A 56,010-nucleotide genomic window follows, 5' to 3' on the forward strand; every position below is an offset into this window, starting at 1 on the left:
CTCGACCCTCCGGCCGGAGGGCGCCCGGCCCTCCGCCGGGTGGTCGCGGGGCCCCGCGGCAGCCGGCGGCGGCCCCTCCCGACAGGTGGCAGCCCGGTCACCGTGCGCGGAGCACCCGGCCGTCTGCGGCCTGCCGGCGCCCCGCGTCCACCCGGCGGCACCCGGGCCCACTTGTCGTCCACGTCGCCGGGGCCCGTGCCTGGAGCACCCCAGGCGCCGCCTCCCGGGCACGGGTTCCCGATAACCCAGGGTTCACCCCGGAAACCCAGGGTTCACCCCGGAAACCCAGGGTTCACCCCGGACGGCAGGCAACCGGGGCCCTACGGCAATACGCCCGCTCGGCGGGCGGCCGTCACCGCCTCTCCCCGGGTGTGGGCGCCCAGTTTGCGCATGGCCGAGCGGAGGTAGCCCTTCACGGTCTCCGGGCTGAGGCCGAGGCGCGCGGCGGCCGTCGCGTTCGTCGCGCCCGCGGCCACGCAGGCCAGGACGTCCACCTCCCGCGGCGCCAGGCTCACGCCGCCCGCCGGAGCCGGAGCCGCGGCGGCGGTCAGCAGGCCGCAGGCGCTCAGGAGTTCCGCGCGCAGGGCGGGGTCCGTGATCCGCGGGGCCAGGGCGCGCAGCGCCGCGTGGGCCTCGCGGACCTGCTCCCAGGCGGCACCGGTCGCCGCGTCCCCGTCCGCCGGCTCCGGGCGGGCCGCCGCCAGCAGGTCCCGTGCCTCCTCCCGCACCACCAGCGCCTGCTCCACGTCCCGCGCCACCGCCACCGCCGCGCTCAACGCCCGGTCACCGAGCGGCTGGGCCGTGCGCAGGGCGCCGTACAGCACACCGCGTACCCGGCGGCGTACCACCACCGGCACCGCCAGCACCGAGCGCAGCCCCTCCGCCGCCACCGCCGCGTCGTACTCGTGGCTGATCTGGCGGGACAGCGAGTAGTCCGTCACCGCGCACGGGCGGGCCAGCGCCACCGCCTTGCCGCCGAGCCCGTTGCCGGAGGTCACCGCCAGCGCGCTGAGCGCGAGCGTCGCCGTACCCGTCAGCTCACTGATCCGTACCCGCGGCCGGCCCGGCTCGACCAGGCCGCCGAAGGCGACCGGAAGGCCCGTCGCGCGCCGCAGCCGTACCAGCGCACCCCGAATCTCCGCCGCCCCGGACGCGTTCGCCGTCACCTGCTCGCCCCTTCTCACGGACCCGTGCTCACCACACCCCCGTTCGGGGGTAGTGAGACCCGCATCACGGATTACACGATGTGGCGGAGCCGCCCCGCAATGGTCCGGTACCCAGGACCACACATGGAGGACAGATGACGACGGCGACGGAGACCTTCCGCAGGGCCCGGGACTTCCTGCTGGAACACCGTGAGGACTACGCCACGGCCTACGCCGGCTTCGAGTGGCCCCGCCCCGAGCACTTCAACTGGGCGCTGGACTGGTTCGACGTCGTCGCCGAGGGGAACGACCGCACCGCCCTGCACATCGTCGAGGAGGACGGCACCGAGACCCGCCTGTCCTTCGCGGAGATGGCCGAACGCTCGAGCCGGGCCGCGAACTGGCTGCGCCGGCGCGGCGTCGCCGCCGAGGACCGCATCCTCGTCATGCTCGGCAACCAGGCCGAGCTGTGGGAGACCGCGCTGGCCGCGATGAAGCTGCGCGCCGTCGTCATCCCCGCCACCCCGCTGCTCGGCCCCGCCGACCTGCGCGACCGTGTCGAGCGCGGCCGGGTCAAGCACGTGATCGTGCGGGCCGAGGACACCGCCAAGTTCAACGACGTGCCCGGCGCCTACACCCGGATCTCCGTCGGCGGCCTGCCCGAGGAGGGCTGGGAGCCGTACGAGGACGCGTACGCCGCCCCCGCCGAGTTCGTCCCCGACGGCCCCACCCTGGCCGACGACCCGCTGATGCTCTACTTCACCTCGGGCACCACCGCCCGGCCCAAGCTGGTCGAGCACACCCACACCTCGTACCCGATCGGGCACCTGGCGACCATGTACTGGGTCGGCCTCAGGCCCGGCGACGTGCACCTGAACATCTCCTCGCCCGGCTGGGCCAAGCACGCCTGGTCGAACCTGTTCGCCCCGTGGAACGCGGAGGCGACCGTCTTCATCCACAACTACACCCGCTTCGACGCCGCCCGGCTGATGTCCGAGATGGACCGCGCCGGGGTCACCACGTTCTGCGCCCCGCCGACCGTGTGGCGCATGCTCATCCAGGCCGACCTGGGCCAGCTGCGCACCCCGCCCCGCGAGGCCGTCGCCGCGGGCGAGCCGCTCAACCCCGAGGTCATCGAGCAGGTCCGGCGGGCCTGGGGCGTGACCATCCGGGACGGCTTCGGGCAGACCGAGACCGCCGTGCAGGTCTCCAACAGCCCCGGCCAGCCGCTGAAGACCGGTTCCATGGGGCGGCCCAGCCCCGGCTTCCGCGTGGAACTCCTCGACCCGGTGACCGGCGCCCCGGGCGTGACCGAGGGCGAGATCGCGCTCGACCTGTCCGAACGGCCCGTCGGCCTGATGGCCGGCTACCACGGCGACGCCGACCGCACGGCGCAGGCGATGGCCGGCGGCTACTACCGCACAGGAGACGTCGCCTCGCGGGACGAGGAGGGATACCTGACGTACATCGGCCGGTCGGACGACGTCTTCAAGGCCTCCGACTACAAGATCAGCCCGTTCGAGCTGGAGAGCGCCCTGCTGGAGCACGAGGCGGTGGCCGAGGCGGCCGTGGTGCCCGCGCCGGACGAGGTGCGCCTGGCCGTGCCGAAGGCGTACGTCGTGCTGGCGGAGGGCTGGGAGCCCGGCCCCGACACCGCGAAGGTGCTCTTCGAGCACTCCCGCCAGGTCCTCGCCCCCTACAAGCGCCTCCGCCGCCTGGAGTTCGGCGACCTGCCCAAGACCGTCTCCGGCAAGATCCGCCGGATCGAGCTGCGCGAGGCCACGGCCGCGGGCTCCGACGACGAGTACCGCGAGGAGGACTTCCGGTGACCTCGGAACTGTCGTACAGCCACGGAACGAGCGACACCGCCCTGCTCGGCGACACCATCGGCGCCAACCTGGACCGGGCCGTAGCGGCCTGGCCCGACCGCGAGGCGCTCGTCGACGTGCAGTCCGGCCGGCGCTGGACCTACGCCGAGTTCGCCGCGGACGTCGACCGGCTGGCCCGCGCGCTGCTGGCAAGCGGGGTGGCCAAGGGCGACCGGGTGGGCATCTGGGCCGTCAACTGCGCCGAGTGGGTGCTGGTCCAGTACGCCACCGCCCGGATCGGCGCGATCATGGTCAACATCAACCCGGCCTACCGCACCCACGAGGTGGAGTACGTCCTGAAGCAGGCGGGCATCTCCCTGCTCTTCGCCTCCGTCCGGCACAAGACGAGTGACTACCGGGCGATGGTGGAGCAGGTCTCCGGCAACTGCCCCAGGCTGACACGGACCGTCTACATAGGCGATCCGAGCTGGGACGCGCTGATCGCCCGCGGGACACCCGAGCACGACGCGGAACTCCGCCTCCGCGCCGCCGAGCTGTCCTGCGACGACCCGATCAACATCCAGTACACCTCGGGCACCACGGGCTTTCCGAAGGGCGCCACCCTCTCCCACCACAACATCCTCAACAACGGGTATTTCGTGGGTGAGTTGGTCGCCTACAGTGAGCAGGACAGGATCTGCATCCCGGTGCCCTTCTACCACTGCTTCGGCATGGTGATGGGCAACCTCGCGGCGACCTCGCACGGCGCCTGCATGGTCATCCCGGCACCGTCCTTCGACCCCAGGGCCACCCTGGACGCCGTCCAGCAGGAGCGGTGCACGTCCCTGTACGGCGTCCCGACCATGTTCATCGCCGAGCTGAACCTCCCCGACTTCGCCGATCACGACCTCTCCACCCTGCGCACCGGCATCATGGCGGGCTCTCCCTGCCCGGTGGAGGTGATGAAGCGGGTGGTCGCCGAGATGCACATGGCGGAGGTCGCCATCTGCTACGGCATGACCGAGACGTCCCCCGTGTCGTTGCAGACCCGGATGGACGACGACCTAGAACACCGCACCGGAACGGTCGGCCGGGTGCTGCCGCACATCGAGGTGAAGATCGTCGACCCGGCCACCGGGGTGACCCAGCCCCGGGGCGCGGCGGGCGAGTTGTGCACCCGCGGCTACAGCGTGATGCTCGGCTACTGGGAGGAGCCCGGGAAGACCGCCGAGGCCATCGACCCAGGCCGCTGGATGCACACCGGGGACCTCGCGACGATGCGCGAGGACGGGTACGTCGAGATCGTCGGCCGCATCAAGGACATGATCATCCGCGGTGGGGAGAACGTCTACCCGCGTGAGATCGAGGAGTTCCTCTACGGCCACCCGAAGATCCGGGACGTGCAGGTCGTGGGCGTGCCGCACGAGAAGTACGGCGAGGAGGTGCTCGCCTGTGTCATCCCGCTCGACGCGGCGGACCCGCTGACGCTGGACGACCTGCGCGCCTTCTGCGAGGGGCGGCTGGCGCACTACAAGATCCCGAGCAGGCTGCAGATCCTGGAGTCCTTCCCCATGACGGTGTCCGGGAAGGTACGCAAGGTGGAGCTGCGCCAGACGTACGGTGCCTGACGAGGCGTGAATCCTCCCCTCCCCGAAGTGAGGGGATTCCTGGCTCGGCCGACCTCCTGGAGCAGCGCTCCAGGAGGTCTTCCGCCGTCGGCACCAGCCGGGCCGGGACCAGCCCGGGCGGGCATCACGCGTGCGGAGTTCTTGTCCCGCGGGGGACACGGTTGCGCACACGTACCCCGACCCCACAGCCGCCACCGCAACCAGCGACCACACGGTTCGCATCACCCCGGCAGCGCCTGACGGCGGTACGGGCGCTCCGCGCCCTGAACCGGATACGGCGACGCTTCGCGTCGCGAACCCGGACGCGATTCCTCCCCGGCGTGAACGCCGGTGCCTCCTCGCGAGAAACAGGTGGAAGGCGGGCCCGGCCCCCGCGCGGCGGTCCGGCGACGGCGTGACCGGTGCGCCGCACACGCACGGACACGGCGGTGCGGTGCACAGGTCTCGCGCCGGCGGGCCGGTCGGCGCACTGGCGCGCTCTCGGGCATGGCCCGACCCGAGGCGTCACATCGACGTGGCGGCCGAAACAGCCTCCCCTGGTGCTTCGGCGGCCCCCGGCCGTCCGGCGATTCGCCCAGCGGCCGTCTCCTGCTTGCCCTCTCTTGACGCGTTTCGCGCACCCCCCTACATTGCTTCCAGATCGTAGAAACTACTTTCCGCTATACGGAAGTACGGAAGAGCTCACCGCAGGGCGCGACGGGAGTGCGAATCCGGCAGCCGAGACAGCAGAAGACAGCCGAAGCAGGAGTACTCGATGGCTCGTATGACCGCTGCCCGCGCGGCAGTTGAGATCCTCAAGCGTGAAGGCGTCACCGACGCGTTCGGTGTGCCGGGCGCGGCGATCAACCCCTTCTACGCGGCACTCAAGGCCTCCGGAGGCATCGGCCACACCCTCGCCCGCCACGTCGAGGGCGCCTCGCACATGGCCGAGGGCTACACCCGTACGCACCCCGGCAACATCGGCGTCTGCATCGGTACCTCCGGCCCGGCCGGCACCGACATGATCACCGGCCTGTACTCGGCCACCGGCGACTCCATCCCGATCCTGTGCATCACGGGCCAGGCCCCGACCGCCGTGATCCACAAGGAGGACTTCCAGGCCGTCGACATCGCCTCGATCGCCAAGCCGGTGACCAAGATGGCCGTCACCGTCCTGGAGGCCGCCCAGGTCCCCGGCGTCTTCCAGCAGGCCTTCCACCTGATGCGCTCCGGCCGTCCCGGCCCGGTCCTGATCGACCTGCCGATCGACGTCCAGATGACGGAGATCGAGTTCGACCCGGAGACCTACGAGCCGCTGCCCGTCTACAAGCCGGCCGCGACCCGCGCCCAGATCGAGAAGGCGATCGCGCTGCTCAACGCCTCCGAGCGGCCGCTGATCGTGGCCGGCGGCGGTGTCATCAACGCCGACGCCGCCGACCTGCTCGTCGAGTTCGCCGAGCTGACCGGCACGCCGGTCGTGCCGACCCTGATGGGCTGGGGCGTCCTGCCCGACGACCACGAGCTGAACGCCGGCATGGTCGGTCTGCAGACCTCGCACCGCTACGGCAACGCGACCTTCCTGGAGTCCGACTTCGTCCTCGGCATCGGCAACCGCTGGGCCAACCGCCACACCGGCAAGCTGGACGTCTACACCGCCGGACGGAAGTTCGTCCACGTCGACGTCGAGCCCACCCAGATCGGCAAGATCTTCGCCCCCGACTACGGCATCGCCTCCGACGCCAAGGCCGCGCTGGAGCTGTTCGTCGAGGTCGCGCGGGAGCTGAAGGCGGCCGGCAAGCTGCCCGACCGCTCCGTCTGGGCCACCGCCGCGCAGGAGAAGAGGGCCAGGCTCCAGCGCCGTACGCACTTCGACGACATCCCGATCAAGCCGCAGCGCGTCTACGAGGAGATGAACAAGGCCTTCGGTCCGGAGACCCGCTACGTCTCCACCATCGGCCTCTCACAGATCGCCGGCGCGCAGATGCTGCACGTCTACCGGCCGCGGCACTGGATCAACTGCGGCCAGGCCGGCCCGCTCGGCTGGACCGTCCCGGCCGCGCTGGGTGTCGCCAAGGCCGACCCGGAGTCCCCGGTCGTCGCCCTGTCCGGAGACTACGACTTCCAGTTCATGCTGGAGGAGCTGGCCGTCGGCGCGCAGCACAAGATCCCCTACGTCCACGTCCTCGTCAACAACTCCTACCTGGGCCTGATCCGCCAGGCGCAGCGGGCGTTCGACATCGACTTCCAGGTCAAGCTGGAGTTCGAGAACATCAACTCGCCGGAGCTGGGCGTCTACGGCGTCGACCACGTCAAGGTCGCCGAGGGCCTGGGCTGCAAGGCGATCCGGGTGACCGACCCGAACGAGCTCGGTGCCGCCTTCGAGGAGGCCAAGAAGCTCGCCGCCGAGTACCAGGTCCCGGTCGTCGTCGAGGCGATCCTGGAGCGCGTCACCAACATCTCGATGTCGGGCACCAACGACATCGGCAACGTCGTGGAGTTCGAGGAACTGGCCACCGAGCCCGGCCACGCACCGACCTCGATCAGGACCCTGAAGGTCTGACACACGCGCGCACCGCGAGGGGTGGCCCGTCCTGGGGGACGGGCCACCCCTCCGCGTCGTCGGGGAAGCCCGCGGCCGTCACGCCGCTCGTCCGGGTGACCCGCGAACCGTCACACGGCGCCGCAGCTGAGGCCGCCCGAGCCGCTGCCCCAGGACTGCCCGTACTCCCGCTCCCGCTCGGTGGCCCTGCCACGCCGTCCGACGAGCCCGCCCTCCCGCGCGAAGCGGGGCATGAGCGTGGTCAGCGCCCGGTCGCCGTACAGGGCCACGGCCAGCAGCCGATCCTCGGGCGACAGGCCTCTGCGGGTCGTGGGCATCGGGTGCGCGCTTCGCAGGGCGCGCAGGGTGCGCCGGCCGGCCCGGGTGCTACCGGGCAGCAGCACGCGCATCAGCCCGGCGACCGTGAGCTCGTGGCGCACGTCGACGAGGGCGAGGGCGACCTCTTCCCGGACCAGCAACTGCCGTATGTCCGCGGGGCTGCGGAGGGAGCCGTGCACGGCCTCCGTGAGGGCCGGGAGCGCGGGAAGGACCGTGCCCGTGTCGTCGAGCGGCTGCGTGGTGCACAGGGTGCCGCCCCGCCCGCGGCCGACGCTGCCGCGCAGTCGCAGGGTGAGGACGGCGACCGTGAGAGCGGCGCGGCGACCGCCGCGCAGGAACGCGATCTCGTGCGGCTCCAGCCGGTCCGTCGCAGCTCTGTCGGCACTGTCCATGAGCAATCCCCCGCCGTCGGAACGGGGCCCGCCGCCCCCGTGCCGGCGGGTCCCGTGTGAGGGAATCTGCCCGCGTGCGGGGGCGGTTGATGCCTCCCGGGCCGGGTTCAGAGCTCGATTTGAGCATGCCGTAGCCGCGCCTACGACCCCTGCCGTACGCGCTTGCCGTACGCGACCGGGGGCGCCCGTGGCTCAGCGGTCCTCGTGCTCCGACAGGCCCGGCCAGTCGTCCGGGCCGCCGCCCTGCCACTCGATGAGGTCGCTCTCCTCGACCTCGACACGGTCCAGGTCGGCCAGGCGGAGGATCTCGACGACGTCGTCCAGGTGGGACGCGAGCCCGAGGGTCACGTCGCCCTCGGTGACCCGCCGGGAGCCGTCCAGGGCCGGCGGATGCACCACGATGTGCGGATGCTGCGTGAAGTGGTCCATGCCTTCAGCGTCCTGCTCGGGGGGCCGATCCGCACCCGGGACGCGAGAAGGACCGCGGCGGAACACCGAAGGGCGCCGGATGCGGGGACCGTCCGCATCCGGCGCCCTTCAGCGGGTCAGGATGTCGTTGAGGCCGTCCGACGGCGCGAGACTGGGCGCGACAGGACGTTCGCGCCGCCGGACGGAGTCCGTGGGGCCTCGCGCAGCGCAAGGCGACGTGGCTGGGACCGCGGCGGGTGCGACGGCGCCGGGATGCCTTCCCTCTGGTCGAGAAGGCGGTCCCCGGGACCTTCACCACCGCACTGGCTCGCACGCCGCCGCGGTCCTCGCCCTGACCGCGCGGCGCCGGGCGACCACCCCTCATCCGGGTTGCCCGGCGCCCGCGCGGGGCGTACGCGTCCGGCTCCCGACCTCCCCGTCGGGACACCGGACGCGGCTTGTGGGATCAGTCCTCGCGCAGGGCGCGGACCGCCTCCTCCACCCGCTTGCCGTACTCGGGGTCGGCGGCGTGGAAGTGCGCGAGGTTCTTCTCGATCACGTCGTTGCGGGAGACCTGGGACAGGCCACCGGCGATGTTCGCGACCAGACGCTGCCTCTCCTCCCGAGACATCAGCCGGTACAGCTCACCGGCCTGGAAGAAGTCGTCGTCCTTGGTGTGCAGCGGGGCCTCGTGGGTGCCCGTGTGGCCCGTGACGGCCAGCGGGGCCGACAGCGGGCGGCCGGTCTCGACCGGACCGTCGTAGGAGTTCGGCTCGTAGTTCTTGGCGTACCGGCCCTGGGAGTTGGACGCCATGAGACCGTCGCGGCCGTAGTTGTCCGCACCGCCGGGCACGGCCTTCGGGGCGTTCACCGCGAGCTGGGTGTGGTTGACGCCCAGGCGGTAGCGGTGGGCGTCGGCGTAGGCGAACAACCGGCCCTGGAGCATCTTGTCCGGCGACGGGCCGATGCCCGGCACGAAGTTGTTCGGGGAGAACGCGGCCTGCTCGACCTCGGCGAACACGTTGCCCGGGTTGCGGTCCAGGACCAGGCGGCCGACCCGCTGCAGCGGGTAGTCCCTGTGCGACCAGATCTTGGTGAGGTCGAACGGGTTGAAGCGGTAGTCCGCCGCCTGGGCCGCCGGCATGATCTGGACGTACAGGGTCCATGAGGGGTGCACCCCGCGCTCGATCGCCTGGAGCAGGTCGGTCTGGTGCGAGTTGGGGTCCTTGCCCGCCAGCTCCTGGGCCTCCTCGGCGGTCAGGCAGCGGATGCCCTGGTTCGTCTTGAAGTGGTACTTGACGAAGAAGGCCTCGCCCTTGTCGTTCGTCCACTGGTAGGTGTGCGAGCCGAAGCCGTCCATGTGGCGGTACGACGCCGGGATGCCGCGGTCGCCCATCAGCCAGGTCACCTGGTGCGTGGCCTCGGGGGAGTGCGCCCAGAAGTCCCAGACGTTGTCCGGCTCCTGGCGGCCGGTGAACGGGTCGCGCTTCTGCGAGTGGATGAAGTCGGGGAACTTGATCGGGTCCTTGATGAAGAAGACCGGCGTGTTGTTCCCGACGAGGTCGTAGTTGCCCTCTTCGGTGTAGAACTTCACCGCGAAGCCGCGCGGGTCGCGCACCGCGTCCGCGCCGCCGAGGGAGTCGGCGACGGTGGAGAAGCGCACGAACACCTCGGTGCGCCTGCCGACCGTGCCGAGGAAGTGCGCCGAGGTGAAGCCGGTGACGTCGTCGGTCACCTCGAAGTGGCCGTAGGCGCCGGAACCGCGGGCGTGCACCACGCGCTCCGGGATGCGCTCGCGGTTGAAGCGCGCCAGCTTCTCCAGGAGGTGCTGGTCCTGGAGGAGGAGCGGGCCGCCGATGCCGGCGGAGGCGGAGTTCTGGTTGTCGGCGACCGGGGCGCCGGACTCTGTCGTGAGCACGCGCTTCGACATCGGGGACCTTCCATGCGAGGGGCAGCGGAAACTTGTTTCCGCTTCGTGGAGCCTAGATTTGGGGCGATCGGGGCGTCAACAGTTTGTTGAAATTGATTGACGGGGTGTCGAAGCCCCTCGGTCGCCGCAGGGCGTGATGCCGGGAGATGCCGCTGCCTGGGCGCGACAGGTCAGGTGTCGGCTGCGGCATCTCCCGGAGCTGTGGGCGCCGGGCGGTCAGACCTGGGCGCCGGACAGGCGCTCCACGGCCCGCAGCAGGGCCGAGTGGTCCAGGCCGCCGTCGCCCTGGGCGCGCAGCGACGCGACCAGCTGGGCGACCACGGCGCCGACCGGCAGGGCGGCGCCGACGTTGCGGGCGGCGTCGGTGACGATGCCCATGTCCTTGTGGTGCAGGTCGATGCGGAAGCCCGGCTTGAAGTCCCGGTTGAGGAAGTTGTCCTTCTTGCGGGTCAGCACGGTGGAGCCGGCCAGGCCGCCGTTGAGGACGTTCAGGGCCGCCTCGAGGTCCACGCCGGACTTCTCCAGGAAGACCACGGCCTCGGCGCACGCCTGGATGTTCACGGCGACGATCAGCTGGTTGGCCGCCTTCACGGTCTGGCCCGAGCCGTGCGGACCGCACAGCACGATGGTCTTGCCCAGCGCCTCGAAGATCGGCCTGGCCTCGTCGAAGTCGGCCTGCTCGCCACCGACCATGATCGACAGTACGGCCTCGACGGCGCCGGCCTCACCGCCGGAGACGGGGGCGTCGAGGGCGCGGACGCCCTTGTCCTTGGCGGCGGCGGCCAGGTCGATCGAGGTCTGCGGGGTGATCGAGGACATGTCGATCAGCAGGGCGCCGGACCGCGCGTTCTCCAGGATGCCGTCCGGGCCGTAGGCGATCGCCTCGACCTGCGGGGAGGCGGGCACCATCGTGACGATGACGTCGGCGTCCGCGACGGCCTCGGCGATCGAGCCGGCCGTGGTGCCGCCGGCGGCGGCCAGGCGGTCCAGCTTCTCCTGCTCCAGGGTGTAGCCGGTGACCTCGTAGCCCGCCTTGATCAGGTTCTCGGACATGGGGGAGCCCATGATGCCGAGGCCGATCCAGGCGACCTTGGGAAGAGTGGTGCTCATGCTGTGGGTGCCTCTCTCACTGCTCTGATGCGTCTGCGGGTCGGTGCTCAGCGGGCCGCGCGGGCCTCGGCGGGAAGCCAGTCGAAGGCCTCGGCGCTGGGCCGGTCGCCCGGCTTGTACTCCAGCCCGACCCAGCCGTCGTAACCGGCCTTCTTCAGCTGGTCGAGCAGCTCCTCCAGCGGGAGCGAACCCGTCCCGGGGGCGCCGCGCCCGGGGTTGTCGGCGATCTGCACATGGCCGGTCTTCGCGGCGTACCGCTCGATCACCGACGGCAGGTCTTCGCCGTTCATCGACAGGTGGTACAGGTCCATCAGGAACCTGGCGTTGCCGAGGCCGGTCGCCGCGTTCACCTTGTCCACGACCTCGACGGCGGCGGGCGCGCTCACCAGCGGGTACAGCGGGGACTCCGGCTTGTTCAGCGCCTCGATCAGCAGGACCGCGCCGATCCGGTCGGCGGCGCGGGCCGCGAGCACCAGGTTCTCCAGGGCGAGCGCGTCCTGCTCGGCCGGGTCGACGCCCTCGACGCGGTTGCCGTACAGGGCGTTGAGCGCCGTGCAGCCCAGGGACCGGGCGAAGTCGGCGGCCACGTCGATGTTGGCGCGGAACCTCTCCGACTCGTCACCGGGGACCGAGAGGGCGCCGCGATCGGGGCCCGGGAGCTGTCCGGCGTAGAAGTTCAGGCCGGTGAGCTGCACGCCCGCGTCCTCGATCGCCTTCTTCAGGGCGTCGAGCTCGGACCGCTCGGGGGTGGGGGTGTCGATCCAGGGCCACCACAGCTCGACCGCGGTGAAGCCGGCCGCGGCGGCGGCCGCGGGGCGCTCCAGGAGCGGGAGTTCCGTGAAGAGGATCGACAGGTTGACGTTGAAGCGCTGGTCTGCGAATCCCATCAGGGCCGCGCTCCCTTCCGATCTCTATTCCGTATTGCGGAAGTTCGTTTCTGCTTAATGGAAGACTGCCGCCGAGTGTCGTGGCTTGTCAAGAGGGGGCGGTCGGCCGGCGTGCTCCGGGGCGGCCGAGGCCGCCCGGAAACCGGCGCCGCGCGTTAGGTTGAGCGCGTGCGATTGAGAGTGGAGTTCACGACCGAACCCTTCGACCTGGACGAGGCGCCCGCGCACGCGCTGGTGGCGCGTGAGGTCGTCGAGGCCGCCGAACTGGACGCCGTGGACGTCGGCCCGTTCGGCAACACCGCGGAAGGGAGCGCGGAGACCGTCCTGACCGCCGTGGACGCTCTGCTGCGCAAGAGCCTGAAGGCCGGCGCCACCCGGATCTCGCTCCAGGTCAACGTGATCGGGGACGGTGGGAGGTGACCGGCGAGGAGCCCTTCATCGCGGCCGTCAAGCCGCTGGTCGACGCGATCGGCGGCGAGTTGCTCCCGCCGGACGAGGCCGGCCCCGAGGACGTCGTGCTCGCCTGGGACGGCATGGACGCCGTCGCCGTACGCCTGCCGCAGCTCGCCGACTCCCTCGACCACATCCTGGCCGCCATGGAGCGGCGCCGGGGCATGCCGCTCGCGGACCTGGACCGCAAGGCCAAGCAGGAGGTCGTGCGGATCCTCGAGGCACGCGGCGCCTTCGCCGTGCGGCACGGCGTGGAGACCGTGGCCGGCGCACTGGGCGTCAGCCGCTTCACCGTCTACAACTACCTCAACCGGGAGAAGGAAGGCTGAGCCGCTCGCAGCCACCTGAACCGGGAGAAGCGAGCCTGAGCCGCTCGCGGCCGGGCCGTTCCTGGGAAACTCCGGGGTCACCCAGAATTTTCAACAAAGTGTTGACGTGATGTTTCGGAGGGCGTTAGCTATCCGCAGCCCGTTCAGCACAAAGGCCGTTCGCGGCCACGGAGGCTCCCGTGACTACGACTTCCACGCCGTCGGGCCTCGCCCGCTTCAACACCCTCCCGGAATCCGCGGCCCGCGCCGCGCTCCTGGAGGTGTGCGCCTCCACGGCGTGGGCGGAGCGGCTGCTCGCCGCCCGTCCCTGCGCCGATCCCGAGGACCTCTACGCCGCCAGTGACACCGCCATGGCCGAACTGACCACGGTGGACCTCGAGGAGGCGATGGCCGGCCACCCGCCGATCGGCCGCCCCAAGTCCGGGGACCCGACCTCTGCCCGCGAACAGAGCGGCATGGCCGGCGCCTCCGAGGACCTCAAGGCGGAGATGCTCGAACTGAACCTGGCCTACCAGGAGAAGTTCGGCCACGTCTTCCTCATCTGCGCCACCGGCCGGACCGGAGAGCAGATGCGGGACGCGGTCAAGGAGCGGATCGGCAACGCGCCGGAGCAGGAGCGGGAGATCGTCCGCACCGAGCTGGGCAAGATCAACCGCATCCGACTGGCCCGACTCGTCGAAGAGGACGCCTGAGAATGAGCACCAGCACCACCGCTTCCGTGTCCACGCACATCCTGGACACCAGCATCGGCCGCCCGGCCGAGGGCGTCGCCGTCCACCTCGCCGCCCGAGCCGGGGGCGACGCGGACTGGCAGGCGCTCGGCGGCTCCGCGACCGACGCGGACGGGCGGTGCAAGGACCTGCCGGCCCTGCCGGAAGGGACCACCCACGTACGGCTCGACTTCGACACCGAGACGTACTTCGCCACGAAACAAGCCGCGGCCCAGCAGGACGCCCCCGCGCTCCGGGACAGCGAGAACGGCCGGCCGGTGTTCTTCCCCGAGGTCACCATCACCTTCGCGGTGGTGCCCGGTGAGCACTACCACGTTCCGCTGCTGCTCAACCCGTTCGGCTACTCCGTTTACCGAGGGAGCTGACCGACACCATGACCCGTTTCGTCCTGGGACAGAACCAGTACGGCAAGGCGGAGAACCGCGTTGTCAAGATCACGCGTGACGGCGACACACACCACATCAAGGACCTGAACGTCTCCGTCGCCCTCTCCGGCGACATGGAGGAGGTCCACCGCAGCGGTTCCAACGCCAACGTCCTGCCGACCGACACCACCAAGAACACGGTGTTCGCCTTCGCCAAGGAGCACGGGATCCAGAGCGCCGAGGACCTCGGCGTCAGGCTCGCGCGCCACTTCGTGGACAACAACGAGCCCATCCACCGGGCCCGCATCCGCATCGAGGAGTACGCCTGGGAGCGGATCGAGACCTCGCAGTCCGGCGCCCGCTTCGTCGGCTCGGACGAGATCGCGCACTCCTTCGTCCGCAAGGGCCAGGAGACCCGCGTCGCGCAGATCACCTACGACGGCCACGGCATCCAGGTGCTCTCCGGGTTCAAGGACCTGACCGTCCTGAACTCGACCAACTCCGAGTTCTTCGGCTTCCTGAAAGACAAGTACACCACCCTCCAGGAGGACCACGACCGCATCCTCGCCACCACCGTCTCCACCTGGTGGCGGCACAACTGGGACGGCATCGACTCGCACGCCCCGGACTGGGACCGCTCGTACAACGGGGTGCGCAAGCACGCGCTGCAGGCGTTCGCCGAGACCTACTCGTACTCGCTCCAGCAGACCCTCTTCGAGATGGGTGTGCGGGTGCTGAACTCCCGCGACGAGGTCGACGAGATCCGCTTCTCGATGCCCAACAAGCACCACTTCCGCTCGGACCTGTCGTCCTTCGGGATCGACAACGAGGCCAAGGACGGCGCCGTCTACTACGCCGCCGACCGTCCCTACGGCCTGATCGAGGCGACCATCCTGCGGGACGGCGCCGAGCAGCTCATCCCGGTCGACATGACCAACCTCTGACGCGGGACGCGCGCCACCGGCCCCGCCACCCGGGCCGGTGGCGCGCCACACCGGAGGGAACGAAATGGCACAGCCTGCAACGGGGCCCGCCAAAGCCCCGGGTTCCACCCCGCCGGTGCACACCGAGGACGCCGTCACGTCCGTGCACCCGGTGGACGAGAAGCTCCACCCCTCGCGGCTCGTCCCCGCCGCGCTCCAGCACATCGCCGCGATGTACGCGGGCGTTGTCACTCCTCCGCTCATCATCGGCCAGGCCTGCGGACTCGACATCGCGGCCCGCACCCGGCTGATCGCCGCGTCCCTGCTCATCGCCGGCGTCGCGACCGTTCTGCAGACCATCGGCGTCAAGGGCCTCGTCGGCAACCGCCTGCCATTCGTGAACGCCGCCTCCTCGGCCGGCATCGCCCCGATCCTCGCCATCGCCGAGACCAACGACAAGGGCCACCAACTCCCCGCCATCTACGGCGCGGTGCTGGTCGCCGGCGCCTTCTGCCTGGCCGTCGGACCGTTCTTCGGCCGGCTGCTCAGGTTCTTCCCGCCGCTCGTCACCGGTGTGGTGATCACCCTCATCGGCGTCACGCTGATGCCCGTACCCGTCGGCTGGGCGCAGGGCGGCGACAAGACCGCCGCCGACTTCGGCTCCATGAAGAACCTGGCGCTCGCCGCGTTCACCCTCGCCGTGATCCTGCTGATCCAGCGCTTCGGCAAGGGGTTCGTCAAGCAGGTCGCCCTGCTGTTCGGGCTGCTGATCGGCACCCTGGCCGCCGTCCCGTTCGGCCTGGCCGACTTCAGCGGCATCAGGTCCGCCCCGATCGCCGCGCTGCCCACGCCGTTCGCCTTCGGCACCCCCGTCTTCCAGCCCGCGGCCATCCTGTCGCTGTGCATCGTGATGCTGGTGCTGATGACCGAGTCGTCCGCCGGCATGCTCGCCCTCGGCGAGATCTGCGACCGCCGCGCGGACGCCCGCACCATCACCCGGGGCTTGCGCACCGACGGCATCGCCACCCTGCTCGGTCCCGTCTTCGGCGGCTTCCCCACCTCCGCCTTCGCACAGAACGTCGGCGTCGTCTCGCTGACCCGGGTGCGCAGCCGCTACGTGGTCGCCGTCGCCGGCGGCACGCTGCTGGTCCTCGGCGCCTTCCCGGTGCTCGGCGCGGTCGTCTCCCTGGTCCCCATGCCGGTCCTCGGCGGCGCGGGCATCGTGCTGTTCGGCTCCATCGCCGTCAGCGGCATCCGGACCCTCTCCGAGGCCGGGCTGGACGACAGCTCCAACATCATCCTGGTGGCCGTGGCCCTCGGCGCCGGCATCATCCCGCTGGCCGCGCCCACCTTCTACGCCGCGTTCCCGGCCTGGGCGCAGACCGTCCTCGGCTCCGGCATCAGCGCCGGCGCGATCGTCGCGGTCCTGCTCAACCTGTTCTTCCACCATCTCGGCACCCGGAGCCGCACGGCTCCGGCACTCAAATCCTCCTAGGGTCCTGCCGTGCCCTCCCCGTGGACACCCCGTTCACGGGCCGCCACCGAAAGACAAGGAAGCGCCATGGCATCATCGGCAGCCCAGCGCATCGTCATCGAGAACTGCGCGATCGCGACCGTGGACGCGGGCGACACCGAGTACGCCTCCGGGCACATCGTCGTCAACGGCAACCGGATCGAGTCGGTCGGCGCCGGCGCCGCCCCCGCGGGTCTGGAGGACGTGGTACGCCGGATCGACGCGAGCGGCCACCTGGCCACGCCCGGCCTGGTCAACACCCACCACCACTTCTACCAGTGGATCACCCGGGGCCTGGCCACCGACCACAACCTGTTCAACTGGCTGGTGGCGCTGTACCCGACGTGGGCGCGCATCGACGAGCAGATGGCCTACTCGGCCGCGCAGGGGTCCCTCGCCATGATGGCCCGCGGCGGTGTCACCACCGCCATGGACCACCACTACGTCTACCCCCAGGGCTCCGGCGACCTGTCCGGCGCGATCATCCGGGCCGCCTCCGAGATGGGGGTGCGGTTCACCCTGGCCCGCGGCTCGATGGACCGCAGCGAGAAGGACGGCGGCCTGCCGCCGGACTTCGCCGTCGAGACGCTTCAGGGCGCGCTCGCCGCCACCGAGGAGACCGTCAAGAAGCACCACGACGCCTCCTTCGACGCCATGACCCAGGTGGCCGTGGCGCCCTGCTCGCCCTTCTCCGTCTCCACCGAACTGCTCCGGCAGGGCGCGGAGCTGGCCCGCCGGCTCGGTGTGCGGCTGCACACCCACGGTTCGGAGACCGTGGAGGAGGAGAAGTTCTGCCACGAGCTGTTCGGGATGGGCCCGACCGACTACTTCGAGTCCACGGGCTGGCTGGGCGAGGACGTGTGGATGGCGCACTGCGTCCACATGACCGACTCCGACATCGAGGCCTTCGGCCGTACGAGGACGGGCGTGGCCCACTGCCCGTCCTCCAACGCCCGCCTCGCGGCCGGCATCGCCCGGGTCCCCGACATGCTGAAGGCCGGTGTGCCGGTCGGCCTCGGCGTCGACGGCACCGCCTCCAACGAGTCCGGCGAACTCCACACCGAGCTGCGCAACGCCCTGCTCATCAACCGCCTGGGCCCGCACCGCGAGGCCGCCCTCGATGCCCGGCAGGCACTCCGACTGGGCACCTACGGCGGCGCGCAGGTCCTCGGCCGCGCCGAGCAGATCGGCTCCCTGGAGGCCGGCAAGCTCGCCGACCTGGTGCTGTGGAAGCTGGACACGCTCGCCCACTCCTCGATCGCCGACCCGGTGACCGCGCTGGTCTTCGGCGCCGCCGCCCCGATCACGGCGTCCTTCGTCAACGGCCGGCAGATCGTCGAGAACAGCCGCCTGCTCACCGTCGACGAGGACGCGATCGCCCGCTCCACCCGCGACGAGGCGCAGCGGCTTGCGCGGATCGCGGCGCAGGGCTGAGCAGTTGAAGAGCTCCGGCCGGGAGGGACGGCTCCCGGCCGGCAGCCGTGGACCCGAGCGGGGTCCACGGCGGCCGGCTCCGGGGCGCGCGGGGACGCGCGCCCCGGAACGGTCTCCGTTCGCCACACCCCGGCGGGCCCTGCCAAGGACCCGCCCCCGGTCCCGCACGACCACACGCATTACCTCCCTGACACCCACGTCAGAGCCGACGTGTTAACCGACCGGAGGAGCCGCCGTGGCCGCTCACCCCACCACCAGCGACGAGGCACGACCGCCAGCCGAGTCGATCCACCCCGTGGACGAGAAGCTTCCCGCCCTGAAAATGGCGACCAGTGGCCTGCAGCACGTGGCCGCCATGTACGCGGGCGTGGTCGCCCCGCCCCTGATCGTCGGCGCGGCCGTGGGGCTGTCCGGCACCGAACTGACCTTCCTCACCGGCGCCTGCCTGTTCACCGCGGGCCTCGCCACCTTCCTGCAGACCCTCGGCATCTGGAAGATCGGCGCCCGGCTGCCCTTCGTCAACGGCGTCACCTTCGCCGGTGTCGCCCCGATGACCGCGATCGTCGCCTCCACCAAGGACAAGTCCGACGCCCTGCCGATCATCTTCGGCGCGGTCATCGTGGCCGGCCTCCTCGGCTTCCTGGCCGCCCCCGTCTTCTGCAAGGCGATCCGCTTCTTCCCGCCGGTCGTCACCGGCAGCGTGATCACCCTCATCGGCGTCTCGCTGCTGCCGGTCTCCTTCGGCTGGGCCCAGGGACCCAACCCGGCCGCGCACGACTACGGATCGGCGAAGTACCTCGCCCTGGCCGGCATCACCCTCGTCCTGGTGCTGCTGCTGCGCCGCTTCACCCAGGGCTTCGTCAAGCAGATCGCCGTCCTCATCGGCCTGGTCGCCGGCACGCTCATCGCCATACCCTTCGGCGTCACCGACTTCGGCCCGGTCGCGGAAGCCGACGTCGTCGGCTTCCCCACGCCGTTCCACTTCGGCGCGCCCCAGTTCCAGATCGCCGCGATCCTGTCGATGTGCGTGGTGATGGTGGTCTCGATGACCGAGTCCACCGCGGACATGCTCGCCCTCGGTGAGATCGTCGAGCGTCCCTCGGACGAGAAGACGATCGAGGCGGGCCTGCGCGCCGACACCCTCGGCTCCGCCCTCAGCCCGCTCTTCAACGGCTTCATGTGCAGCGCCTTCGCGCAGAACATCGGCCTGGTGGCCATGACCCGCATCCGCAGCCGCTTCGTGGTCGCCGTCGGCGGCGGTTTCCTGGTCCTGATGGGCCTGTGCCCGATGGCCGCCTCCCTCATCGCCGTGGTGCCGCGTCCGGTGCTCGGCGGTGCGGGCGTGGTCCTGTTCGGCTCGGTCGCGGCGAGCGGCATCCAGACCCTGGTCCGGGCCGGCCTCGACAAGGACAACAACGTCCTGATCGTGGCCGTCTCGCTCGCCGTCGGCATCATCCCGATCACGGCGCCGGACTTCTACCACGCCTTCCCCCAGACCGTGCGGATCGTCCTCGACTCCGGCATCTCCACCGGCTGTGTCGTGGCGGTCCTGCTGAACCTGCTCTTCAACCACATCGGCAAGGGCCGCGACGCGGAGGACGTCACCCACCCGATGGAGGGAGGCCAGGAGATCGCGGAATCGGCCCATCCGGCACCGGCGCACTGACGCATCCGGCCATCTCAGGGGTACGGCACCGCGGGTGCCGTACCCCTGAGGCGTGTCACAGGCCGAACAGCCCCGGTTCCGTGGTGAGTTCCTTGAAGTGGTCCTGGGGTGCGGCCACCAGCTTCCGCGCCTTCAGGTCCATCAGCCCGCCGACCGCCGTGATCTCCGCCGCCACCGTGCCGTCGAGCTTGCGTATCGTCTGCTCGATCCGGAACGTCTTGCCGCCGCCCCACTCGAAGGCGCACGTCACATCGACCTCCTCGCCCGCGAGGAGTTCCCGCCGGTAGCGGATGGTCGTCTCCAGCGCGACCGGCCCGACCCCCCTGGCGATGAGCCCCGCCTGGCTGATCCCGGCCGCCTGCAGCAGCGACCAGCGGGCGTGCTCGGCGTAGTTGAGGTACACGGCCTGGTTGAGGTGTCCCTGCACATCGGTCTCGTACCCGCGGACGGTCACCCGGACGGAAAACGGCTCGCTCACTGCATCCCCTTCTCGCGCGTCTGGCACATCGCACTCCGACCCGATCCTTGCATGCGCCTCACACACGGCGTGGGGACGCCAGCAGATACCGCGTCCTCGTCCGCGGCTCCGTGTACTCCCCGGCCTGCCAGCCGGCCCGCTCCAGCGTGGCCGCGCAGGCGTGCAGCGCTCCGGCGTCCGGCCCGTACACCGCGACCGCCTCCGGCTGCGGCGTCGCCCGCACCCGGTAGCCGTCGCCGTCCGGCCCGGCCGGACGGTGCCCGGCCGCCTCCAGGGCGAGCGCGGCGGCCTGCACCAGATGCGAACGCTCCCAGCCGCACGGCCGCTCGGTGGCCCCGTCGGGATTGGTCATCCGGCGCAGCTCCAGCAGTCCCTGCCAGGCGCTGTGCACCTCGCGCACCCGCCCGGGACCGTCGGCCGCGGCCGTCTCCTCCTCGCCGCCGACACGGGCGGCGAACACGCCGCCGGGGGAGGGGGCGCCGCCCGGCTCGGCGGCGGGACGGCCGGTGGCGTCCGGTTCCGGCTCCGCCTCCCGTATCCGGTGTCCTGCCGGGGTCAGGAAGTGGTCGTGCGGCGGACGCGGGTGGCGGAAGGCGAGTCCCCGCTTCACCAGCGCCGCCAGTTGCGCCTCCGTCCCGCGGACCCGTCCGGTCACAGGGTCGGCGGCCTCGACGACGCGGCGCTGCGCGGCGGTCGGCGGTCGTGCCACGGCGTCCTCCCTCCCCCCGGTCCTCCACCTGCTCGAAGACTACGACCCGGGTCTGACAACCGCCTCGGCGCCAGCCGTCACCCGGGCAGCCCCGGCCGGATGTTCCATCCGGCGATCACCGGCCGCCCGTGCTCCGTGCCCAGCCGGCACACCGTGCCCGTGGCCAGCTGGAACAGCGCACCCGCCGACGGCGCCAGCCCGAGCCGCCGGGCGGTGAGCACCCGCAGGAAGTGACCGTGCGCCACCAGCAGCGCCACTCCCTCGGTGCCGGCGAACGCGGCGTCCACCTTTCCCAGCATCCGGTCGGCCCGCTCCCCGACCTGCTCCGCGCTCTCCCCGGGATGCTCCGGCGGCCCCTGCACGACCCCGTCGTCGAACAGGAACCAGCCGGGCCGGGTGCGCTGGATCTCGGCGGTGGTGACGCCCTCGTAGCCGCCGTAGTCCCACTCCCGCAGGTCCTCGTCGACCCGGGCGTCCGGAACCCCGATCAGCTCGGCCGTCTCCCGGGCCCGCTGCGACGGGCTGACGAACGCCGCGCCGATCCGGTGCGACCGGATCAACGGCACCAGCCGCCGTGCCTCCTCCCGGCCGTGCTCGGTGAGCGGCACGTCCGTCCATCCGGTGTGCCGCCCGGACCGCGACCACTCGGTCTCCCCGTGCCGGACGAGAAGGAGATCACCCACGTCGGCCGTCCCTTCCTGCGCTACGTCAGCACGGTGTCACAGCGCCGCGGCGACCCGCAGGACGGACTGGGCCAGACGGCGGTTCTCGGGGGAGGGGCCGTGCGCGGACGGCGGGGCGAAGCGGCGCCGGGTGTAGGCGTACGCCACCCCGCTCGCCGGGTCGGCGAAGCCGAGGGAACCGGCCGCCCCGCTGTGCCCGAAGACGCCGGAGTCCAGGAACGGGAACTGCTCGCAGGGACGCTCGAAGCCGAGACCGAAGTGGTTCGACTCGCCCGTGACGAGGTCGGTGCCCGGGGTGTGGACCATGGCGAACTCGGCCGCCGTCCTCGGGGCGAGCAGCGGCGGCCTGCCGTCCACCGTGCTGATGGCGGCGGCGTACATGCGGGCCGTGCCGCGGGCGTTGCCGACGCCACCGGCGGACGCCGAGCCGAGGGCGCGGGCGAGCCGGCTGTTGCCGAAGGCGACGAGGTCGGTCGGCTCGGGCCCGTGCTGGTTGAACGCGATGGCCCGGAAGCTGCCGGGCGCCGGGGCCCCCGCGGCGATCTGCTCGGCCTGCTCGGGCGTGGGCACCAGCGGCAGCACCTCCCGCCACCGCGGCTCCAGCTCTTCGGGCAGCCCCAGGTAGAGATCCAGGCCGTACGGGGCCCGTACGCGCTCCTCGTACAGCTCCTGGATCGAGCGGCCGGTCACCCGCCGCACCACCTCGCCGGTGAGCGCGCCGATCACGAGGGCGTGGTGTCCATACGCTTCGCCGGGCTCCCACAGCGGCTTCTGCCCGGCCAGCCGCGCGGCCGGCACCCGGTCGTCGGCCAGCTCCTCGGTGGTGAACCCGCCGTCCACGCCGACGAGACCCGCCCGGTGCGAGATCAGCGCGCGCAGCGTGAGCCGCTCCTTGCCCTCGGCCTCGAACTCCGGCCAGTAGTAGGCGACTTCGCGATCGAGGTCGAGCACCCCTTCCTGCACCAGCAGCGCCACGACCAGGTGCGCCGCCCCCTTGCCGATGGAGTACACGCTGGTCAGCGAGTCCCCGTCGAGCCCTTCACCGGCCCACAGGTCTACCACCCGACGCCCGTGGTGGTACGCCACGAGCTGCGCGCCGGGCTCGTGCGCCTCCCGGCGAGGAATGCGGCGAACTCCTCGCGCGCCCTCGAACCCTTCCGCCACCGTTCCCTGTACGCCGACCGCCATGCGAGTCCCCCTGTCCGTGACCATCCGCTGCGTCGGGCAACAGGGCGCACGGCCGATCATTCCCGTCGGCCGATACGCCGGCGCCCCGCACCCGGTACGGAGCCGGATGCGGGGCGCCGGAGGGCCGCACGTCAGTGATCGGCGGCGTACGAGACGAAGGCCGCCCACTCCTGCGGTCCGAAGGAGAGCCGGGGGCCCTGCCGGGTCTTGGAGTCCCGTACGTGAATGGTCCGGGGGGTTGTGGCGACCTCGACGCAAGCGGCGCCGTCGGGGTTGCTGTGACTGCTCTTGAACCACGTCAACTCGGTGCCGTCACTGGCCAAGGGCTCCAGGCTCATGTCTCTCCAAGTAGTTTCTCGATGTAGGCCAGTGACTCCCGTGGAGTGAGGGCCTGAGCGCGGATGATCCCATAACGCAACTCCAGGATCTGGATCTCCTTGCGGTCCGAGATCAACCGACTGACGAGTTGGATGTCACTGTGCCCCACGGTGGTGCCCTTCTTCAGCCGCAGCAGATGGAAAGGACCGTCGAGACCGGCGTTGTCCTCGCAGCCCAGGGGCAGCACTTGGATCTCCACGTTGCGCATCTGCCCGGCCTCCAACAGCCGTTCGAGCTGTCGCCGCAGCACCATTCTGCCCCCTACCGGTCGCCGCAGAACCGCCTCATCATGCACGAAGCTGAACGCCGGGACCGTCTGCTTGCCGTCGAGGATCCTCTGCCGGGCCAGCCGGGCGGCGACGAGCCGTTCCACCTCGTCCTCGGAGAACGCCGGGCGTCGCGATCCGAACAAGGCCCGCAGGTACTCCTCGGTCTGCAAAAGCCCGTTGACCACGGAGTTGTCGTAGGCGCAGATCTCGACGGCCTCGGCCTCCAGTTTCGCCAGATCCCGCACCTTCTTCGGGAACCGGGCCACCTCCACGTCCTGGGTCAGCCCGACGATCACTCCGCCCGCGTCGAGCACCCGGTCCGCCGCCTCGAGGAACTGGCCCCTCGGCACCCGCCGCCCCCGCTCCACCGAGGACACCTGCTCCTCGCTGTACCCGATCGCCGTCCCCAACTCGGCCTGGGTCAGCCCCTTCCTCTCCCGGCACTTCTTGACGACCCTGCCCACGGCGCGCAGCACCGCCGCCGACTCCTCGTCCTCCCAACCGGTTCCCATCCCGTCGCCGACCTGCGATCCCTGCTCCATCGCGCCCACGCTCCGACTCCTCCGGGTGTTGCCCGATCCCAACTCCCCGCCGGCCCGCCGCGTTACGCGTCCCCGCCCGGACAGCCCCGGACAGTGTCCGGACGGTCACGCTGCGTACGGCCTCCGTCGCTGGGCAGCGTAGCGACGACCGGCCACGCTGGGTGACATGAACGCCGATACCGCCCCCACCGTCCGTGACTTCGCCATCAGGCTCTCGGCCACCCCGAGAGGCGCCCGCCTCGCCCGCCGCCTGACGGCAGAGCAACTCGACGCCTGGGGCTGGCCGTACGGCACGGAAGCGAACCGCACGGCCGCCCTGCTCGTCGCCGAACTCGCCGCGAACGCGGTCCGGCACGGCCGGGTGAAGGGACGCGACTTCCGCCTGAGGCTCACGCTGCACCCCGCCGACCCGGCGCTCCGCATCGAGGTCGCGGACCCCCGAACGGACCGCCGCCCACCCACTCCCGGCACGCTCCGGCCGCCCGCCGCGGACACGGAGTCCGGCCGCGGCCTCCTCCTCGTCGAAGCCCTGGCAAGCCACTGGGGAACGACGTGCGCGGACCCGTACACGAAGACCGTCTGGTGCGAGGTCGTGCTTGCCTGACCGCGGAGTTCCGGGGGCAGGCAGCCTCGCGTAACCTCACGGCCCGTGAAGATCGCACGGGTGATACGGGGCCGCTCGCGGGAAGTGGCCGCCTTGGAGCGTCTCCATCAGCTATGGAGGGACGGCGAGTACGAGGAGGTCGAGGCCGGGGCCAGGGCGCTCGAGGCGGAAGCGGGGCGTCTGCGCAAGCGAGCCCGGGGTCTGGCTGTCGGGTGGCACGCCAAGGGGCTGGCCACGGCGGCGGCCTGTGCCCAAGGACGCGGGGCACAGGTGCTGGCTGAACTCGATTCCCTCACTGCGGAGTTGGACGGGATCACCGGGTCCGGACGGGCGCTGCCGATGATGATCCGGAGCAACCGCATGCTGGTCCTCAACAGCGAGGGACTCTACGGCGAGGCGGAGGCCGAGGGGCTGGACATACTGCGCGGCCTGACGCTCATCAAGCATCTGGCCCCCGTGTCGAACTTCGAGTTGTGCGTGCTGGACACCCTGGTCGACGCCCTGTGCGGGCAAGCCCGTTACGAGGAGGCCGAGGCCGTCGCCCGGGGAAATCTGCCCCGGGCCCAGGGCGGTACGCTCGCTGCTCTGCACTGCGGCCTGGTGCTCAGCCTGAACGGGCAGGAGCGGTACCAGGAAGCGCTTGACGAGGCGCGCCGGTTCGTCCCGCGCCAGGATCGGAGCCTGAGCGGGCGCCTGGGTATGGGCACGGCCGTCGCCCTGCATGGTCTGGGCCGCCGGAGCGAGGCGGAGGCGGCAGCCCGTGAGGCCCTGGGCGACTGCGAGCGGTTTCTGTACCCGGGCCACCCCCGAATCCGGGAAGTCCGCGCGCTGCTGGCCCGCATCACGGCCGACGATCCGCCGGCGCCGCCGCCCGAAGAGGCCGGGCGCGGCTGAGCGGTCCAGGGCCGGCCGGCGTGCGCCGCCTACTGCCGGTACCCGCTCAGGAACCGCCCGATGCGCCCGATCGCCGCCTCCAGGTCGTCCGCGTACGGCAGAGTGAGGATCCGGAAGTGGTCGGTGGACGGCCAGTTGAAGCCGGTGCCCTGGACGACCTGGATCTTCTCACGCAGCAGCAGGTCCAGGACGAACTTCTCGTCGTCGTGGATCTTGTGCACCTTGGGGTCCAGGCGCGGGAAGGCGTACAGCGCGCCCTTGGGCTTCACGCAGCTCACGCCCGGGATCTCGTTGAGCTTCCGCCAGGCCACGTCACGCTGCTCTCGCAGCCGGCCGCCGGGAGCGGTCAGTTCGCGGATGGACTGCCGGCCGCCGAGCGCGGCCTGGATGGCGTACTGGGCCGGAGCGTTGGCGCACAGGCGCATGGAGGCCAGCATGGTCAGGCCCTCCAGATAGTCCTTCGCGTGCTGCTTCGGGCCGGTCACCACCAGCCAGCCGGACCGGAAGCCCGCCACCCGGTAGGTCTTGGACAGGCCGCAGAAGGTGAGGACCACCAGGTCGGGGGCGAGTGCGGCGGTCGAGTGGTGCACGGCGTCGTCGTAGAGGATCTGGTCGTAGATCTCGTCGGCGAGGACCATCAGGCCGTGCCGCCGGGCGAGGTCGAGGATGCCCTCCAGGACCTCCTTGGGATAGACCGCGCCGGTGGGGTTGTTGGGGTTGATGACGACGACGGCCTTCGTCCGGTCCGTGATCTTCGAGGCCATGTCGTCCAGATCCGGGTACCAGTCGGCCTGTTCGTCGCACAGGTAGTGGACCGCCTTGCCCCCGGCGAGCGTCGTCACCGCCGTCCACAGCGGGAAGTCCGGCGCGGGGATGAGGATTTCGTCGCCGTCCTCCACCAGCGCCTGTACGGCCATCGACACCAGCTCGGAGACGCCGTTGCCGAGGAAGACGTCGTCGACGCCGACGTCCAGGCCCCGCTCCTGGTAGCGCTGGGCGACCGCCCGGCGGGCGGAGAGGATGCCGCGCGAGTCGGTGTAGCCGTGTGCCTGGGGCAGCATCCGGATCATGTCCTGGAGGATCTCCTCCGGCGCCTCGAAGCCGAAGAGCGCGGGGTTGCCCGTGTTCAGGCGCAGCACACTGTGGCCCGCCTCCTCCAGCGCGTTGGCGTGCTCGATCACCGGGCCACGGATCTCGTAACAGACCTCGCTGAGCTTGCTCGACTGCCGGAACTCCATGCGCCCCTCCGGGAACTCGTGTTGCTTGGTTTTACCAAGTGGGAGCTTGGAAAGTCCAACAACGTGTCTAGACTGCGTCGCATGTCACCTCGCCGAAGCTACGACCAGTACTGCTCCGCGGCCCGCGCGCTCGACGCCGTCGGCGACCGCTGGACGCTGCTGATCGTCCGCGAACTGCTGGCCGGCCCGCGCCGCTACACGGACCTGCACGCCGATCTGCCGGGGGTGAGCACGGACGTCCTCGCCTCACGGCTGAAGGACATGGAACGGGACGGGCTGGCGACCCGGCGCCGGCTGCCGCCGCCCGGGGCGGCCTACGTCTACGAACTCACCCCGCGCGGCAACGCGTTGCTGCCGGTTCTCCAGGCACTGGGCGAGTGGGGGCAGGAGGAGCTGGGCGAGCCGCGGCCCACGGACGCGGTCCGCGCCCACTGGTTCGCGCTGCCGCTGCTTCGGGCCCTGCGGGAAGGAGGGGAGGGCGTGGGCATCGTGGAAGTGCGGCTGGATGAAGGCGTGTTCCACCTGTACGCCGCCGAGGTCACCGGTTCTGGGAGCGGTCCCGTGTACGGGGACGGGCCCGCCCCCGGGGAGCCCGACGCCGTGCTGGCACTCGACTTCGCGACCTGCGCGGCCGTCGCCGGGGGCGAGTTCAGCCTGATCGACGCGGTGCGGGACGGGCGAGTCGACGTCACCGGGGACGGCGCCCTGGCCAAAGCCCTGCGGCAGGCGTGAGAGAAGGCCCGCCCCGACCGGGACGGGCCTTCCGAATCTGGGCCTGCGGCCCAGGCGCTTGAGCGGGCGTCAGACGCCCGGCGGCACCCGCGAGGGCCGTCCCGATCCCCGCGTCAGCGCGTACCCGCCGATGCCCGCGAGCGCGGCCAGCACGGCGCCGATGCCGGTCCACACCCACCGGTCGGACCACCAGCCGGAGGACCAGCCGCCGTCCGGCTCGATGCTCGACAGGACGGCCGCCTTCTTCGAGCCGCCCTCACCGTTCGCCGAACCGGACCCGTCCTGCCGGGACTTCACCGCGACCCCCGGTACCAGCGGCTGCGCCAGCGAGCCGTCGACCGCCGCCGCGCCGCCGATGTCCTTGGAGCCGACCTCCACCTCGGCGTTCACCGGCAGGCCCAGATCGGACGCCTGGAGGCCGACCACCGTGAGCCGGACGTAGTACGTGCCGGGCAGCGGGTCGTCGGCCCACGGCTCCGACCAGGCGCGGACCGTGCGCAGCACACAGGCCAGCTCCACCGAGGCCGCGCCCTGCGCGGCGGTGCGCGTCTGGGCTCCGTACTGGCAGGCCTGACGGCGCCGCAGCCCGTCGTAGACGTCGATCTGCCAGGTCTGCGTGGCGTGCTGCTCCGGCAGCTTCACCGTCGCGTGGACGGTGGGCCGCCGGCCGGCGTCGGCCGCGAACGACCAGTACAGATAGTCGCCCGTGGAGGCGTCGGCGGTGGCCCGCTGCCCCTGCTCGATCTCCGTCGCCGTACGGAAGGACGTGCCAGCCCGAGTGGGCGCCCCGCTGTCGCCGGACGGACTCGCCGAGGGTGAGGAGTCGGCCGCCGCGGGGGCCGCCGCCAGTCCGAGCGCCAGCAGCGCGGCGCCCAACACACGAGTGATGCGCATCAGTTCGTCCTCCAGACCGCGACCCGCCAGCGCGACAGCCAGCCCCATACGAGGCCCGCCAGGAAGCCGACCAGCACCAGCACCCCGAGCAGCCACCAGCCGCGCCCCAGACCGAACGCCGCCACGTCACCGGCCTTGTCCGGGCCGTCCACCACGTCGACGGTCAGCTCCAGCGGCAGACCCGGGGAGGTCTTCACACCCGCAGCCGCCGAGAAGGAGTTGGTGACCTGGAGGCAGACCGTCTCGGCCGGGGCGCTCTCGTCGTCGCTCTCCGGCCTCGGGTAGCGAAGTCCCGTCGATATCACGTCGGTACGGCCGGTGCCCGCCGCCTCGCCGCGCACGATCTCCCGGCCGTGCACCGTCACGGCCCGCAGCAGCAGCCCGTAGTCGGGATTCACGGCCCGGTCGTCGGCGACGCTCACCGAAGCCCGCAGCTCCTGGCCGGGTTCGACGTCCACCCGGTACCAGCGCTGCCGGCCGAACTCCTCACGGTCGGTGTACAGGCCGGACTTGAGGGCCGGTGCCTTGGCGCAGTCGTCGGCGCCCTCGGTGGCGACCGGCGTCACCACCGGGTCGGCGGCCCGGTCGACCAACTGGCCGACCCGGTCGGTGAGCTCCTCCTTGTGCTGCACGGAGGTGTACGTGCCGCCGGTCGCGTCCGCGATGCAGCTGAGCTGGTCGCGGGTCTTGGCGTCGGGCACCAGGCCCAGGGTGTCGATGGTCAGCCCGATGCCCTTGGCCGCGATCTCGCGGGCCACCTCGCACGGGTCCAGCGGCTGGCAGGTGTCCTCGCCGTCGCTGATCAGGACGATACGGCGGGTGCCGTCCCCGCCCTCGAGGTCGGTGGCGGCCTTCTGCAGCGCGGGCCCGATCGGCGTCCAGCCGGTCGGCGCGAGCGTGGCCACCGCGGTCTTGGCCTCGGTGCGGTCGAGCGGGCCGACCGGGTAGAGCTGAGCGGTGTCCTTGCAGCCCGTCTTCCGGTCGTCGCCGCGGTAGTCGGCGCCGAGCGTGCGGATGCCGAGCTGGACCTCCTCCGGCGTGGCGTCCAGCACCTCGTTGAACGCCTGCTTCGCCGCGGCCATCCGCGACCCGCCGTCGATGTCCCGTGTGCGCATGGAACCGCTGACGTCCAGGACCAGCTCGACCTTCGGGGCGGCCTGGCCGTCCGGTTCGTCGGCGACCGCGCCGGCGGGGAAGGCGATCCCGGCCGTCAGGGCGGCGAGCAGAGCACAGACCCCTGCCGCCAGCCGTTGTCTTGTGATCATCGGCGGATCTTATTGATCAGACTCGCCCTGATCCAAAACGAGCGGGTGGTGGCGGCGGTTGTGCGGAACAGGACTTGTCCCACCGTCAGGTGATGGCGACGGCTCAGGTGACGCACTCAGACGGATGACGGTGCTTCGACCGGCCGGGGGCGCGGCAGATCGGTCCAGATGTCCCCGGCATGCCCGGGTGACAGCCGCATCAGCGTCAACGCCTTGGTGGGCAGCGGCTCCTCCAGCAGCGCCTGGACATCGGCCGTGCGCGGGAGATCCCCTGCGACGGCTTCCAGGGCCGCCCGCAGTGCCGCGCCCGAACCGGCCGTCCCCGCCAGCGCGCCGGCCACCAGCGAGCCGAACAGCTTGCGGCGCAGATCCCTCGGATCGTCGGTGAGGTTGCGGGCGGGCAACTCCGGGACCGCGATGCCGTACCGGGCCAGCCGCGCCGGGCTGACGCGGATGTCGGCGAGGTCCCGGTAGACCAGCCGCAGCGGGGCACCGGAGCCGGACAGCACCACCAGCAGGTTCTGGCCGTGCGCCTCCAGGGCCACCCCCAGCTCCAGCAGGCGCAGACCGGCCGTGAGCGCGAGCCGCGCGAAGCCGGCCAGCCAGGACGGGGAGTCCGGCAGGCCGGTGACGGGCAGGGCCGCCACCGGCAGCAGGTGCTCGCCGGGGGCGGCGTACGTCCGCGGCGACTCGCGCCACAGGGCCGCCAGGTCGGGGGAGTGGGCCGTGGCCGCGCCGACGGTGCCGGTGAAGTGCAGCACGCCCTCCGTGCGGGCCGCCAGGTCCTCCGCGAAGGACGACAGAACGGCCGAGGCGGCCACCGAGCCGACCGAGATGTCCCGCACCGACGACGTCAGGCGGGCCGAGAGCGCGGTCTTGACGTGCGGCCCGTCCGGCAGCGCCAGCGTGCGCAGGGACATCAAGGGGTGCGCGACGGGCCCGCCGCCCTCGCCGGGCCGCTTGAGCACGTGCTCCGCCTGCCAGGGATGCACGGGGATCAGCAGCCGTCCGCCGTCCCGCAGATCCCGCGGCCACGCCCCCGTCACCAGGCATTCCTCCGCCGCGACCGGCACCAGGCACAGCTCCACCAGGGGCCGGTGCTCCGGACCGTACGCCAGCTGCTCGGCCACCGAGAAACCCGGCCGGGAACGGCAGTTGGGGTGGAAGGGGTGGCCGTCGACCACCCGCTGCTCCCACACCCAGTCCGCCCCGCTCCACGCCGGCCGACGCGCCTCGGTGCCCGGCGGCTGATCGGCCCGCGACAGGGCCAACGAGGCGGCACTGTGCGACAGTTCGGCGGCGAAGGCGTCACCGTGCGGCACGGCGAGGCCGGTCATCAGCCGAGCCGGGTCCTCGTAGGACTGCTCGCCGAGTCGTACGGTGGTGACATACGCGGCCGTGGCGTACGGATCCGACGGCGGGCCGTACAACTCGCGGCCGTCAGCGAGTCGCAGCACCAGTCCGTCCCGCACCCGTTCCCGGCCCGTGATCCACGGCAGCGGCTCGTGGGCCAGCGCCCGCCACAACCGGGTCAGCACGGACGCCCGCGCGCCGCTCAGTTCACGCGCGTACCGTGGGACCAGCTCGGGGCGCACCACGGCCAGCTCCTCGCCGATCTCGACCTCGGCGGTCTGGGGACGGTGCACGGTCGGGCTCCTCGGGTACGGATCGGACGCCGGCGTCACGGTGACGCGCGCCGGGCGGACATACTGATCACCTTCGCATCGTATGGAACGAATGGAACGCGTGGAGCCCATGCCCCTCACCGACGACGTCGGGGAGCGCGCGGACGCATACGCGTCCGCGCCCCTGCTGAACTGCCTGATCCGCGAGGTGGCACAGCCGTGCCCCGCCGACCAGGAGGGACGGCGCGTGTACCGGCTGCCGGGCGCGGGGCGGCTGCTGCGGGTGCGCGACGGGCGGCGGCCCGCCGAACCGGAGGTGTACACGGCGGGCCGCTGGCGGCGCGTCGACCATGCCGAACTGGTCAAACTCGTGGCCGAGGAGCTACGGCGGCACACCGGCCTGTCCAACGACGAACTGCCCGCCGAGATGATCGACAGCCGCGAGGCGGTGGCGGCGCTGCTCACCGCGCGCGACCGGGCGACGCCGCCCGGCGACCCGTACCTGCGGTCCGAGCAGTCCCTCGTCACCGGCCATCCCCACCACCCGGCGCCCAAGGCGCGTGGTGGCGCCCCGGTCACCTCCTGGCTGCCGTACGCGCCCGAGGCGCACGTCCGCTTCCCGCTGGTGCTGCTCGGGGCGCGTGCGGACACGGTGGTGGAGGACGGCGACACCGCCGCGCTCGACGCCCTCGGCCAGGCCCCGCCCGGCTACCGGCTGCTGCCCGCCCACCCCTGGCAGCTGGACCTGGTGGGCCGCGGGCTCGCCGAGGCCTTCGCGGACGGCCGGCTGATCCGGCTCGGCACGACCCCCTTCGACGTGTGGCCCACCGCGGCCATCCGCACCGTGCACGCCCCGGACAGCGACCTCTTCCTGAAGTTCAGCCTCGATGTGCGCATCACCAACGACGTACGGCGGCTGTGGCGGCACGACCTGCTGAAGCTGCGCCGCACGGACTCGGCCGTCACGGCGGCCTTCGCGGCGCTGGGCGGCCCGGCGGCCTGGCTGAGCGACCGCGGCTACCGCACCGCGGGCTTCGCCTTCGAGGAACTGGCCGTGGTCGTCCGCGACGGGCTGCGCGGGCACGTGCCGCCCGGCGCGACCCCGCTGCTCGCCGCCGCCTTGGCCGAGGGCTTCGACGGCAACCCGCTGGACGGGCCGGTGGATCCGGAGGTGTGGTGGGCGGCGTATCTGCGCCAGGTCCTGCCGCCGGCCCTCACGGCCTTCGCCCGGCACGGTGTCGTCCTGGAGGCGCATCTGCAGAACTCGCTCGTCGCCGTGGACGCCGACGGCGTTCCCGTGCAGGCGCTGTTCCGGGACGCGGAAGGCGTGAAGCTGCTGCCGGAGGTGTCCCGGGCGGCCGGCTGGGAGCGGCTGGTGTACTGCCTGTTCGTCAACAACCTCAGCGAGATCGCCGCCGCCCTGGTGGAACGCCACCCGGGCTTCGACCCGTGGCCGGCCGTCCGGCGCGAACTGGCCCGCCACGACCTGCCCGAGGCCGCCGGGCTGCTCACCTCGCCGACCCTGCCCGGCAAGACGAACCTGCTGCTGCGCTGGACCCGCGCGGACGGAGCCGACGCCCGGTACCGGCCGCTGCCGAATCCTCTGGCCGGCGCGGAAGGGGAGGGCGGCCGGGCGGTGGAGGCGCTGTAGGGCCTGCCCGGCGGGTCAAGGCGCAGGCAAGCGTCCGGGCTACTGCGTCAGCAGGCTGAATCCCAGCACCGCCAGGGCGAGGACCTTGGCGATCTCGAAGGCCACGTAGTACAGGTGCCCGCGCGAGCGGGGCAGGTCCTCTCCGGCAAGGACGCGGTCCGATCTGCGGTTCAACCGGGGACGGACCACCCCCAGCTGCACGGCGAGCAGCACGGCCGTGACGGCGGTGAGCACCACGACGGTCGCCGGAGGGCCGCCGGCGGCCACCGCCACGACGACGGCGGCGGCCAGGACGGCCTCGACGGGGTTCAGTGCCCGGAAGACCAGGCGGCCGATGCCCAGGCCGATCGGGACGGTCACCTCGGGGGCGCGGAACTTCAGCGGCGCCTCCAGGAAGGAGATCGCCAGCACCATCCCGAGCCAGACGAAGGTTGCCGCGCCCGCGGTCGCGGCCGACGTGGCGTTCATCGATGTGTTGCCTCTCTGCTCGGCCGAAGAACGGCTGGGGGGAGTGGTGGATCAGGCCGTCTCGGCCGGCGGCCAGGACTCCAGCCGGCGGGCGAAGGCCGGCGGCGAGGCCACGACCACGAGAGAGGCCGGCTCCTCACCCGGGTTGGCCAGGCCCACGCGTTCGCCGACGGCGATGTGGGCGGCGGCCGCACCGGCCGTCAGCGTCCGGACCCGGCCGTCGTGGCGCAGCTCGACGGACCCGGCCACGGGGATGAGCACGATCTGCGAGGCGCCGTGGTCGTGTTCGGGCATGGCGGCGCCCGCGGGCAGCTCCACGTGGACGACGGCGACCTGCTCGGAGGTCTCCGCGGTGGTGAGCAGGGCCGCGGTCGGGCCGCCGGGCATGGGCGCGCGGCGGCGGGGGGAGGCGGCGATGTCGGCGACGTGCATGATGTCCCCTTTGCGGATGGGCGGGTGGTGTGGTGCGGGGAGCGGACGGGGCCTGCGGCCTTCTCACTCTCCCTGCGGCGGAAGAGCGGCGATCAGCGGATGGTCACGCTCGATCAGCCCCAGCTTGGCGGCACCGCCGGGTGATCCGAGAGGGTCGAAGAACTCGACGTTCGCGCGGGTGTACTCCTGCCATTCGGCCGGCACGTCCTCCTCGTAGAAGATCGCCTCGACCGGGCAGACCGGCTCGCACGCGCCGCAGTCCACGCATTCGTCCGGGTGGATGTACAGCGACCGCTGCCCCTCGTAGATGCAGTCCACCGGGCATTCCTCGACGCACGCCTTGTCCTTCACATCCACACAGGGCTGCGCGATCACATAGGTCATCGGTGCTCCTCCTCCCTTCGGCAGAGGTCCCGCAACCGGGTTTCTACGAATATACATGTGAGAATCCCGCTGTTTCTCCGGCGGGAGGCTGGGTGCAGGAGGGGCCCAGGTCCGCGACACCCGCTGCCCGTGTTGGTCCGGGGTGGCGGATCGGAGTCCCTCCTATTTTTACGAAGTAGGGTGTAATAATTGTGATGCTCTTCACGGGCGTACTTGCCGCAGCCAGAACAGCCAGAACAGAGGGGTCACACATGCCACCCGCCGCAGAGGTGTACATCCAGGCGACCGACACCGACCCGGACGTCCGGGCGCAGGCCGTCGTCGAGGAAACCCACCAGCGACTGCTGGACCGGCTGACCGCGCTCACCGAGTCCGGCGAGGAACTCACCCCGGCGTTCACCGAACGGCTGGGCCGTCTCCTGGAGGCCACCGAGCAGACTCTGTACGCCGCCGCGTCCGGCGCGGCCGAGACCCGGCTGCTGGTGCGGGCGCTGCGCGCCGCCGCCGGCACGATCGGCGGGCAGGCCGCCTCCCTGGACGCCGCGACCGACAGCGCCGAACGCGCGGGCGCCGTCCGCACCCTCGCGGGCATGCTCACCGTCCATCTCGGCATGGAGCGCGCCGTGCTGCTGCCCGCCCTGCGGGCACTGCCGGGAGTCGACCTGTCCGCGCTCGTCGGCGACTTCACCACCGTCCTGGAGGGTGGCCGGCTGGAGGATCCGGCGGTCGTCGACGTCCGCGAGATCCCGCACGGTCGGCGCCACCCGCGCATCTTCACCCGCTTCGCCCGCCTCGCGGACGGGGAGTCCTTCGTCCTGGTCAACAACCACGATCCCAAGCCGCTGCGCCGTGAGTTCGAGGCCACCCACCCCCGCCGCTTCACCTGGGAGTACGTCGAGTCCGGGCCCGAGCAGTGGCAGATCCGCATCACGCGGGTGGCCGGCGATGCCTGAGACGCGGGCCGGTGACCTGCCGGAGGAGGCGGCCGTGGCGCGTGTGCTGTGCGACGTCCGGGCCCTCACCGGCGAACCGACCGGACCCACCGGCGTCCTGTGGAAACTGGCCGAGTCCGGCCGCCAGCTCGACGCCAACCTGATCCGGCTGCCCGCCGGCGAGCGCATCGGCACGCACGCCGAGCCGGACCTGGACGTCCTGGTCCTCGTCGTCACCGGTGACGGCGTGATGGACACCCCCGAGGGAGAGCTGCCGCTGGCCGAAGGGGCGCTCCTGTGGCTGCCGCACGGCTCGACGCGCAGCATCACCGCGGGACCCGAGGGCCTGGCCTACGTCACCGTGCACCGGCGCCGCCCCGGCATGCAGATCCGCCGCCGCGCCGATCTCGCCCCGGTGACGGCACGGCCCGACAGCCCCTGACAGCGGCACGGCCGACGAGAGAGGAAGCGAGGCACTTGCACTCCACCGACCGGGCGATCGACGAACTCCGGACCCGCCGGGGAGGGGAAGCCGTGAGCATGACCTGGCTCGCCGACCGGCTGCTGCACTTCGTCGACCTGAACCCGGAGTTCGAGATCCCCGTCGACCGTCTCGCCAGCTGGCTGGCCCGGCTGGACGACCTCGACGACGCATGACGACCTCGACGGCGGAGCGTAGGTGGCAGGTTTTCCCTATTTTCCACGAGCCGCTGCGGGTAAAATTGGTGAAATGAGTGAGCAGACGTTGCATGATCCGGCCGGCCCTTCCGCCGTGGGCGAGAGCCGGGCCCATGTGCTCGACGTACTGCGCGCCACGTCCGAAGCGGTGGGCGTACGGGAGGTCGCCGAGCAGACGGGCCTGCACCCCAACACCGCCCGGTTCCACCTCGACACGCTGGTCAAGGAAGGACTCGCCGAGCGCCGCACCGAGGGGCGCGGCCGGCCCGGCAGGCCCCGCACCGTCTACCGCGCCGCCGCCCCCTCGCGGGTACCGGCCGGCCGCCGCAGCTACCAGCTGCTCGCCCAGATGCTCACCGGCCTGATCACCCAGGCACTGCCGCAGCCCGCGCAGGCCGCGGTCGACGCCGGTGAGGCATGGGGCCGCTACCTGGTCGACACGCCCTCACCCGCCCAGCGCATCGACGCGGAGGAGGCCGTCCGGCGGCTGACCCGAGTGCTCGCGGACGTCGGTTTCTCCCCCGGCCCCGTCGAGGACCGGCCGGACCGGGTCGTCCCGCTGCGCCACTGCCCGTTCCGGGAGGTCGCCGAGGAGCACCGGGAGGTGGTGTGCTCCCTGCACCTGGGCCTCATGCGCGGCGCACTGAAGGAAGTGCGCGCCCCCGTGGGCGTCGACCGGCTGGAGCCGTTCGTCGAGCCCTCGCTGTGCCTGGCCCACCTCACCTCCGTGGAACAGGACCGGCCGGAACGCATCGCCTGACGGCGCGAGCGGGCGTCGTACGACTCGGCCTCCTTCAGACACCATGGAGCCGCAGTGAGCGATCCGGCGCACTCCGCGTGGCTGTCACGCGCGGTTACTATGCTCACTTCATGCCGGAGGTCCGAAGCAAGGGGTGTGGGAACATGCTGAGGGAGGTCGCCGCGACCCGCTACGTCACACCCCTCCGTTCCGGCGGCTCCGTCCCCGGAGTCGTCGAGGCCGACGACCTGGGCACGTACGTCGTGAAGTTCACCGGCTCCGCGCAGGGCCGCAAGGCGCTGGTCGCCGAGGTGATCGTGGGCGAGCTGGCGCGTGCTCTCGGGCTGCGCTTCCCCGAGCTGGTCCTCGTGCACTTCGACCCGGAGCTCGCCGCGCACGAACCGCACCAGGAGGTGCGCGACCTGCTCAACGCCAGCCCCGGCGTCAACCTCGGGATGGACTATCTGCCGGGCGCGCGCGACTTCACCCCTCAGGTGGCGAAGACCTTCCCGGTGGATCCGCTGGAGGCCGGCCGGATCGTATGGCTGGACGCGCTGACGGTGAACGTGGACCGCACCGTGCACAGCTCGAACCTGATGGTCTGGCCCACCCTCGGTGTCGCACCCCCACGCCTGTGGCTGATCGACCACGGCGCGGCCCTCGTCTTCCACCACCGCTGGGACACCTCGGTGCCCGAGAAGGCGTACGACTTCCGCCACCACGCCCTCGGTCACTACGCCCCGGACGTCCGCGCCGCCGACACCGAACTGGCGCCGAAGGTGACGCGGGAGCTGCTGGACGAGGTTCTGGCGGAGGTGCCCGACGCCTGGCTCACCGACGAACCCGGGTTCGCGACCCCGGGCGAGGCCAGGGCGGCCTACGCCGACTATCTCGCCGCCCGGGTGGCCGCGTCCGAGGCCTGGCTGCCCACCGACTTCCCCAGCCGCGAGGAGCTGGCGGCCGAGGAGGCGCTGCGCGCGGCGAGGACGCAGGAGGGGCGGCCCAAGTGGCTCAAGCGGGTCCCGGACCTGCACGGCAAGCCGCCCGCCGAACAGGACTGGTCGATCCACCTGGGGTGACGCCTCCGGGCCGACGCCTCGGGCTTCGGGCCGGCCCTTCGCAACGGTGGCTCCGGTGTGACCCCGGAGACGGCCGCGTGGCCCCGGACGTTCCCGGGGCCACGCGTATCAGGACGAGCGTCAGCCCTTGAGCTGCTCGTACGCCGGCAGCGTCAGGAAGTCGGCGTAGTCCTCGTCGAGGGAGACCTGGAGCAGCAGGTCGTGGGCCTGCTGCCAGTGGCCGGCGGCGAACGCCTCGTCGCCGATCTCCTCGCGGATGTTCGCCAGTTCCTCGGCGGCGACCTTGCGGGCCAACTCGGGCGTGGCCTTCTCGCCGTTCTCGAACTCGACGCCCGCGTTGATCCACTGCCAGATCTGCGAGCGGGAGATCTCGGCGGTGGCCGCGTCCTCCATGAGGTTGAAGATGGCGACCGCGCCGAGGCCGCGCAGCCAGGCCTCGATGTACCGGATGCCCACCTGGACGGCGTTGACCAGGCCCGTGTACGTCGGCTTGGCGTCCAGGGAGTCGATCGCGATGAGGTCGGCGGCCTCCACGTGGACGTCCTCGCGCAGCCGGTCCTTCTGGTTCGGCTTGTCGCCGAGCACCTTGTCGAAGGACTCCATGGCGATCGGCACCAGGTCGGGGTGGGCGACCCAGGAGCCGTCGAAGCCGTCGTTCGCCTCGCGGTCCTTGTCGGCGCGGACCTTCTCGAAGGCCACCTTGTTGACCTCGGCGTCGCGGCGGGAGGGGATGAAGGCCGCCATGCCGCCGATCGCGTGCGCACCGCGCTTGTGGCAGGTGCGCACGAGGAGCTCGGTGTACGCGCGCATGAACGGGGCCGTCATCGTGACCGCGTTGCGGTCCGGCAGGACGAACTTCTCCCCGCCGTCACGGAAGTTCTTGACGATGGAGAACAGGTAGTCCCAGCGACCGGCGTTCAACCCGGAGGCGTGGTCGCGCAGTTCGTAGAGGATCTCCTCCATCTCGTACGCGGCCGTGATCGTCTCGATCAGGACGGTGGCGCGGATCGTGCCCTGCGGGATGCCGACGTAGTCCTGGGCGAAGACGAAGATCTCGTTCCAGAGGCGGGCCTCCAGGTGCGACTCCGTCTTCGGCAGGTAGAAGTACGGGCCCTTGCCGAGGTCGAGCAGGCGCTGGGCGTTGTGGAAGAAGTACAGGCCGAAGTCGACGAGGGCGCCGGGGACCTGCTTGCCGTCGGCGTCGACGAGGTGACGCTCGGCGAGGTGCCAGCCGCGCGGGCGCATGACGACGGTGGCGAGTTCCCCGGCCGGCCGCAGCGCGTAGGACTTACCGGACTTCGAGTCGGTGAAGTCGATGTCGCGGGTGTAGGCATCGATCAGGTTGAGCTGGCCGAGGACGACGTTCTCCCAGGTGGGGGCGGAGGCGTCCTCGAAGTCGGCGAGCCAGACCCGCGCGCCGGAGTTGAGCGCGTTGATGGTCATCTTGCGGTCGGTGGGACCGGTGATCTCGACCCGGCGGTCGTTCAGGGCCGCCGGGGCCGGCGCGACCTTCCAGGAGTCGTCCGCGCGGATCGCGGCCGTCTCGGGCAGGAAGTCGAGGGTGGAGGTGCGGGCGATCTCGGCGCGGCGCTCGGCCCGGCGGGCCAGGAGTTCGTCACGGCGCGGGGTGAACCGCCGGTGCAGCTCCGCCACGAAGGCGAGCGCCGCGTCGGTGAGGACCTCCTCCTGCCGGGGCAGGGGCTCGGCGTCGACGATGGCCAGCGGGGACGGCGCTGGTGCGGACATGAGCTGTCACTTCCTTCAGCGGTGGCACCACGTGCCTAGCGGCACGAACAGGACGAATCGCACCCGTTGTGCGGCCGGGTGCTTCTGAACAGTGGATACTAGTTTCCTCATCGTGGAACTTCAATGGTTTGTTGATGTCGAGATTCTCTGGGTCGAGGCAAGGTGGCGCTCGGTGCCACCGCGCTCACTCGAGGTGGCCCAGGTCCGCTTCGGTGTCGATGTCGTACGGCTGCGCCACGTCCCCGCACTCGACGAGTGTGATCGCGTCCGCGTGCTCCTTCAGATAGGCGCGTGCCCCCTGGTCCCCGCCGGCACTCGCCGCGATGCCCGTCCAATGGGCCGCGCCGAGCAGAACGGGGTGGCCGCGCACACCGGCGTACGTCGCGGAGACCAGCGACGTCTCGTCCCGGTACGCGGCCAGGATCCGGGCCGCCGCCGCCGCGCCGATCCCCGGCTGGTCGACGAGCGAGACCAGCGCCGCCCGGGCGCCCGTACCGGCCAGCGAGTCCAGCCCGGCCCGCAGCGAGGACCCCATGCCCTGCTCCCAGCCCGGGTTGTCCACGAGCACGCAGCCGTCGAGCCGGGCCCGTCGCCGTACCTCGTCCGCCCGCGCGCCGAGGACCACGTGGACGCGTGCGCATCCGGCCGAGCGCAGAACCGCGACCGCGTGCTCCACCAGTGGCCGGCCGCGGTGCGCGAGCAGCGCCTTGGGCCGCCCGCCGAGCCGCCGCCCGCCGCCGGCGGCCAGCACCAGCCCGGCGACGTCGTCATCTGTGCGTGTCATGGGTCCTGCATACCTGACGGCCCGTCGGCCGCGCTGCCGCACCGGGGGCTGAATTTCGCTCCGCGCGCTGGCGTACCCCGCCCCAGGTGGCGTTTACTGGCCCGGGTCCGGGGACTGCGCACAACGAGGTGCGAGGGGGAGGGCTGTGTTGCGGAGCTTGGGACAGAGGCCGCTGGCCGGCAGCGGAGAGGACCCGCGGGTGGCGGGACTGCGCGCCGCCGTGTCCCGTTTACGCCGGGAACTCGCCGCCCACCCCGCCGAGTTCCCCGACCGTGGTATAGCCGAGGACGAACTCGCCGCGCTCGCCGCGATGGCCACCCACGGCATTCCCGAGACCCCGCGGCTGCGCCGCTCCCTGCTGCTGATCGCCGGATCCATCGGCTCGGTCAGCGCCCTGGCCGGCGGCCTGTCGGAGGTCCGCGCCGCGGTGGAGCTGTTCGGGGAGTCGCCGCGCGACTGACGGCCGCGTGACTGTCGGCCGGTTGCCGAACTGTTGTCGGCGCGCGGGCGCCGGGCGTTCCGTCCGGGTTCCAGATGCCAGGTGCCCTGCGCCGGAGCCGACGTGGGTGCCGTGCGGACCTCCTGCGCCCCCGACTTCGGCGCCCGCGGCGTCCCCGCCGAACATCCCCAGGCCGTCGTCGCCCTCCTCGCCATGAGCAGGCGCCCGGCGGTCAGTGGTCAGGGGTCACCGGCGTGAGCGTCGCCCGCACGACCCGGGATCGGGCCCGCCCCGGCCGGCCCGGCCCTGGGATCAGGCCGTCGGGCCGGAGCTGGCCAGGGCCTGGGAGAGTTCCTTCGCCACCTGCTGGAGGACCGGGACGATCCGCTCCTTGGCGGCCTCCGTGACGCGGCCCGCGGGGCCGGAGATGGAGATCGCGGCGGCGGTGGGGGAGTCCGGGATGGTGACCGCGATGCAGCGGACCCCTATCTCCTGCTCGTTGTCGTCCATGGCGTAGCCGAGCCGGCGTACGTCCTCCAGAGCCTCCAGGAAGCCGTCCGGAGTGATGATCGTCTTCTCCGTGGCGGCGGGCATGCCGGTACGGCTGAGCAGGGCGCGCACCTCGTCGGCCGGGGTGTGCGCGAGCAGCGCCTTGCCCACACCCGTGGAGTGCGGCAGCACGCGCCGGCCGACCTCGGTGAACATGCGCATCGAGTGCTTGGACGGCACCTGCGCCACGTACACGATCTCGTCGCCGTCGAGCAGCGCCATGTTCGCCGTCTCGCCGGTCTCGTCGACCAGGCGGGCGAGGTAGGGGCGGGCCCAGGTGCCCAGCAGCCGGGAGGCGGACTCGCCCAGACGGATCAGCCGGGGGCCGAGCGCATACCGGCGGTTGGGCTGCTGGCGGACGTATCCGCAGGCCACGAGGGTGCGCATCAGGCGGTGGATGGTGGGCAGCGGCAGTCCGCTGCTCGCCGAGAGCTCGCTCAGACCGACCTCGCCGCCCGCGTCAGCCATCCGCTCGAGCAGATCGAAGGCGCGCTCGAGGGACTGGACCCCACCGCTGGCGGAGGACTTGGCGGAGTCGGTGGTGCTGGCGCTGGACGTCGGCACGGCGCGTTCCTTTCGGGGCTGGCAGGAAGGGCAAAAGCCTACCCGGGGGACGGTTGACTCCCTGCCTGTACGGAACTACGTTCTGTCTATTGGAATTCTAATTCCGCTTTGTGGAAACGTCCAGAGCGTCTGCGGTGAGCTGCTGTCCAGAAGTGTGCCCCTTGACGGGGTGAGGGCGGGAGTGAAGACTCCTTCAACAGAACGTTGAAGTCCGTTACGTGGGCGTCCATCCGCGTACATCCAGTTTCCGGTACGGAAGCTCAACAGTGGCAGAGAGGGGTCCGGGTGTCCGACGCTGAACTGGTGCTGCGCTCGACGCGCGTCATCACGCCCGAGGGGATGCGCGCCGCGGCGGTCTTGGTCGCCGGCGGCACGATCAGGGCCGTACTGCCCCATGGCGCGGAGGTACCCGCGGGCGCCCGCCTGGAGGACCTCGGCGACGACGTCCTGCTGCCCGGCCTGGTCGACACCCACGTGCACGTGAACGACCCCGGCCGCACCGAGTGGGAGGGCTTCTGGACCGCCACGCGCGCGGCGGCCGCCGGCGGCATCACCACGCTGGTCGACATGCCGCTCAACTCCCTCCCGCCGACCACCACGGTCGACAACCTGCGTATCAAGCGGGAGGTGGCCCGGGACAAGGCCCACATCGACGTCGGCTTCTGGGGCGGCGCCCTCCCCGACAACGTCAAGGACCTGCGCCCGCTGCACGACGCCGGGGTCTTCGGCTTCAAGGCGTTCCTGTCGCCCTCGGGCGTGGACGAGTTCCCGCACCTGAGCCAGGACCGGCTCGCCACCTCGCTCGCGGAGATATCCGGCTTCGACGGCCTGCTGATCGTGCACGCCGAGGACCCGCACCACCTCGCCGCAGCCCCGCAGCACGGCGGCCCCAAGTACACCGACTTCCTCGCCTCCCGCCCGCGCGACGCCGAGGACACCGCCATCGCCGGCCTGATCGCGCAGGCCAAGCGACTGAACGCGCGCGTGCACGTGCTGCACCTGTCCTCCAGCGACGCGCTGCCGCTGATCGCCGAGGCGAAGGCGGAGGGAGTGCGCATCACGGTCGAGACCTGCCCGCACTACCTCACCCTGACCGCCGAGGAGGTCCCGGACGGGGCCAGCGAGTTCAAGTGCTGCCCGCCCATCCGTGAGGCCGCCAACCAGGACCTGCTCTGGCAGGCGCTGGCCGACGGCACCATCGACTGCGTGGTCACCGACCACTCGCCCTCCACCGCCGACCTCAAGACGGACGACTTCGCCACCGCCTGGGGCGGCATCGCCTCGCTGCAGCTGAGCCTGGCGGCCGTGTGGACGGAGGCGCGCCGGCGCGGTCACGGCCTGGAGGACGTGGTCCGCTGGATGTCGGCGCAGACCGCGCGGCTGGTCGGCCTCGACGCCCGCAAGGGCGCCATCGCGCCCGGCCACGACGCCGACTTCGCGGTCCTCGCACCCGAGGAGACGTTCACGGTGGATCCGGCGGCCCTCCAGCACCGCAACCGCGTCACGGCGTACGCGGGCAAGACCCTCAGCGGCGTCGTGAAGTCCACCTGGCTGCGCGGCGAACGCATCGTGGCGGACGGCGAGTTCACCGAGCCGAAGGGCCGGCTCCTCGACCGGACCGCCTGACCCACCGCACCGGCCCACCACAGAAAGGAAGATCTGATCACCGTGACGGCGATTCCCAGCTTCACCGGCGACGCGAACCCCTACGGAGGCGGCGACCCCTACGCGGACTACCGCACCGCCGACCTCCCCTTCACCCAGCACGCCAACCTCGCCGACCGGCAGCTCGGCGCCGGTGTCATCGCCGCCAACGACGAGTTCTTCGCCCAGCGCGAGAACCTGCTGGTGCCCGAGCGCGCCGAGTTCGACCCCGAGCACTTCGGGCACAAGGGCAAGATCATGGACGGCTGGGAGACCCGACGGCGGCGCGGCGCCTCCGCCGAGCACCCCTGGCCCACCGAGGAGGACCACGACTGGGCGCTGATCCGGCTCGGCGCGCCCGGCGTCGTGCGCGGCATCGTGGTCGACACGGCCCACTTCCGCGGCAACTATCCGCAGGCGGTGTCCGTGGAGGGCACCTCGGTGGCGGGCTCCCCGTCGCCGGAGGAACTGCTGGCCGACGACGTGAAGTGGACGACGCTGGTCGCGCGCACCCCGGTCGGCGGTCACGCGGCCAACGGCTTCGCGGTCAACGCCGAGCAGCGCTTCACGCACCTGCGCGTCAAGCAGCACCCCGACGGCGGTATCGCGCGGCTGCGGGTCTACGGCGAGGTCGTCCCGGACCCGAAGTGGCTGGCGGCGCTCGGCACCTTCGACGTGGTCGCCCTGGAGAACGGCGGCCGGGTCGAGGACGCCTCCAACCTCTTCTACTCGCCGGCCACCAACACCATCCAGCCGGGCCGCTCCCGCAAGATGGACGACGGCTGGGAGACGCGGCGCCGCCGCGACCGGGGCAACGACTGGATCCGCTACCAGCTGGTCGCCCGGTCGGAGATCCGCGCCGTCGAGATCGACACCGCCTACCTCAAGGGCAACAGCGCGGGCTGGGCGTCGGTCTCCGTGAAGGACGGCGAGAGCGGGGAGTGGACCGAGGTGCTGCCGCGCACCCGCCTGCAGCCCGACACCGACCACCGCTTCGTGCTGCCCACGCCCGCCGTCGGCACGCACGCGCGCGTGGACATCTTCCCGGACGGAGGTATCTCCCGTCTGCGCCTGTTCGGCTCCCTGACGGAGGAGGGTGCGGCCCACCTGGCGGCCCGCCACCAGGAACTGGGCGGCTGACCCCGACCGATTCCAGAGAGCGGCCCACCGGGGCCATGACCCCACGGGATCGTGGCCCCGCCCGAACTCGCGGGGCGCGCCGGCCCGACAGCACCGGCGTGCCCCGCGATGCCCGCCGTCGCCTCAGGCGGCGTGCCCGCCGTCCACCGCGAACTCGGCTCCGGTGACGTACGCCGCCTCGGCGCCGGCCAGGTAGGCCACCGTCGCCGCCACCTCGGTGGTGGTCCCGAAGCGGCCCAGTGCCGTCATCTCCGCCTGGCCGGGCGCGTACGGCCCGTCGGCGGGGTTCATGTCGGTGTCGATCGGACCGGGGTGGACGATGTTCGCCGTGATCCCGCGCGGCCCCAGCTCCCGGGCGAGGGCCTTGGTCAGGCCGATCAAGGCCGCCTTGCTCGTCGCGTAGAGGGTCCCGCCCGGCCCCGGGACGCGCTGGGTCATGCAGGTGCCGACAGTGATGATCCGGCCGCCCTGCCCCATGCGGGAGGCGGCCGCCTGGCAGGCCAGGAAGACCGCGCGCACGTTGACGGCGAGCACTCGGTCGACATCGTCGAGCGTCAGGCTCTCCACCGGCCCCAGCAGGCCGACGCCCGCGTTGTTCACCAGCACGTCGAGCCCGCCAAGTTCGTCCACCGCACGTCCGACGGCTCCCGCCGCCTCCCGCGGGTCGGCCGCGTCCGCCCGCAGGGCCACCGCCCGCCGTCCGAGCCGCTCCACGGCACCTACGACCTCGGCCGCCGCGTCCTTTCCGTTCACGTAGGTGACGGCCACGTCGTGACCCTCACGTGCGAGGCGCACCGCCGTCGCCGCGCCGATGCCTCGGCTCCCGCCGGTCACGAGAGCCACCCCGCCGTTCGTCCGTGCTGAAGAAGTCATGCCCCCATCCCAGCGGCCGGGCCGCGCGGGTGCTGGCGGGCAACGGACACCGATGTCGGCCGGATGTGGTCCGGGCCCATGCCCGGATGTGATCCCGGCCCATGCCGGACATGATCCGAGCCCATCCGGAACTCTTCGGTCCGTTTTCCCGTTGCTGTCGTCGTGACCCTTCAGCAAGAAATCGTCGGCAACGCCATGCAGATGGCGGTCGTCAACCTGAGTCCCGGCCAGACCGTGTACTGCGAGGCCGGGAAGTTCCTGTTCAAGACCACCAACGTGACCATGGAGACCCGGCTGTCCGGCCCGTCCGGCAACGGCGGGGGGCAGAACCGGAGCGGCGGGGCCGGGAGCGGCGGGATGGGCGGGCTGCTGCGCCAGGCCATGGGCACGGCCATGCAGGTCGGCCAGCGTGTCCTGGCGGGCGAGTCGCTGGCGTTCCAGTACTTCACGTCCCAGGGCGGCGAGGGCACCGTCGGCTTCGCGGGCGTGCTGCCCGGCGAGATGCGCGCGCTGGAGTTGGACGGCACGCGCGCGTGGTTCGCGGAGAAGGACGCCTTCGTCGCCGCGGAGTCCACCGTCGACTTCGGCATCGCCTTCACCGGCGGCCGCACCGGCATCAGCGGCGGCGAGGGCTTCGTCCTGGAGAAGTTCACCGGCCACGGCACGGTGATCATCGCCGGCGCCGGCAACTTCATCGACCTCGACCCGGCGGACTTCGGCGGCCGCATCGAGGTCGACACCGGCTGTGTCGTCGCCTTCGAGGAGGGCATCCGGTACGGCGTCCAGCGCGTCGGCGGCCTCAACCGCCAGGGGATCATGAACGCCGTCTTCGGCGGTGAGGGCCTGTCCCTGGCCACCCTGGAGGGCAGCGGCCGCGTCATCCTGCAGTCCCTCACCATCGAGGGCCTCGCCAATGCCCTGAGGAAGGCCCAGGGCGGCGACAAGCAGGGGCCGACCGGCGGGCTGTTCTCGACCCACGCGGGATGAGTTCCGCGGCCCAGGACAGGGGCACTGCGGCGCCCCGGGACAGGGGTTCCGCGGCGGATCCGTGACACGTGCTTCGCGGCGGAGCGATGAGTCGTGGGGACCGGTGGGGTCTGAGGTGATGACAATGGACCCCACCCCGGAAGCAGGCACCGGCTCTTCCAGGAGGGCGTCGTCCCGACCGCCTTCACGCACACCGGGGGACGCGTCACCGAGGCGGGCGTGTTCATCCGGTCGTACGACTTCGCGGGCCGTCCCCGGTACGGCTCCTACGAACTCCCGGGGAACGTCTGACCGCCTCGCGAGGGGCGCGCAGTGCGCCAGCGCGGCGCTCACCCGTGGAGGTGGCGTGAGGGCGCCGGGCCGCAGGTGAACTGCCCGCGAATTCACCGGACTTGCCGGGAAACTACGAGCTTGTCATTGACATGCCATCGTCTACGCGCGTCATCATGAGCTCATGAGATTCCCCCCACGCATGACTCGCATCGGCGCCGCGGGCGCCCTGCTGTCCGCCCTGCTCGTGGGCTGCACGGTCACCGCCGGCCCGGCGGACGCCACCACGGTCTCGGCCGGCAGCATCTGCTACGGCGACCTGCCCTCCCAGGCGTACGGCACGCTCGACCTGATCGACCGGGGTGGGCCCTTCCCCTACTCGCAGGACGGCAGCGTCTTCCAGAACCGTGAGGGCGTCCTGCCCCGGCAGTCGACCGGCTACTACCACGAGTACACGGTCGTCACTCCCGGCTCGCCCACCCGCGGCGCACGGCGCATCGTCACCGGCGAGCGGAACCAGGAGGACTACTACACCTCCGACCACTACGCGACGTTCGACCTGATCGACTTCGGCTGCTGAACCCACCGCCGGGCACCGCAACCGGGCGCCCGGCGTCCGTCCTGCCGCACGGGGGTGGTCAGGGCTGCAGGACGACGCGTCGGCCGTGCAGTTCCCCCCGCTCCAGGCGGCGGTGTGTGTCCGCCGCCTCGCTCATGGCGCGGCGCTCCACCGCCCGCGGGCGCAGACCGCCGGCCGCCAGCAGTTCGTTGAGCATGGCCGCCGCACCGGCGAGCTCCGCGACCGTCGCGTGGGAGATGACGAAGCCGCGCAGGGAACCGTCCTTCATGTACAGCGGGCCGACCGGCAGGGTCGGCTCGGCCCGGGCGCCGGCCATGAGGACGATGCGGCCGCGCCGGGCGAGGAGACCGACGGCGGTCCGCAGGTCGTGGTGGCCGGAGGTGTCGATGTGGACGTCGACGCCGTCGGGCGCCGGTCCCACCAGCCGCTCCGCGACGTCGGCGGCACGGTAGTCCACGACCTCCGCCGCGCCCAGGGACCGTACGTACGCGTGGTCGCGCGGCGCCGCCGTCGCGAGCACCCGCGCCCCCGCCCGCACCGCGAGCTCCACCACCGCGCCGCCCACGTTGCCGCCCGCACCGCCGACCAGCACCGTCTCGCCCGCGCGCAGTCCGCCGTGCGCGAAGAGGGCCAGGTGGGCGGTGGCGGCGGGGTGGACCACGGCCACCGCATCCTCGGGGCGCACGCCGGACGGCAGCCGGTACAGGCGGTCGGCGGGCACCACGGCCTGTTCGGCGGTCGGCCCCTGCCGCCCTTCGTGGCCGAGGCTGTTGCACCACACCGTCTCGCCCACGGCGAAGCCGCACCCGGGCGAGGCCACCGTGCCCACGAGATCGCGCCCGATCACGAAGGGCATGGGGATCGGCGTACGGAACACCCCGGAACGGACGAACGTGTCCACCGGATTGACCGTGGTCGCCAGGACGTCCACCAGCACCTCGCCGGGGCCCGGCAGGGGAGCGGGCAGCTCACCCCAGCGGATGACGTCGGGGGAGCCCAGTTCCTCGATGTACGCGGCACGCATGATCGATCATTCTTCCACCGCAGTGCCGCGCGTGAGACCGCACCGCTCCGTTCGTACGCACCGCAGCCCGCTCGGCAGGGGGCCCGGCCCTCGCGCACACCGTCGGGGGACTCGGAGCCGGCCGGCGGCGCCCGTCTCCCGCGCGGTGGTGTGACGGCGAGCCGGTGTGGCCGGGGCGTCGGCGGTTTGGTCGGGTGGGCCCGTGACCACGATCCGACTGCTCCTCGTCGAGGACGACCCGCTGGTGAGAGCCGGGCTGTCCTTCATGATGGGGGGCGCCGAGGACATCGAGATCGTCGGCCAGGCGGCCGACGGCAGCGAGGTGGAGGCCCTGGTGGAGCGCACCGGGCCCGGACGTCGTCCTCATGGACGTGCGGATGCCGGGCGTGGACGGCCTCACGGCGACGGAGCGGCTGCGGAACCGCCCCGAGGCCCCCAGATCGTGGTCCCCACCACCTTCCACGCGACGAGCAGGTGCTGTGGGCGCTGCGCGCGGGCGCCACCGGGTTCGTTCTCAAGGACACCCCGCCCGCCGAGATCGTCCAGGCGGTGCGCCGGGCCGCGGCGGGCGACCCGGTCCTCTCGCCCACCGTCACCCGCCAGTTGATGCGGCACGCGGCCGGTACGCCGCCGACGGCCGGCGTTCCCGCGCGCGGGAAGGCGTCGCCGCCCTCAACGAGCGCGAACGGGGGGTCGCCGTCCGCGTCGGCCGGGGCCTGGCCAACGCCCAGATAGCCGCGGAGCTCTTCATGAGCGCCGCCACCGTCAAGACCCGCGTCTCGCGCATCCCGGCCAAGCTCGGCCTCAACAACCGGGTGCAGAGCTGCTCGCCCATGACGCCGGGCTTCTCGAGGAAGACGCGCTCTGGGGTCCCGGGCACTCGGAAGCGGTGCCGTGCGTTGCCAGGGCAGGGGGAGCCGCTCGTGCTTCCGGAGGGGAGTGGTGATGGCGGACGTGATCGATCTGACCGAGTACGGGGAGGGGTTCCGCGAGGATCCGCACCCGGTCTACGCGCGACTGCGCGAACTCGGCCCGGTCCACTGGGTACGGCTGCCACCGCCCGAGGGCTACGACACCTGGCTCGTCGTCGGACACGAGGAGGCGCGCGGCGCCCTCGCCGACCCGAGGCTGGTCAAGGATGTCGGCGCGGTGGACGTGACGCTCCTCGAGGAGCAGGCGATCGGCAAGCACCTGCTGATCACCGATCCGCCGCAGCACACGCGGCTGCGCTCGCTCGTGACCCGCGCGTTCACCGCGCGCCGGGTCGAGGCACTGCGTCCCCGGGTCCAGCAGATCACCGACGAGCTGCTGGACGCGATGCTGCCGCGCGGACGCGCCGACCTCGTGGAGGCCTTCGCGTACCCGCTGCCGATCACGGTCATCTGCGAGCTGCTCGGCGTGCCCGAGATCGACCGGGCCGCGTTCCGTGAGATGTCGAACGAGGTGGTCGCGCCGACCAGCGAGGAGGCGAACCTGCGGGCCGTGGAGCGGCTCGGCGCCTATCTCACCGAGTTGATCGAGGACAAGCGGTGCGCCGGCCCGGCCGACGACCTGCTCAGCGACCTGATCCGCACCACCGGCGAGGACGGTGACCGGCTCTCCCCCGGGGAGCTGCGCGGCATGGCCTTCCTGCTGCTGATCGCGGGCCACGAGACCACGGTCAACCTGATCACCAACAGCGTGCACGCCCTGCTCACCCACCCCGACCAGCTCGCCGCACTGCGCGCCGACCTCGATCTCGTCGACGGCGCCGTCGAGGAGACGCTGCGCCACGAGGGCCCGGTGGAGAACGCCACGTTCCGGTACGCGGCCGAGCCGCTGCAGATCGCAGGCACCGCCATCGCGCGGGGCGAGCCGGTGATGATCGGCCTCACCGCGTCCGGCCGGGACGGCAGCCGCTTCCCCGCTCCGGACCGCTTCGACATCCACCGTGACACCCGCGGCCACCTCGCCTTCGGCCACGGCATGCACTACTGCCTCGGTGCCCCCCTGGCCCGCCTGGAGGCCCACACCGCCCTGCGCAGCCTCCTCCACCGCGCCCCCGGCCTGGCCCTCGACGGCCCTCCGGGCGAGTGGCTGCCGGGCATGCTGATCCGCGGCGTGCGAAGCCTCCCGGTCCGCTGGTAGCCGCGGCCGACCGGTGGTCATCCCCGCGGACCGTCACCAGGGTTGAATGCGGGCCGGGGACGGCCACCGGCCGCCCGGGCCCGCATGACGGCACAGGTCGGAGGGACCGGACGGCGTCCGCTGGATGCCCGTGAGAGGCCGGATGGCGTGGCGGGGGATGCCGGCGGGGCCGGACGCCGCGTCCGCGGATGCCGGTGAGACCGGACGACATCGGCCCGGGCTCTGCCGTACGGCGGCTACCCGGCCCCGAGTTCCTGCGTACGGCGGTTACCCGGCCCCGGCCCGGGCTGCTCCGGCGATCTCCGCGAGGCCGACCGCGCGATGCTCGCGGCGGGACAGTTCGCAGGCCTCGGCGATGCGCAGGGCCTGGAGGGCCTCGCGTCCGTCGCACGGGTTGGGCCGCTCCCCGAGCACCACCTGCACGAAGGCGCACAGCTCGGCCTCGTAGGCCGGAGCGAAGCGCTCCAGGAATCCGGTCCACGGCTTGTCCGCGGCCGGCGGCCCGGTCGGCTCGGTGGACGCGATGGGCGTACGGTCGTCCAGGCCGACCACGATCTGGTCCAGCTCCCCGGCGAGCTCCATGCGGACGTCGTAGCCCGCGCCGTTCAGCCGGGTCGCCGTGGCCGTGGCGAGGGTGCCGTCGTCGAGCGTGAGCACCGCCGCGCCGGTGTCGACGTCGCCCGTCTGACGGAAGATCGCCGGACCGGCGTCGGACCCGGCCGCGTACACGTCGACGACCTCACGCCCCGTCACCCAGCGCAGGATGTCGAAGTCGTGGATCAGCGTGTCCCGGAACAGCCCGCCGGACAGCGGCAGCCAATCCGCCGGCGGCGGTGCCTGGTCCGAGGTCAGCGCGCGGACGGTGTGCAGCCGGCCGAGCCGCCCCGAGCGCACCGCCTCTCGGGCGCCGGCGTACCCCGCGTCGAAGCGGCGCTGGAAACCCATCTGCAAGATCGTTCCGGCCGCCTCCACCTCGGCCAGGGCGTGCAGCGTGCCCGGCAGGTCCAGCGCGATCGGCTTCTCGCAGAACACCGGGAGACCCGAGCGCGCCGCCCGGCCGATCAGTTCGGCGTGCGCCGAGGTCGCGGTGGTGATCACCACGGCGTCCACGCCCCACCTGAAGATCTCGTCCACTCCAGGCGCCGCCGTCTCACCCAGCCGGTGGGCCAGCTCCTGAGCCCGCGCCGGATCGGCGTCCGTGAGGATCAGTGAGCCGACGTCGCGATGACGGCTGAGCGTGTTCGCATGGATGGTGCCGATGCGGCCCGTACCGATGACCCCGATGCGCATGGAAACAAAGTGGGGGCGGACCCCGGTACCTGTCAATCCTCATGTCCGGACAACCGGACTACACGACTTCCCGTCAACCGGCCACGGAGCTACGCTCGGCCCGTGCCGAAACCAGATGTGGACCCCACCGTCTCGCTCGACCTCAGTGTGGACCGGAGCTCTCCGGTGCCGTTGTACTTCCAGCTGTCGCAGCAGCTGGAGGCGGCGATCGAGCACGGCGCGCTCACCCCCGGCAGCCTGCTGGGCAACGAGATCGAGCTCGCCGCGCGGCTCGGCCTGTCCCGTCCCACCGTCCGCCAGGCCATCCAGTCGCTCGTCGACAAGGGCCTGCTGGTGCGCCGCCGCGGTGTCGGCACCCAGGTCGTGCACAGCCAGGTCAAGCGCCCGCTGGAGCTGAGCAGCCTCTACGACGACCTGGAGGCGGCCGGCCAGCGGCCCGCGACCACGGTCCTGGTCAACACGGTCGTCCCGGCCTCCGCCGAGGTCGCCGCCGCCCTCGGGGTGGCCGAGGACGGCGAGGTGCATCGCATCGAGCGGCTGCGGCTCGCGCACGGCGAGCCGATGGCCCACCTCGTCAACTGCCTGCCTCTCGGCCTGCTCGACCTGGACACCGGGCAGCTGGAGGCCACCGGCCTGTACCGGCTGATGCGTTCCGCCGGGATCACCCTCCACAGCGCCCGCCAGTCCATCGGCGCCCGCGCTGCCACCCGCGAGGAGGCCGAGCGACTGGGCGAGGAGGAGGGCGCCCCCCTGCTCACCATGCAGCGCACCACGTTCGACGACACCGGCCGCGCCGTCGAGTTCGGCACGCACACCTACCGGCCGTCCCGCTACTCCTTCGAGTTCCAGCTGCTCGTACGGTCCTGACGCGCTTTCGGCTCCTCCTGTGCGCCTGAAGAGTGCACCTGCCCGGACCTGAGCGTCCGGCGACGAGGCTTCCCGCCCATATCCGAGCGGCCCGGTGACGAGGGCTTCCGCCCATCTGAGTGGCTCGGTGACAAGGCCTGCCCATATCCGAGCGGCCCGGCGACCAGCGCTCCCGCCCATACCCGAGCGGGCCGCCGTCCGGCCGGCCGAGCCGCCCCCGAGCGCATGCCTTCGTCGGAATGTCCGGACAATGTGACCCCGCTGCGGTACCTCCTGGTCCCCCCGGCCGTCCACCCCGCCGTGCCCGTGTTCGATAATGGGATGTTCGGGGCTGATGGGACTGCCATCAGCCCCGCGCGTACGTTCGAACACGGCAAGAAGGGCAAGGCCTCGTGGCACGGTTTCCAACCTGGGTAGGCATCGCGCTGGCAGGGGCACTGTCGCTGTCCCTCGCGGGATGCAGCAGCACCGGCGGCAAACGGGCGGAGGACGCCCGCAAGGCCGCGGCGGCCCAGGGCAGGGCCGCGGTGAACACTCCCCGCTGGACCTTTGCGATGATCACCCACTCCGGTGACGGCGACACCTTCTGGGACATCGTGCAGAGCGGTGCCAAGCAGGCCGCCGTCAAGGACAACATCAACTTCCTGTACTCGCACGACGACGAGGCCCAGCAGCAGGCGCAACTCGTGGACGCGGCCGTGGACAAGAAGGTCGACGGCATCATCGTCACGCTGGCCAAGCCCGACGCGCTGAAGGCGGCCGTCGCCCGCGCCGAGAAGGCCGGCATCCCGGTCATCACGGTGAACTCGGGGTCCGCGGAGTCCAAGGCGTTCGGCGCGCTCACGCACGTGGGCCAGGACGAGACCGTCGCCGGCGAGGCCGTCGGGGACGAGCTGAACAGGCGCGGCAGGAAGAAGGCGCTGTGCGTCCTGCACGAGCAGGGCAACGTCGGCCACGAGCAGCGGTGCGCCGGTGTGGCGAAGACGTTCTCCGGCCAGATGGAGAACCTCTACGTCAACGGCACCAACATGCCGGACGTGCAGTCGGCGATCGAGGCCAAGCTCCAGGCCGACAAGTCCGTCGACGCGGTCGTCACGCTCGGCGCCCCGTACGCGGACACCGCCGTGAAGGCGCGGACGGACGCGGGCAGCAAGGCCGAGATCGACACCTTCGACCTCAACGCCAAGGTCGCCGCCGAACTCAAGGACGGCACGCTCGGCTTCGCCGTCGACCAGCAGCCGTACCTCCAGGGCTACCAGGCCGTCGACCTGCTGTGGCTCTACAAGTACAACGGCGACGTCCTCGGCGGCGGCAAGCCGGTCCTCACCGGTCCGCAGATCGTCACCAAGGACCAGGCCGCCGCGCTGGAGGAGTACGCGAATCGGGGCACCCGATGAGCGCGACCATGGAACGAACGGCTGACGAAAGGATTCTGCAGAGCTCCCCGCTGCGGAAGCTGCTCTCCCGCCCCGAGCTGGGCTCGGTCGTCGGCGCACTGGCGGTCTTCCTCTTCTTCGCCTTCGTCGCCGACGGCTTCCTGCACGCCTCCAGCCTCAGCACCGTCCTGTACGCGTCCTCGACGATCGGCATCATGGCGGTCCCGGTCGCGCTGCTGATGATCGGCGGCGAGTTCGACCTGTCCGCGGGCGTGATGGTGACCTCCTCCGCGCTGATCTCGTCGATGTTCAGTTACCAGATGACGGCGAACACCTGGGTCGGCGTGGGCGTCTCGCTCCTGGTGACCCTCGCCGTCGGCGCCTTCAACGGCTTCATGCTCACCCGCACCAAACTGCCCAGCTTCATCATCACGCTGGGCACCTTCCTGATGCTGACCGGCATGAACCTGGGCTTCACCAAGCTGATCGACGGCACGGTCTCCACCAAGACCATCGCCGACATGCAGGGCTTCCCGAGCGCGCACGCCGTCTTCGCCTCGACCCTGAGCGTCGGCGGCGTCGACTTCAAGGTCACCATCCTGTGGTGGCTGGGCCTCGTCGCCCTCGCCTCCTGGATCCTGCTGCGCACCCGCGCCGGCAACTGGATCTTCGCGGTCGGCGGCAACCAGGACGCGGCCCGCGCGGTCGGCGTGCCGGTCACCGCGACCAAGATCGGCCTGTACATGGGCGTCGCCCTCGGCGCCTGGATCTCCGGCCAGCACCTGCTGTTCTCCTTCGACGCGGTGCAGTCCGGCGAGGGCGTCGGCAACGAGCTGATCTACATCATCGCCGCCGTCATCGGCGGCTGCCTGATCACCGGCGGCTACGGCAGCGCGGTCGGATCGGCGGTCGGCGCGCTCCTGTTCGGCATGACCAGCAAGGGCATCGTCTTCGCCGAGTGGAACCCCGACTGGTTCAAGTTCTTCCTCGGAGCGATGCTGCTCCTCGCGACCCTGCTGAACGCCTGGGTCCGCAAGCGCGCGGAGGCGACGACATGACCGAGACCACCGAGCGCACGCCGCTGATCGAGCTGACCGACGTCAGCAAGCACTACGGCACGGTCCGCGCCCTGGAGGGCGTCTTTCTGGAGGTCCACGCCGGGGAGATCACCTGCGTCCTCGGCGACAACGGCGCCGGCAAGTCCACGCTGATCAAGACGATCGCCGGCCTGCACCAGCACGACGGCGGCACGGTGCGCATCGAGGGGGAGGAGACCCGCCTCGCCTCCCCGCGCGACGCCCTGGACCGCGGTATCGCCACGGTCTACCAGGACCTGGCGGTCGTTCCCCTGATGCCGGTCTGGCGCAACTTCTTCCTCGGCTCCGAGCCGCGCAAGGGCGTGGGCCCGTTCAAGCGGCTCGACATCGACCTCATGCGCCGCACCACTCGCGAGGCGCTGCTCCGCATGGGCATCGACCTCCGGGACGTCGACCAGCCCATCGGCACCCTCTCCGGCGGCGAACGCCAGTGCGTGGCGATCGCGCGGGCGGTCCACTTCGGTGCGAAGGTGCTGATCCTGGACGAGCCGACGGCCGCGCTCGGCGTGAAGCAGTCCGGCGTGGTCCTGAAGTACGTGGCGGCGGCCCGGGACCAGGGCCTCGGTGTTGTTCTCATCACGCACAACCCGCACCACGCGTATCTCGTGGGGGACCGCTTCGTGCTGCTGAAGAGGGGCACGATGGTGGGCAGTCACACACGTGACGAGATCACCCTGGAGGAGCTGACCCGTCAGATGGCGGGCGGCAGCGAGCTCGACGACCTGCGCCACGAGCTCGAGAAGAGCACTCCCTGAAGGGCGCCGGGGGCCGCTCGGCGGGGCTCCACGCGCGCGCGTGCGGCACGTACGGGGCACCGTCCCACCGGTGCCCCGTACGGCACCCTTACCGGCGGTGCGGCAGAATCGGGGCCGATGAGCACCTACCGCGACTTCACCGCCCCCATCGGCTCCCGCCGCGCCCCCGTGCTGCGCACGGTCGGCAGCCGGGAGCGCCGCTCCCACCTGACCGCACCCCGGGTGCCGACGGTCGGGATCGACATCGGCGGCACCAAGGTGATGGCGGGCGTCGTCGACGCTGACGGCAACATCCTGGAGAGGCTGCGCACGGAGACCCCGGACAAGTCCAAGAGCCCGAAGGTCGTCGAGGACACCATCGTCGAGCTCGTCCTGGACCTCTCCGACCGGCACGACGTGCACGCGGTCGGCATCGGCGCGGCCGGCTGGGTCGACGCCGACCGCAACCGCGTGCTGTTCG

56 protein-coding genes and 2 pseudogenes (1 of these 58 only partly in view) are annotated in these 56,010 nt (G+C 71.8%); 32 read left to right on the forward strand and 26 right to left on the reverse strand.

What is annotated here, in order from left to right:
• Positions 1-320: 320 nt before the first annotated feature.
• Positions 321-1,166 carry a helix-turn-helix transcriptional regulator gene (locus BZY54_RS15960; RefSeq protein WP_086725861.1) on the reverse strand — a complete coding sequence of 282 codons (846 nt, stop codon included), beginning with the start codon at positions 1,164-1,166 and terminating at the stop codon, positions 321-323.
• A 134-nt stretch (positions 1,167-1,300) separates the two neighbouring features.
• Between BZY54_RS15960 and BZY54_RS15965 the strand changes: the two genes are divergently transcribed.
• Positions 1,301-2,974 carry an AMP-binding protein gene (locus BZY54_RS15965; protein ID WP_086725862.1) on the forward strand — a complete coding sequence of 558 codons (1,674 nt, stop codon included), beginning with the start codon at positions 1,301-1,303 and terminating at the stop codon, positions 2,972-2,974.
• The gene (locus tag BZY54_RS15970) at positions 2,971-4,581 is read left to right on the forward strand and encodes an AMP-binding protein (protein ID WP_086725863.1); all 1,611 of its coding nucleotides are present in this window, start codon (positions 2,971-2,973) and stop codon (positions 4,579-4,581) included. Before BZY54_RS15965 ends, BZY54_RS15970 begins: the two co-directional genes overlap by 4 nt.
• A 53-nt stretch (positions 4,582-4,634) precedes the next feature.
• Here the strand turns inward: BZY54_RS15970 and BZY54_RS53245 are convergent.
• Positions 4,635-4,733: pseudogene (locus BZY54_RS53245) on the reverse strand (RNA-guided endonuclease TnpB family protein); the annotation flags it as partial.
• A 602-nt stretch (positions 4,734-5,335) separates the two neighbouring features.
• On the opposite strand from BZY54_RS53245, the gene gcl reads away from it, so the two are divergent.
• Positions 5,336-7,120 carry a glyoxylate carboligase gene (gene gcl / locus BZY54_RS15980; RefSeq protein ID WP_086725865.1) on the forward strand — a complete coding sequence of 595 codons (1,785 nt, stop codon included), beginning with the start codon at positions 5,336-5,338 and terminating at the stop codon, positions 7,118-7,120.
• 110 nt (positions 7,121-7,230) lie between these two features.
• Here the strand turns inward: gcl and BZY54_RS15985 are convergent, their stop codons facing one another.
• The 5 genes from BZY54_RS15985 to BZY54_RS16005 form a co-directional block, all read right to left on the reverse strand.
• Positions 7,231-7,830 carry a hypothetical protein gene (locus BZY54_RS15985; RefSeq protein ID WP_086725866.1) on the reverse strand — a complete coding sequence of 200 codons (600 nt, stop codon included), beginning with the start codon at positions 7,828-7,830 and terminating at the stop codon, positions 7,231-7,233.
• Positions 7,831-8,022: 192 nt separating this feature from the next.
• A complete protein-coding gene (locus BZY54_RS15990; RefSeq protein ID WP_086725867.1) occupies positions 8,023-8,259 on the reverse strand; it encodes a hypothetical protein in 237 nt (78 codons plus the stop codon).
• Between the two features lie 445 nt (positions 8,260-8,704).
• Positions 8,705-10,168 carry a catalase gene (locus BZY54_RS15995; protein ID WP_086725868.1) on the reverse strand — a complete coding sequence of 488 codons (1,464 nt, stop codon included), beginning with the start codon at positions 10,166-10,168 and terminating at the stop codon, positions 8,705-8,707.
• Between the two features lie 216 nt (positions 10,169-10,384).
• Complete coding sequence (locus BZY54_RS16000) at positions 10,385-11,329, reverse strand: 2-hydroxy-3-oxopropionate reductase (protein ID WP_425276285.1); 945 nt, start codon at positions 11,327-11,329, stop codon at positions 10,385-10,387.
• Positions 11,326-12,165, reverse strand: coding sequence for a TIM barrel protein (locus tag BZY54_RS16005; protein ID WP_086725870.1), 840 nt, complete (start codon positions 12,163-12,165; stop codon positions 11,326-11,328). The genes BZY54_RS16000 and BZY54_RS16005 overlap by 4 nt, the downstream gene beginning before the upstream one ends.
• 168 nt (positions 12,166-12,333) lie before the next feature.
• Between BZY54_RS16005 and BZY54_RS16010 the strand changes: the two genes are divergently transcribed.
• The 8 genes from BZY54_RS16010 (at position 12,334) to BZY54_RS16045 (ending at position 19,576) form a co-directional block, all read left to right on the forward strand.
• Positions 12,334-12,585 carry a YkoF family thiamine-binding protein gene (locus BZY54_RS16010; protein ID WP_086725871.1) on the forward strand — a complete coding sequence of 84 codons (252 nt, stop codon included), beginning with the start codon at positions 12,334-12,336 and terminating at the stop codon, positions 12,583-12,585.
• Positions 12,582-12,944 (forward strand): helix-turn-helix domain-containing protein, encoded by a 363-nt coding sequence (locus tag BZY54_RS16015; RefSeq protein WP_086725872.1) that lies wholly within the window; start codon positions 12,582-12,584, stop codon positions 12,942-12,944. The genes BZY54_RS16010 and BZY54_RS16015 overlap by 4 nt, the downstream gene beginning before the upstream one ends.
• Before the next feature lie 179 nt (positions 12,945-13,123).
• Positions 13,124-13,636, forward strand: coding sequence for a 2-oxo-4-hydroxy-4-carboxy-5-ureidoimidazoline decarboxylase (gene uraD, locus BZY54_RS16020; RefSeq protein WP_086725873.1), 513 nt, complete (start codon positions 13,124-13,126; stop codon positions 13,634-13,636).
• A 2-nt stretch (positions 13,637-13,638) separates the two neighbouring features.
• On the forward strand, positions 13,639-14,040 hold the full coding sequence (gene uraH / locus BZY54_RS16025; protein ID WP_086725874.1) for a hydroxyisourate hydrolase: 402 nt from the start codon (positions 13,639-13,641) through the stop codon (positions 14,038-14,040).
• Between the two features lie 8 nt (positions 14,041-14,048).
• The gene (gene pucL, locus BZY54_RS16030; protein ID WP_086725875.1) at positions 14,049-14,984 is read left to right on the forward strand and encodes a factor-independent urate hydroxylase; all 936 of its coding nucleotides are present in this window, start codon (positions 14,049-14,051) and stop codon (positions 14,982-14,984) included.
• Positions 14,985-15,048: 64 nt separating this feature from the next.
• The gene (locus BZY54_RS16035; RefSeq protein WP_086725876.1) at positions 15,049-16,458 is read left to right on the forward strand and encodes a nucleobase:cation symporter-2 family protein; all 1,410 of its coding nucleotides are present in this window, start codon (positions 15,049-15,051) and stop codon (positions 16,456-16,458) included.
• A 66-nt stretch (positions 16,459-16,524) separates the two neighbouring features.
• A complete protein-coding gene (locus BZY54_RS16040; RefSeq protein WP_086725877.1) occupies positions 16,525-17,910 on the forward strand; it encodes an 8-oxoguanine deaminase in 1,386 nt (461 codons plus the stop codon).
• Positions 17,911-18,145: 235 nt separating this feature from the next.
• Entirely contained in the window at positions 18,146-19,576 is a 1,431-nt protein-coding gene (locus BZY54_RS16045) for a nucleobase:cation symporter-2 family protein (RefSeq protein ID WP_279634686.1), read from the forward strand.
• Between the two features lie 55 nt (positions 19,577-19,631).
• Here BZY54_RS16045 and BZY54_RS16050 read toward each other — a convergent pair whose 3' ends face one another.
• The 6 genes from BZY54_RS16050 to BZY54_RS16075 all read right to left on the reverse strand — a co-directional run bounded on the left by BZY54_RS16050 (position 19,632) and on the right by BZY54_RS16075 (position 23,823).
• Complete coding sequence (locus tag BZY54_RS16050; RefSeq protein ID WP_086725878.1) at positions 19,632-20,054, reverse strand: acyl-CoA thioesterase; 423 nt, start codon at positions 20,052-20,054, stop codon at positions 19,632-19,634.
• A gap of 58 nt (positions 20,055-20,112) precedes the next feature.
• Positions 20,113-20,763: a hypothetical protein gene (locus tag BZY54_RS16055; protein WP_086725879.1), complete on the reverse strand. Its 651-nt coding sequence runs from the start codon at positions 20,761-20,763 to the stop codon at positions 20,113-20,115.
• 77 nt (positions 20,764-20,840) lie between these two features.
• Positions 20,841-21,446: a histidine phosphatase family protein gene (locus tag BZY54_RS16060; protein WP_086725880.1), complete on the reverse strand. Its 606-nt coding sequence runs from the start codon at positions 21,444-21,446 to the stop codon at positions 20,841-20,843.
• Between the two features lie 36 nt (positions 21,447-21,482).
• Complete coding sequence (locus BZY54_RS16065) at positions 21,483-22,634, reverse strand: serine hydrolase domain-containing protein (RefSeq protein WP_107419728.1); 1,152 nt, start codon at positions 22,632-22,634, stop codon at positions 21,483-21,485.
• 131 nt (positions 22,635-22,765) lie between these two features.
• On the reverse strand, positions 22,766-22,972 hold the full coding sequence (locus BZY54_RS16070; RefSeq protein ID WP_086725881.1) for a DUF397 domain-containing protein: 207 nt from the start codon (positions 22,970-22,972) through the stop codon (positions 22,766-22,768).
• Positions 22,969-23,823 (reverse strand): helix-turn-helix domain-containing protein, encoded by an 855-nt coding sequence (locus BZY54_RS16075; RefSeq protein ID WP_244217187.1) that lies wholly within the window; start codon positions 23,821-23,823, stop codon positions 22,969-22,971. The genes BZY54_RS16070 and BZY54_RS16075 overlap by 4 nt, the downstream gene beginning before the upstream one ends.
• A gap of 166 nt (positions 23,824-23,989) precedes the next feature.
• Here BZY54_RS16075 and BZY54_RS16080 point away from each other — a divergent pair, with 166 nt between their 5' ends.
• Positions 23,990-24,427, forward strand: a complete 438-nt coding sequence (locus BZY54_RS16080; RefSeq protein WP_086725882.1) for an ATP-binding protein — start codon at positions 23,990-23,992, stop codon at positions 24,425-24,427.
• 45 nt (positions 24,428-24,472) lie between these two features.
• Positions 24,473-25,321 carry a hypothetical protein gene (locus tag BZY54_RS16085; protein ID WP_167414003.1) on the forward strand — a complete coding sequence of 283 codons (849 nt, stop codon included), beginning with the start codon at positions 24,473-24,475 and terminating at the stop codon, positions 25,319-25,321.
• Between the two features lie 29 nt (positions 25,322-25,350).
• Here BZY54_RS16085 and BZY54_RS16090 read toward each other — a convergent pair whose 3' ends face one another.
• Positions 25,351-26,559, reverse strand: a complete 1,209-nt coding sequence (locus BZY54_RS16090; protein ID WP_086725883.1) for a pyridoxal phosphate-dependent aminotransferase — start codon at positions 26,557-26,559, stop codon at positions 25,351-25,353.
• A gap of 81 nt (positions 26,560-26,640) precedes the next feature.
• Between BZY54_RS16090 and BZY54_RS16095 the strand changes: the two genes are divergently transcribed.
• The gene (locus BZY54_RS16095) at positions 26,641-27,291 is read left to right on the forward strand and encodes a winged helix-turn-helix transcriptional regulator (RefSeq protein ID WP_086725884.1); all 651 of its coding nucleotides are present in this window, start codon (positions 26,641-26,643) and stop codon (positions 27,289-27,291) included.
• Between the two features lie 69 nt (positions 27,292-27,360).
• Here the strand turns inward: BZY54_RS16095 and BZY54_RS16100 are convergent, their stop codons facing one another.
• From BZY54_RS16100 to BZY54_RS16110, 3 genes are all read right to left on the reverse strand, one after another.
• Positions 27,361-28,185, reverse strand: a complete 825-nt coding sequence (locus BZY54_RS16100; protein WP_086725919.1) for a hypothetical protein — start codon at positions 28,183-28,185, stop codon at positions 27,361-27,363.
• Positions 28,185-29,450, reverse strand: coding sequence for a VWA domain-containing protein (locus tag BZY54_RS16105; protein ID WP_086725885.1), 1,266 nt, complete (start codon positions 29,448-29,450; stop codon positions 28,185-28,187). Before BZY54_RS16105 ends, BZY54_RS16100 begins: the two co-directional genes overlap by 1 nt.
• A 116-nt stretch (positions 29,451-29,566) precedes the next feature.
• Complete coding sequence (locus BZY54_RS16110; RefSeq protein WP_086725886.1) at positions 29,567-31,096, reverse strand: IucA/IucC family protein; 1,530 nt, start codon at positions 31,094-31,096, stop codon at positions 29,567-29,569.
• Positions 31,097-31,178: 82 nt separating this feature from the next.
• On the opposite strand from BZY54_RS16110, the gene BZY54_RS16115 reads away from it, so the two are divergent.
• Positions 31,179-32,726, forward strand: coding sequence for an IucA/IucC family protein (locus BZY54_RS16115; RefSeq protein ID WP_425276283.1), 1,548 nt, complete (start codon positions 31,179-31,181; stop codon positions 32,724-32,726).
• A 39-nt stretch (positions 32,727-32,765) separates the two neighbouring features.
• Here the strand turns inward: BZY54_RS16115 and BZY54_RS16120 are convergent, their stop codons facing one another.
• From BZY54_RS16120 to fdxA, 3 genes are all read right to left on the reverse strand, one after another.
• Positions 32,766-33,194: a hypothetical protein gene (locus BZY54_RS16120; protein WP_086725888.1), complete on the reverse strand. Its 429-nt coding sequence runs from the start codon at positions 33,192-33,194 to the stop codon at positions 32,766-32,768.
• 51 nt (positions 33,195-33,245) lie between these two features.
• On the reverse strand, positions 33,246-33,626 hold the full coding sequence (locus BZY54_RS16125) for a cupin domain-containing protein (protein ID WP_086725889.1): 381 nt from the start codon (positions 33,624-33,626) through the stop codon (positions 33,246-33,248).
• A 63-nt stretch (positions 33,627-33,689) separates the two neighbouring features.
• Positions 33,690-34,010: a ferredoxin gene (gene fdxA / locus BZY54_RS16130; protein ID WP_086725890.1), complete on the reverse strand. Its 321-nt coding sequence runs from the start codon at positions 34,008-34,010 to the stop codon at positions 33,690-33,692.
• Positions 34,011-34,261: 251 nt separating this feature from the next.
• Between fdxA and BZY54_RS16135 the strand changes: the two genes are divergently transcribed.
• From BZY54_RS16135 to BZY54_RS16155, 5 genes are all read left to right on the forward strand, one after another.
• Positions 34,262-34,963, forward strand: coding sequence for a DUF2249 domain-containing protein (locus BZY54_RS16135; protein ID WP_086725891.1), 702 nt, complete (start codon positions 34,262-34,264; stop codon positions 34,961-34,963).
• A complete protein-coding gene (locus tag BZY54_RS16140; protein WP_086725892.1) occupies positions 34,956-35,384 on the forward strand; it encodes a cupin domain-containing protein in 429 nt (142 codons plus the stop codon). The genes BZY54_RS16135 and BZY54_RS16140 overlap by 8 nt, the downstream gene beginning before the upstream one ends.
• Before the next feature lie 35 nt (positions 35,385-35,419).
• Positions 35,420-35,599 carry a DUF6104 family protein gene (locus tag BZY54_RS16145; protein ID WP_086725893.1) on the forward strand — a complete coding sequence of 60 codons (180 nt, stop codon included), beginning with the start codon at positions 35,420-35,422 and terminating at the stop codon, positions 35,597-35,599.
• Between the two features lie 73 nt (positions 35,600-35,672).
• A complete protein-coding gene (locus BZY54_RS16150; protein ID WP_086725894.1) occupies positions 35,673-36,380 on the forward strand; it encodes a helix-turn-helix transcriptional regulator in 708 nt (235 codons plus the stop codon).
• A 143-nt stretch (positions 36,381-36,523) separates the two neighbouring features.
• The gene (locus BZY54_RS16155) at positions 36,524-37,438 is read left to right on the forward strand and encodes a HipA family kinase (protein ID WP_086725895.1); all 915 of its coding nucleotides are present in this window, start codon (positions 36,524-36,526) and stop codon (positions 37,436-37,438) included.
• 120 nt (positions 37,439-37,558) lie between these two features.
• On the opposite strand, the gene aceB is transcribed toward BZY54_RS16155, so the two are convergent.
• The gene (gene aceB, locus BZY54_RS16160) at positions 37,559-39,184 is read right to left on the reverse strand and encodes a malate synthase A (protein ID WP_086725896.1); all 1,626 of its coding nucleotides are present in this window, start codon (positions 39,182-39,184) and stop codon (positions 37,559-37,561) included.
• A gap of 184 nt (positions 39,185-39,368) precedes the next feature.
• Entirely contained in the window at positions 39,369-39,968 is a 600-nt protein-coding gene (locus BZY54_RS16165) for a nucleotidyltransferase family protein (RefSeq protein WP_086725897.1), read from the reverse strand.
• A gap of 145 nt (positions 39,969-40,113) precedes the next feature.
• On the opposite strand from BZY54_RS16165, the gene BZY54_RS16170 reads away from it, so the two are divergent.
• Positions 40,114-40,428, forward strand: coding sequence for a DUF5955 family protein (locus tag BZY54_RS16170; RefSeq protein WP_086725898.1), 315 nt, complete (start codon positions 40,114-40,116; stop codon positions 40,426-40,428).
• 291 nt (positions 40,429-40,719) lie between these two features.
• On the opposite strand, the gene BZY54_RS16175 is transcribed toward BZY54_RS16170, so the two are convergent.
• Complete coding sequence (locus BZY54_RS16175) at positions 40,720-41,520, reverse strand: IclR family transcriptional regulator (protein WP_086725899.1); 801 nt, start codon at positions 41,518-41,520, stop codon at positions 40,720-40,722.
• 285 nt (positions 41,521-41,805) lie between these two features.
• Here BZY54_RS16175 and allB point away from each other — a divergent pair, with 285 nt between their 5' ends.
• Positions 41,806-43,146 (forward strand): allantoinase AllB, encoded by a 1,341-nt coding sequence (gene allB / locus BZY54_RS16180; protein ID WP_086725900.1) that lies wholly within the window; start codon positions 41,806-41,808, stop codon positions 43,144-43,146.
• Between the two features lie 42 nt (positions 43,147-43,188).
• Positions 43,189-44,304, forward strand: a complete 1,116-nt coding sequence (alc, locus tag BZY54_RS16185; RefSeq protein ID WP_086725901.1) for an allantoicase — start codon at positions 43,189-43,191, stop codon at positions 44,302-44,304.
• Positions 44,305-44,427: 123 nt separating this feature from the next.
• Here the strand turns inward: alc and BZY54_RS16190 are convergent, their stop codons facing one another.
• Positions 44,428-45,177, reverse strand: a complete 750-nt coding sequence (locus tag BZY54_RS16190; RefSeq protein ID WP_086725902.1) for an SDR family oxidoreductase — start codon at positions 45,175-45,177, stop codon at positions 44,428-44,430.
• Between the two features lie 162 nt (positions 45,178-45,339).
• On the opposite strand from BZY54_RS16190, the gene BZY54_RS16195 reads away from it, so the two are divergent.
• Positions 45,340-46,164, forward strand: a complete 825-nt coding sequence (locus tag BZY54_RS16195) for an AIM24 family protein (protein ID WP_086725903.1) — start codon at positions 45,340-45,342, stop codon at positions 46,162-46,164.
• Positions 46,165-46,618: 454 nt separating this feature from the next.
• The gene (locus BZY54_RS16205; RefSeq protein ID WP_086725904.1) at positions 46,619-47,014 is read left to right on the forward strand and encodes a guanyl-specific ribonuclease; all 396 of its coding nucleotides are present in this window, start codon (positions 46,619-46,621) and stop codon (positions 47,012-47,014) included.
• Positions 47,015-47,072: 58 nt separating this feature from the next.
• Here the strand turns inward: BZY54_RS16205 and BZY54_RS16210 are convergent, their stop codons facing one another.
• A complete protein-coding gene (locus BZY54_RS16210; protein WP_086725905.1) occupies positions 47,073-48,038 on the reverse strand; it encodes an NADPH:quinone reductase in 966 nt (321 codons plus the stop codon).
• A 202-nt stretch (positions 48,039-48,240) separates the two neighbouring features.
• On the opposite strand from BZY54_RS16210, the pseudogene BZY54_RS16215 reads away from it, so the two are divergent.
• Positions 48,241-48,984: pseudogene (locus BZY54_RS16215) on the forward strand (response regulator).
• Positions 48,984-50,165 carry a cytochrome P450 family protein gene (locus BZY54_RS16220; protein WP_086725906.1) on the forward strand — a complete coding sequence of 394 codons (1,182 nt, stop codon included), beginning with the start codon at positions 48,984-48,986 and terminating at the stop codon, positions 50,163-50,165. The pseudogene BZY54_RS16215 and the gene BZY54_RS16220 overlap by 1 nt, the downstream one beginning before the upstream one ends.
• A 267-nt stretch (positions 50,166-50,432) precedes the next feature.
• On the opposite strand, the gene BZY54_RS16225 is transcribed toward BZY54_RS16220, so the two are convergent.
• The gene (locus BZY54_RS16225) at positions 50,433-51,455 is read right to left on the reverse strand and encodes a Gfo/Idh/MocA family protein (protein ID WP_086725907.1); all 1,023 of its coding nucleotides are present in this window, start codon (positions 51,453-51,455) and stop codon (positions 50,433-50,435) included.
• A 117-nt stretch (positions 51,456-51,572) separates the two neighbouring features.
• Here BZY54_RS16225 and BZY54_RS16230 point away from each other — a divergent pair, with 117 nt between their 5' ends.
• From BZY54_RS16230 to BZY54_RS16250, 5 genes are all read left to right on the forward strand, one after another.
• On the forward strand, positions 51,573-52,322 hold the full coding sequence (locus BZY54_RS16230; protein ID WP_086725908.1) for a GntR family transcriptional regulator: 750 nt from the start codon (positions 51,573-51,575) through the stop codon (positions 52,320-52,322).
• 392 nt (positions 52,323-52,714) lie between these two features.
• On the forward strand, positions 52,715-53,719 hold the full coding sequence (locus BZY54_RS16235) for a sugar ABC transporter substrate-binding protein (RefSeq protein WP_086725909.1): 1,005 nt from the start codon (positions 52,715-52,717) through the stop codon (positions 53,717-53,719).
• A gap of 8 nt (positions 53,720-53,727) precedes the next feature.
• Positions 53,728-54,756 carry an ABC transporter permease gene (locus BZY54_RS16240; RefSeq protein ID WP_425276284.1) on the forward strand — a complete coding sequence of 343 codons (1,029 nt, stop codon included), beginning with the start codon at positions 53,728-53,730 and terminating at the stop codon, positions 54,754-54,756.
• On the forward strand, positions 54,753-55,550 hold the full coding sequence (locus BZY54_RS16245; protein WP_086725911.1) for an ATP-binding cassette domain-containing protein: 798 nt from the start codon (positions 54,753-54,755) through the stop codon (positions 55,548-55,550). The genes BZY54_RS16240 and BZY54_RS16245 overlap by 4 nt, the downstream gene beginning before the upstream one ends.
• 117 nt (positions 55,551-55,667) lie before the next feature.
• Positions 55,668-56,010: the start of an ROK family glucokinase gene (locus BZY54_RS16250; RefSeq protein ID WP_086725912.1), read on the forward strand. 806 nt of this gene lie beyond the right edge of the window; the window shows 343 of its 1,149 coding nt (coding positions 1-343); it begins with the start codon at positions 55,668-55,670; the stop codon falls past the right edge of the window.

This window comes from Streptomyces carpinensis, assembly GCF_002154505.1.
Lineage (GTDB): Bacteria > Actinomycetota > Actinomycetes > Streptomycetales > Streptomycetaceae > Streptomyces > Streptomyces carpinensis.

Bases quoted from the DNA above. Each gene is read 5' to 3' on its own strand.
- BZY54_RS16225 (WP_086725907.1), bottom strand. From the start codon at position 51,455: ATGCGCATCGGGGTCATCGGTACGGGCCGCATCGGCACCATCCATGCG.
- BZY54_RS16065 (WP_107419728.1), bottom strand. From the start codon at position 22,634: ATGGCGGTCGGCGTACAGGGAACGGTGGCGGAAGGGTTCGAGGGCGCG.
- BZY54_RS16220 (WP_086725906.1), top strand. From the start codon at position 48,984: ATGGCGGACGTGATCGATCTGACCGAGTACGGGGAGGGGTTCCGCGAG.
- BZY54_RS16155 (WP_086725895.1), top strand. From the start codon at position 36,524: ATGCTGAGGGAGGTCGCCGCGACCCGCTACGTCACACCCCTCCGTTCC.
- BZY54_RS16095 (WP_086725884.1), top strand. From the start codon at position 26,641: ATGTCACCTCGCCGAAGCTACGACCAGTACTGCTCCGCGGCCCGCGCG.
- BZY54_RS16090 (WP_086725883.1), bottom strand. From the start codon at position 26,559: ATGGAGTTCCGGCAGTCGAGCAAGCTCAGCGAGGTCTGTTACGAGATC.
- BZY54_RS16190 (WP_086725902.1), bottom strand. From the start codon at position 45,177: ATGACTTCTTCAGCACGGACGAACGGCGGGGTGGCTCTCGTGACCGGC.
- BZY54_RS16210 (WP_086725905.1), bottom strand. From the start codon at position 48,038: ATGCGTGCCGCGTACATCGAGGAACTGGGCTCCCCCGACGTCATCCGC.
- BZY54_RS16005 (WP_086725870.1), bottom strand. From the start codon at position 12,165: ATGGGATTCGCAGACCAGCGCTTCAACGTCAACCTGTCGATCCTCTTC.
- BZY54_RS16150 (WP_086725894.1), top strand. From the start codon at position 35,673: ATGAGTGAGCAGACGTTGCATGATCCGGCCGGCCCTTCCGCCGTGGGC.
- BZY54_RS16205 (WP_086725904.1), top strand. From the start codon at position 46,619: ATGAGATTCCCCCCACGCATGACTCGCATCGGCGCCGCGGGCGCCCTG.
- BZY54_RS16080 (WP_086725882.1), top strand. From the start codon at position 23,990: ATGAACGCCGATACCGCCCCCACCGTCCGTGACTTCGCCATCAGGCTC.
- BZY54_RS16100 (WP_086725919.1), bottom strand. From the start codon at position 28,185: ATGCGCATCACTCGTGTGTTGGGCGCCGCGCTGCTGGCGCTCGGACTG.
- BZY54_RS16125 (WP_086725889.1), bottom strand. From the start codon at position 33,626: ATGCACGTCGCCGACATCGCCGCCTCCCCCCGCCGCCGCGCGCCCATG.
- BZY54_RS16120 (WP_086725888.1), bottom strand. From the start codon at position 33,194: ATGAACGCCACGTCGGCCGCGACCGCGGGCGCGGCAACCTTCGTCTGG.
- BZY54_RS16115 (WP_425276283.1), top strand. From the start codon at position 31,179: ATGGAACGAATGGAACGCGTGGAGCCCATGCCCCTCACCGACGACGTC.
- BZY54_RS16105 (WP_086725885.1), bottom strand. From the start codon at position 29,450: ATGATCACAAGACAACGGCTGGCGGCAGGGGTCTGTGCTCTGCTCGCC.
- BZY54_RS15965 (WP_086725862.1), top strand. From the start codon at position 1,301: ATGACGACGGCGACGGAGACCTTCCGCAGGGCCCGGGACTTCCTGCTG.
- BZY54_RS16070 (WP_086725881.1), bottom strand. From the start codon at position 22,972: ATGAGCCTGGAGCCCTTGGCCAGTGACGGCACCGAGTTGACGTGGTTC.
- aceB (WP_086725896.1), bottom strand. From the start codon at position 39,184: ATGTCCGCACCAGCGCCGTCCCCGCTGGCCATCGTCGACGCCGAGCCC.
- BZY54_RS16240 (WP_425276284.1), top strand. From the start codon at position 53,728: ATGGAACGAACGGCTGACGAAAGGATTCTGCAGAGCTCCCCGCTGCGG.
- BZY54_RS15990 (WP_086725867.1), bottom strand. From the start codon at position 8,259: ATGGACCACTTCACGCAGCATCCGCACATCGTGGTGCATCCGCCGGCC.
- BZY54_RS16075 (WP_244217187.1), bottom strand. From the start codon at position 23,823: ATGGAGCAGGGATCGCAGGTCGGCGACGGGATGGGAACCGGTTGGGAG.
- BZY54_RS16040 (WP_086725877.1), top strand. From the start codon at position 16,525: ATGGCATCATCGGCAGCCCAGCGCATCGTCATCGAGAACTGCGCGATC.
- BZY54_RS16140 (WP_086725892.1), top strand. From the start codon at position 34,956: ATGCCTGAGACGCGGGCCGGTGACCTGCCGGAGGAGGCGGCCGTGGCG.
- BZY54_RS15995 (WP_086725868.1), bottom strand. From the start codon at position 10,168: ATGTCGAAGCGCGTGCTCACGACAGAGTCCGGCGCCCCGGTCGCCGAC.
- pucL (WP_086725875.1), top strand. From the start codon at position 14,049: ATGACCCGTTTCGTCCTGGGACAGAACCAGTACGGCAAGGCGGAGAAC.
- BZY54_RS16035 (WP_086725876.1), top strand. From the start codon at position 15,049: ATGGCACAGCCTGCAACGGGGCCCGCCAAAGCCCCGGGTTCCACCCCG.
- uraH (WP_086725874.1), top strand. From the start codon at position 13,639: ATGAGCACCAGCACCACCGCTTCCGTGTCCACGCACATCCTGGACACC.
- gcl (WP_086725865.1), top strand. From the start codon at position 5,336: ATGGCTCGTATGACCGCTGCCCGCGCGGCAGTTGAGATCCTCAAGCGT.
- fdxA (WP_086725890.1), bottom strand. From the start codon at position 34,010: ATGACCTATGTGATCGCGCAGCCCTGTGTGGATGTGAAGGACAAGGCG.
- BZY54_RS15985 (WP_086725866.1), bottom strand. From the start codon at position 7,830: ATGGACAGTGCCGACAGAGCTGCGACGGACCGGCTGGAGCCGCACGAG.
- BZY54_RS16245 (WP_086725911.1), top strand. From the start codon at position 54,753: ATGACCGAGACCACCGAGCGCACGCCGCTGATCGAGCTGACCGACGTC.
- BZY54_RS16165 (WP_086725897.1), bottom strand. From the start codon at position 39,968: ATGACACGCACAGATGACGACGTCGCCGGGCTGGTGCTGGCCGCCGGC.
- BZY54_RS16135 (WP_086725891.1), top strand. From the start codon at position 34,262: ATGCCACCCGCCGCAGAGGTGTACATCCAGGCGACCGACACCGACCCG.